Source organism: Pseudomonas guariconensis (genome assembly GCF_015680235.1).
Lineage (GTDB): Bacteria > Pseudomonadota > Gammaproteobacteria > Pseudomonadales > Pseudomonadaceae > Aquipseudomonas > Aquipseudomonas guariconensis_A.
This window is the reverse complement of sequence record NZ_JADLJL010000004.1, coordinates 171,939-229,609: the sequence shown is the minus strand read 5'-3', so window position 1 is coordinate 229,609 and position 57,671 is coordinate 171,939. Positions and strand designations below refer to the sequence as shown.

45 protein-coding genes and 1 pseudogene (2 of these 46 cut by a window edge) are annotated in these 57,671 nt (G+C 64.4%); 19 read left to right on the top strand and 27 right to left on the bottom strand.

Translation table 11 applies throughout. The annotated features are described in order from the left end of the window. Nucleotides 1-628: the 3' portion of a serine/threonine protein kinase gene (locus tag IRZ56_RS05455; RefSeq protein ID WP_196143989.1), read on the top strand. Its footprint begins 347 nt before the window's first position; the window shows 628 of its 975 coding nt (coding positions 348-975); its start codon lies beyond the left edge, outside the window; the stop codon is at nt 626-628. A 63-nt stretch (nt 629-691) separates the two neighbouring features. Next, entirely contained in the window at nt 692-1,579 is an 888-nt protein-coding gene (gene rarD, locus IRZ56_RS05450; protein WP_196143988.1) for an EamA family transporter RarD, read from the top strand. A 427-nt stretch (nt 1,580-2,006) separates the two neighbouring features. Here rarD and IRZ56_RS05445 read toward each other — a convergent pair whose 3' ends face one another. Then, the gene (locus tag IRZ56_RS05445) at nt 2,007-2,525 is read right to left on the bottom strand and encodes a glycine cleavage system protein R (RefSeq protein ID WP_196143987.1); all 519 of its coding nucleotides are present in this window, start codon (nt 2,523-2,525) and stop codon (nt 2,007-2,009) included. 463 nt (nt 2,526-2,988) lie between these two features. Here IRZ56_RS05445 and IRZ56_RS05440 point away from each other — a divergent pair, with 463 nt between their 5' ends. Then, nucleotides 2,989-5,166, top strand: coding sequence for a malate synthase G (locus IRZ56_RS05440; protein ID WP_196143986.1), 2,178 nt, complete (start codon nt 2,989-2,991; stop codon nt 5,164-5,166). 86 nt (nt 5,167-5,252) lie between these two features. On the opposite strand, the gene IRZ56_RS05435 is transcribed toward IRZ56_RS05440, so the two are convergent. Beyond that, nucleotides 5,253-5,696, bottom strand: a complete 444-nt coding sequence (locus IRZ56_RS05435; protein ID WP_196143985.1) for a response regulator — start codon at nt 5,694-5,696, stop codon at nt 5,253-5,255. A 216-nt stretch (nt 5,697-5,912) separates the two neighbouring features. Here IRZ56_RS05435 and IRZ56_RS05430 point away from each other — a divergent pair, with 216 nt between their 5' ends. The 7 genes from IRZ56_RS05430 to IRZ56_RS05400 all read left to right on the top strand — a co-directional run bounded on the left by IRZ56_RS05430 (nt 5,913) and on the right by IRZ56_RS05400 (nt 14,403). Then, nucleotides 5,913-7,850, top strand: a complete 1,938-nt coding sequence (locus tag IRZ56_RS05430; protein WP_196143984.1) for a putative nucleotidyltransferase substrate binding domain-containing protein — start codon at nt 5,913-5,915, stop codon at nt 7,848-7,850. Continuing rightward, nucleotides 7,847-8,557 carry a PolC-type DNA polymerase III gene (locus IRZ56_RS05425; protein ID WP_196143983.1) on the top strand — a complete coding sequence of 237 codons (711 nt, stop codon included), beginning with the start codon at nt 7,847-7,849 and terminating at the stop codon, nt 8,555-8,557. The genes IRZ56_RS05430 and IRZ56_RS05425 overlap by 4 nt, the downstream gene beginning before the upstream one ends. 289 nt (nt 8,558-8,846) lie before the next feature. After that, nucleotides 8,847-9,365: an RNA polymerase sigma factor gene (locus tag IRZ56_RS05420; protein WP_196143982.1), complete on the top strand. Its 519-nt coding sequence runs from the start codon at nt 8,847-8,849 to the stop codon at nt 9,363-9,365. Beyond that, on the top strand, nt 9,362-10,318 hold the full coding sequence (locus IRZ56_RS05415; RefSeq protein WP_196143981.1) for a FecR domain-containing protein: 957 nt from the start codon (nt 9,362-9,364) through the stop codon (nt 10,316-10,318). Before IRZ56_RS05420 ends, IRZ56_RS05415 begins: the two co-directional genes overlap by 4 nt. 242 nt (nt 10,319-10,560) lie before the next feature. Then, entirely contained in the window at nt 10,561-12,993 is a 2,433-nt protein-coding gene (locus IRZ56_RS05410; protein ID WP_196143980.1) for a TonB-dependent siderophore receptor, read from the top strand. Between the two features lie 124 nt (nt 12,994-13,117). After that, nucleotides 13,118-14,230, top strand: coding sequence for a PepSY-associated TM helix domain-containing protein (locus IRZ56_RS05405; protein WP_196143979.1), 1,113 nt, complete (start codon nt 13,118-13,120; stop codon nt 14,228-14,230). Beyond that, a complete protein-coding gene (locus IRZ56_RS05400) occupies nt 14,227-14,403 on the top strand; it encodes a hypothetical protein (RefSeq protein ID WP_196143978.1) in 177 nt (58 codons plus the stop codon). Before IRZ56_RS05405 ends, IRZ56_RS05400 begins: the two co-directional genes overlap by 4 nt. A gap of 107 nt (nt 14,404-14,510) precedes the next feature. On the opposite strand, the gene IRZ56_RS05395 is transcribed toward IRZ56_RS05400, so the two are convergent. From IRZ56_RS05395 to glnE, 8 genes are all read right to left on the bottom strand, one after another. Next, nucleotides 14,511-15,953 (bottom strand): lipopolysaccharide kinase InaA family protein, encoded by a 1,443-nt coding sequence (locus tag IRZ56_RS05395; protein WP_196143977.1) that lies wholly within the window; start codon nt 15,951-15,953, stop codon nt 14,511-14,513. Then, on the bottom strand, nt 15,953-16,705 hold the full coding sequence (locus IRZ56_RS05390) for a lipopolysaccharide kinase InaA family protein (protein WP_196143976.1): 753 nt from the start codon (nt 16,703-16,705) through the stop codon (nt 15,953-15,955). The genes IRZ56_RS05395 and IRZ56_RS05390 overlap by 1 nt, the downstream gene beginning before the upstream one ends. Further along, the gene (locus IRZ56_RS05385) at nt 16,702-17,445 is read right to left on the bottom strand and encodes a lipopolysaccharide kinase InaA family protein (RefSeq protein ID WP_196143975.1); all 744 of its coding nucleotides are present in this window, start codon (nt 17,443-17,445) and stop codon (nt 16,702-16,704) included. The genes IRZ56_RS05390 and IRZ56_RS05385 overlap by 4 nt, the downstream gene beginning before the upstream one ends. Next, complete coding sequence (gene rfaP, locus IRZ56_RS05380) at nt 17,445-18,251, bottom strand: lipopolysaccharide core heptose(I) kinase RfaP (protein WP_196143974.1); 807 nt, start codon at nt 18,249-18,251, stop codon at nt 17,445-17,447. The genes IRZ56_RS05385 and rfaP overlap by 1 nt, the downstream gene beginning before the upstream one ends. Continuing rightward, nucleotides 18,248-19,372, bottom strand: coding sequence for a glycosyltransferase family 4 protein (locus tag IRZ56_RS05375; RefSeq protein ID WP_196143973.1), 1,125 nt, complete (start codon nt 19,370-19,372; stop codon nt 18,248-18,250). Before IRZ56_RS05375 ends, rfaP begins: the two co-directional genes overlap by 4 nt. Beyond that, a complete protein-coding gene (gene waaC, locus IRZ56_RS05370; RefSeq protein ID WP_196143972.1) occupies nt 19,372-20,430 on the bottom strand; it encodes a lipopolysaccharide heptosyltransferase I in 1,059 nt (352 codons plus the stop codon). Before waaC ends, IRZ56_RS05375 begins: the two co-directional genes overlap by 1 nt. Further along, nucleotides 20,431-21,480, bottom strand: a complete 1,050-nt coding sequence (waaF, locus tag IRZ56_RS05365; protein ID WP_196143971.1) for a lipopolysaccharide heptosyltransferase II — start codon at nt 21,478-21,480, stop codon at nt 20,431-20,433. It abuts the gene before it with no gap. A gap of 197 nt (nt 21,481-21,677) precedes the next feature. Further along, nucleotides 21,678-24,611 carry a bifunctional [glutamate--ammonia ligase]-adenylyl-L-tyrosine phosphorylase/[glutamate--ammonia-ligase] adenylyltransferase gene (gene glnE, locus IRZ56_RS05360; protein WP_196143970.1) on the bottom strand — a complete coding sequence of 978 codons (2,934 nt, stop codon included), beginning with the start codon at nt 24,609-24,611 and terminating at the stop codon, nt 21,678-21,680. A 384-nt stretch (nt 24,612-24,995) separates the two neighbouring features. On the opposite strand from glnE, the gene aceE reads away from it, so the two are divergent. The 5 genes from aceE to IRZ56_RS05335 all read left to right on the top strand — a co-directional run bounded on the left by aceE (nt 24,996) and on the right by IRZ56_RS05335 (nt 33,721). Continuing rightward, nucleotides 24,996-27,641: a pyruvate dehydrogenase (acetyl-transferring), homodimeric type gene (gene aceE, locus IRZ56_RS05355; protein ID WP_196143969.1), complete on the top strand. Its 2,646-nt coding sequence runs from the start codon at nt 24,996-24,998 to the stop codon at nt 27,639-27,641. Between the two features lie 13 nt (nt 27,642-27,654). After that, nucleotides 27,655-29,289 carry a dihydrolipoyllysine-residue acetyltransferase gene (gene aceF / locus IRZ56_RS05350; RefSeq protein WP_196143968.1) on the top strand — a complete coding sequence of 545 codons (1,635 nt, stop codon included), beginning with the start codon at nt 27,655-27,657 and terminating at the stop codon, nt 29,287-29,289. A 286-nt stretch (nt 29,290-29,575) separates the two neighbouring features. After that, nucleotides 29,576-32,269 carry a putative bifunctional diguanylate cyclase/phosphodiesterase gene (locus IRZ56_RS05345; protein WP_196143967.1) on the top strand — a complete coding sequence of 898 codons (2,694 nt, stop codon included), beginning with the start codon at nt 29,576-29,578 and terminating at the stop codon, nt 32,267-32,269. Nucleotides 32,270-32,419: 150 nt separating this feature from the next. Further along, entirely contained in the window at nt 32,420-33,088 is a 669-nt protein-coding gene (msrA, locus tag IRZ56_RS05340) for a peptide-methionine (S)-S-oxide reductase MsrA (protein ID WP_196143966.1), read from the top strand. 9 nt (nt 33,089-33,097) lie between these two features. Then, nucleotides 33,098-33,721 carry a glutathione S-transferase gene (locus IRZ56_RS05335; RefSeq protein WP_196143965.1) on the top strand — a complete coding sequence of 208 codons (624 nt, stop codon included), beginning with the start codon at nt 33,098-33,100 and terminating at the stop codon, nt 33,719-33,721. 160 nt (nt 33,722-33,881) lie between these two features. Here the strand turns inward: IRZ56_RS05335 and creD are convergent, their stop codons facing one another. From creD to IRZ56_RS05315, 4 genes are all read right to left on the bottom strand, one after another. Further along, a complete protein-coding gene (gene creD, locus IRZ56_RS05330) occupies nt 33,882-35,210 on the bottom strand; it encodes a cell envelope integrity protein CreD (RefSeq protein WP_196143964.1) in 1,329 nt (442 codons plus the stop codon). 192 nt (nt 35,211-35,402) lie between these two features. Further along, nucleotides 35,403-36,836: a two-component system sensor histidine kinase CreC gene (creC, locus tag IRZ56_RS05325; RefSeq protein WP_196143963.1), complete on the bottom strand. Its 1,434-nt coding sequence runs from the start codon at nt 36,834-36,836 to the stop codon at nt 35,403-35,405. Continuing rightward, a complete protein-coding gene (gene creB, locus IRZ56_RS05320) occupies nt 36,836-37,510 on the bottom strand; it encodes a two-component system response regulator CreB (RefSeq protein WP_196143962.1) in 675 nt (224 codons plus the stop codon). Before creB ends, creC begins: the two co-directional genes overlap by 1 nt. A gap of 202 nt (nt 37,511-37,712) precedes the next feature. After that, nucleotides 37,713-38,213 carry an ATP-dependent zinc protease gene (locus tag IRZ56_RS05315; RefSeq protein WP_196143961.1) on the bottom strand — a complete coding sequence of 167 codons (501 nt, stop codon included), beginning with the start codon at nt 38,211-38,213 and terminating at the stop codon, nt 37,713-37,715. 182 nt (nt 38,214-38,395) lie between these two features. Between IRZ56_RS05315 and IRZ56_RS05310 the strand changes: the two genes are divergently transcribed. Further along, nucleotides 38,396-39,283: an acyltransferase gene (locus IRZ56_RS05310; protein ID WP_196143960.1), complete on the top strand. Its 888-nt coding sequence runs from the start codon at nt 38,396-38,398 to the stop codon at nt 39,281-39,283. Between the two features lie 235 nt (nt 39,284-39,518). Beyond that, nucleotides 39,519-40,877, top strand: a complete 1,359-nt coding sequence (locus IRZ56_RS05305) for an APC family permease (RefSeq protein WP_196143959.1) — start codon at nt 39,519-39,521, stop codon at nt 40,875-40,877. A 140-nt stretch (nt 40,878-41,017) separates the two neighbouring features. Here the strand turns inward: IRZ56_RS05305 and IRZ56_RS05300 are convergent, their stop codons facing one another. The 8 genes from IRZ56_RS05300 to IRZ56_RS05265 all read right to left on the bottom strand — a co-directional run bounded on the left by IRZ56_RS05300 (nt 41,018) and on the right by IRZ56_RS05265 (nt 50,786). Next, on the bottom strand, nt 41,018-41,596 hold the full coding sequence (locus IRZ56_RS05300) for a DUF2780 domain-containing protein (protein ID WP_196143958.1): 579 nt from the start codon (nt 41,594-41,596) through the stop codon (nt 41,018-41,020). A 184-nt stretch (nt 41,597-41,780) separates the two neighbouring features. After that, on the bottom strand, nt 41,781-42,980 hold the full coding sequence (gene fdhA / locus IRZ56_RS05295) for a formaldehyde dehydrogenase, glutathione-independent (protein ID WP_196143957.1): 1,200 nt from the start codon (nt 42,978-42,980) through the stop codon (nt 41,781-41,783). A 245-nt stretch (nt 42,981-43,225) separates the two neighbouring features. Next, nucleotides 43,226-44,083 carry a formyltetrahydrofolate deformylase gene (gene purU / locus IRZ56_RS05290; protein ID WP_196143956.1) on the bottom strand — a complete coding sequence of 286 codons (858 nt, stop codon included), beginning with the start codon at nt 44,081-44,083 and terminating at the stop codon, nt 43,226-43,228. 11 nt (nt 44,084-44,094) lie between these two features. Then, entirely contained in the window at nt 44,095-44,727 is a 633-nt protein-coding gene (locus IRZ56_RS05285; protein WP_196143955.1) for a sarcosine oxidase subunit gamma, read from the bottom strand. Between the two features lie 176 nt (nt 44,728-44,903). After that, complete coding sequence (locus IRZ56_RS05280; RefSeq protein ID WP_196143954.1) at nt 44,904-47,921, bottom strand: sarcosine oxidase subunit alpha; 3,018 nt, start codon at nt 47,919-47,921, stop codon at nt 44,904-44,906. Continuing rightward, complete coding sequence (locus IRZ56_RS05275) at nt 47,918-48,250, bottom strand: sarcosine oxidase subunit delta (protein ID WP_196143953.1); 333 nt, start codon at nt 48,248-48,250, stop codon at nt 47,918-47,920. The genes IRZ56_RS05280 and IRZ56_RS05275 overlap by 4 nt, the downstream gene beginning before the upstream one ends. A gap of 16 nt (nt 48,251-48,266) precedes the next feature. Further along, nucleotides 48,267-49,517, bottom strand: a complete 1,251-nt coding sequence (locus tag IRZ56_RS05270) for a sarcosine oxidase subunit beta family protein (RefSeq protein ID WP_070090735.1) — start codon at nt 49,515-49,517, stop codon at nt 48,267-48,269. A gap of 15 nt (nt 49,518-49,532) precedes the next feature. Continuing rightward, the gene (locus IRZ56_RS05265; protein WP_196143952.1) at nt 49,533-50,786 is read right to left on the bottom strand and encodes a serine hydroxymethyltransferase; all 1,254 of its coding nucleotides are present in this window, start codon (nt 50,784-50,786) and stop codon (nt 49,533-49,535) included. Nucleotides 50,787-51,098: 312 nt separating this feature from the next. Here IRZ56_RS05265 and IRZ56_RS05260 point away from each other — a divergent pair, with 312 nt between their 5' ends. Beyond that, nucleotides 51,099-52,139 (top strand): threonine aldolase family protein, encoded by a 1,041-nt coding sequence (locus tag IRZ56_RS05260; protein WP_196143951.1) that lies wholly within the window; start codon nt 51,099-51,101, stop codon nt 52,137-52,139. A gap of 112 nt (nt 52,140-52,251) precedes the next feature. Here the strand turns inward: IRZ56_RS05260 and IRZ56_RS23445 are convergent, their stop codons facing one another. The 5 genes and pseudogenes from IRZ56_RS23445 to gbcB all read right to left on the bottom strand — a co-directional run bounded on the left by IRZ56_RS23445 (nt 52,252) and on the right by gbcB (nt 56,193). After that, complete coding sequence (locus IRZ56_RS23445; protein WP_419183250.1) at nt 52,252-52,980, bottom strand: methyl-accepting chemotaxis protein; 729 nt, start codon at nt 52,978-52,980, stop codon at nt 52,252-52,254. 135 nt (nt 52,981-53,115) lie between these two features. Beyond that, nucleotides 53,116-54,144, bottom strand: a pseudogene (locus tag IRZ56_RS23440) (cache domain-containing protein); the annotation flags it as partial. A 165-nt stretch (nt 54,145-54,309) separates the two neighbouring features. Then, nucleotides 54,310-54,612, bottom strand: a complete 303-nt coding sequence (locus tag IRZ56_RS05250) for a cell division protein ZapA (RefSeq protein WP_196143949.1) — start codon at nt 54,610-54,612, stop codon at nt 54,310-54,312. Next, entirely contained in the window at nt 54,609-54,839 is a 231-nt protein-coding gene (locus tag IRZ56_RS05245; RefSeq protein ID WP_196143948.1) for a hypothetical protein, read from the bottom strand. The genes IRZ56_RS05250 and IRZ56_RS05245 overlap by 4 nt, the downstream gene beginning before the upstream one ends. A gap of 250 nt (nt 54,840-55,089) precedes the next feature. After that, nucleotides 55,090-56,193: a glycine-betaine demethylase subunit GbcB gene (gene gbcB / locus IRZ56_RS05240; protein ID WP_196144017.1), complete on the bottom strand. Its 1,104-nt coding sequence runs from the start codon at nt 56,191-56,193 to the stop codon at nt 55,090-55,092. A gap of 293 nt (nt 56,194-56,486) precedes the next feature. Here gbcB and gbcA point away from each other — a divergent pair, with 293 nt between their 5' ends. Continuing rightward, nucleotides 56,487-57,671, top strand: the 5' portion of a protein-coding gene (gene gbcA, locus IRZ56_RS05235; protein WP_196143947.1) for a glycine-betaine demethylase subunit GbcA. It continues 108 nt past the right edge of the window; the window shows 1,185 of its 1,293 coding nt (coding positions 1-1,185); its start codon is at nt 56,487-56,489; its stop codon lies beyond the right edge, outside the window.

Sequence of the window (57,671 nt, the reverse complement as noted above, 5' to 3'; positions counted from 1 at the left end):
CGACCAACTCTACCGCCTCGGCCAACTGCTCGGCCGCCTGCATGCGGTAGGCGCGGCACGGCCATTCGAACACCGCGAGGCACTGGCGGTGGATAACTTCGGCCACGCCTCGCTGGAAACCCTGCTTAGCGGCAATTTCGTCCCCCGCGAGTTGCTGCCGGCCTTCGAATCCGTCGCCCGCGACATGCTCCAGCGGGTCGAAGCCCTCTATGCACGCACCCCGCACCAGGTGATCCGCCTACACGGCGATTGTCACCCCGGCAACCTGATGTACCGCGACGAGACGTTCCATGTCGTCGACCTGGACGACTGCCGCATGGGCCCGGCGGTGCAGGACCTATGGATGATGCTTGCCGGCAGCCGCGAAGAACGCATGGGCCAGTTGGCCGAGCTGATCGACGGCTACAACGAATTCCATGACTTCGACCCACGCGAGCTGGCACTGATCGAGCCCCTGCGCGCGCTGCGCCAGCTGCATTACAGCGCGTGGCTGGCCCGGCGCTGGGACGACCCGGCCTTCCCGCCGAGCTTCCCGTGGTTCGGCCAGCCACGTTATTGGGGCGACCAGATCCTCGCATTGCGCGAGCAGATCGCTGCATTGGATGAAGAGCCGCTGAAATTGTTTTAGATGAGCCTGGCGCTCTGTCTACAATAGACGTGCTGTATTTAGTTACCTAAGCAAGGAATTTGCATGCACGCCGCAAACCCGCGTCGCGGGTACATCCTGGGCCTGAGCGCCTACGTCATCTGGGGTTTGTTCCCCTTATACTTCAAGGCCATCCAGAGCGTTCCGGCGGTGGAGATCATTGTCCACCGCGTGCTCTGGTCGGCGCTGTTCGGCTCACTCCTGCTGCTGGTCTGGAAGCACCCGGGCTGGTGGCGCGAACTGCGCGACAACCCGCGCCGCCTGGCTATCCTGGCCCTGAGCGGCGCGTTGATCGCCGGCAACTGGCTGACCTACGTGTGGTCGGTGAACAACGGACGCATGCTCGAGGCGAGCCTGGGCTACTACATCAACCCACTGGTCAACGTACTGCTGGGCATGCTGCTGCTCGGCGAGCGCCTGCGCCGCCTGCAGTGGCTGGCAGTGGGGCTGGCGACCGTGGGCGTGGCCCAGCAGGTATGGCAGGTCGGCAGCCTGCCGTGGGTCTCGCTGGTACTGGCGCTGTCGTTCGGCTTCTATGGCCTGATTCGCAAGCAGGCGCCGGTGGCTGCGCTGCCAGGGCTGGTGGTGGAAACCTGGATGCTGGTGCCCCTGGCCCTCGGTTGGCTGTTGCTGAACCCTATGGCGACCAGCGCCCAGGCCGACTTCTACACCACCAGCGAAGCACTCTGGCTGATGGCCGCAGGGCCGGTCACCCTGGTGCCGTTGGTGTGCTTCAACGCTGCCGCCCGCCATCTGCCCTACACCACACTGGGCTTCCTGCAATACCTGGCGCCCACCCTGGTGTTGCTGCAGGCGGTGTTGCTGTTCGGTGAGCAGCTGTCGTCCAGCACCTTGCTGGCGTTCATGTTCATCTGGGCGGGGCTGGCCATCTACAGCGTCGATGCCTGGTTGAGCTTGCGCAAGCGAAGCTGATCAAAAAACGATCAAATCTCTGCAGGCTTTGTATCACGCGGCCTGCAGAGACATCTCCAAAGGTTATCCACACCCTCGTCCCCGTGCTTTGTGCACAAGCCCCTGATATCTGGACATTTTTTGCTCAAAGCTTCGGAGCCTGCGAACTGCCTGGGCTGGAGAGGAGCGCCCCCAGGTTATCCACAGCGCCGTCCCCGAGAATTCGGGATAACCGGAAAGCCTTGGGGCGCCTTGTCTAATGCCGGTCAGTCAAGCCTTATCGGCTGCACTTGGGGCTGCTACACAGCCCATCGCCGGCAAGCCGGCTCCCACTGGGACAATGCCCTCAAGGCTGACGCGTTACTTGTGGGAGCCGGCTTGCCGGCGATGGGCGTGCAGCGCCCCGCTTTCGCGGCACAAGGCCGCTCCTACAGGTACCGTGCAGGCTTCAATCCTCCGGGCGCAGCTTGAGCTCTACCATCAGGTCATCGGCCAGGCTCTCCAACCGCTGCTGCAGGTCATCCAGCGACAAGGTCAGGGGCAGCGCCAGCAACGCATCGGCGTGGAACAGCGGCTCACTGCTCATGGGCGCCGGCCTTACCTCGGTGGTGAAGCGCTCGAGGTTCACGCCTTGCTCGGCCAGCAAGCGGGTGATGTCCCGCACGATACCCGGTCGGTCATTGCCCACCAGCTCCATGGCAATCGGCTTCCAGGTGCAGGACGGCTCGATGCCGCTCTCGGCGATCAGTACGCGAATGTCGTGGCTGGACAGCTTGTGCAGGGCCTCGACCAGGTCATCGTAGGATTCCGCCGGCACCGCGACCCGCAGGATACCGGCGAATTGCCCGGCCATCCGCGACATGCGACTCTCCAGCCAGTTACCGTTATGCTCGGCAATGCATTGGGCGATGCGTTCAACCTGCCCGGCCTTGTCGGGGGCGATCACTGTCAGTACGAGATGGTCCACGGGCCGCTCCTCAGCTCTGCTAGTCAAGTGGCCGGCGCCGCTGCGCACGGCGAAATACGGGGGCATCGCAACAGTATAGGCAAGGCGCGGCAACCTGCCGCAGGGCGGTCCGCACAACGAATCGTGTACTGTTTCAAGATTTATCTGGAACAATCCACCTGTTTTTTGCGAACATAACGTCTCCCAGCGTGACCCTATGCGATCTGTTGGTCGCACAACGACGCTTTTAGTCTGATTTCACCCCGCCTACTGCTTCATGTAGTATGCCGCGGCGCGGACTACAAAAACGTCGTTTGGATGTCTGCCAAGGCGCCTGTGAAAATACGCAACCCGCCCGCCGGCCCGTCTGGCGAGCCGCACCCAGCCGCGCTCGTACACGAGGGCAAGTACTGGTGCCGTGTTTAGAGAAGCGCTACAGGCTTAATACAGAAGAGCGAAATAGCTGAGCAGAGTGAGGCAAGCAATGACTGGATACGTTCAAGTCGGTGGCCTTCAGGTCGCCAAGGTCCTGTACGACTTCGTCAACGACGAAGCCATTCCAGGGACCGGCATCGTCGCCGAGCAGTTCTGGGCGGGTGCGGAAAAGATCATCAACGACCTCGCTCCAAAGAACAAAGCCCTGCTCGCCAAGCGCGACGAACTGCAAGCCAAGATCGACGCCTGGCACCAGGCGCGCAAAGGCCAGGCCCATGACGCCGTAGCCTACAAGAGCTTCCTCCAGGAAATCGGCTACCTGCTGCCACAAGCCGACGATTTCCAGGCCACCACCCAGAACGTGGACGAAGAGATCGCCCACATGGCCGGCCCGCAGCTGGTGGTGCCGGTGATGAACGCCCGCTTCGCCCTGAACGCCGCCAACGCCCGCTGGGGCTCGCTGTATGACGCGCTGTACGGCACCGATGCCATCAGCGACGAAGGCGGCGCCGAGAAAGGCCAGGGCTTCAACAAGGTCCGTGGCGACAAAGTCATCGCCTTCGGCCGCGCCTTCCTCGACGAAGCCGCGCCGCTGGCGGCCGGCTCCCATGTCGACTCCACCGGCTACCGCATCGAAGGCGGCAAGCTGGTCGTCGCCCTCAAGGGTGGCAGCAACAGCGGCCTGCGCGACGATGCCCAGCTGATCGGCTACCGTGGTGACGCCGCCGCGCCAACTTCGGTCCTGCTCAAGCACAACGGCCTGCACTTCGAGATCCAGGTCGATGCCAGCACTCCGGTCGGTAGCACCGACGCCGCCGGCGTGAAGGACATCCTGATGGAATCGGCGCTGACCACCATCATGGACTGCGAAGATTCCGTCGCCGCCGTCGATGCCGACGACAAGGTCGTGGTCTACCGCAACTGGCTGGGCCTGATGAAAGGCGACCTGTCCGAGAGCGTGACCAAGGGCGGCAAGACCTTCACCCGCACCATGAACCCTGACCGCGAGTACACCGCGGCCGCTGGCGGCACCGTCACCCTGCACGGTCGTTCGCTGCTGTTCGTGCGCAACGTTGGTCACCTGATGACCAACCCGGCGATCCTCGATGCCCAAGGCAATGAAATCCCCGAAGGTATCCAGGACGGCCTGTTCACCAACCTGATCGCCCTGCACAACCTCAAGGGCAACACCACCCGCAAGAACACCCGCACCGGCAGCGTCTACATCGTCAAGCCGAAGATGCATGGCCCTGAGGAAGTGGCGTTCGCCGCCGAGATCTTCAGCCGCGTCGAAGACCTGCTGGGCATGGCACGCAACACCGTGAAGGTCGGCATCATGGACGAGGAGCGCCGCACCACGGTCAACCTCAAGTCCTGCATCAAGGCAGCCGCCGAGCGCGTGGTGTTCATCAACACCGGCTTCCTCGACCGTACCGGTGACGAAATCCACACCTCCATGGAAGCCGGCGCCGTGGTGCGCAAGGGCGCCATGAAGAACGAGAAGTGGATCGGCGCCTACGAGAACAACAACGTCGATATCGGCCTGGCCACCGGCCTGCAAGGCCGCGCCCAGATCGGCAAGGGCATGTGGGCCATGCCTGACCTGATGGCCGCGATGCTCGAGCAGAAGATCGCCCACCCGCTGGCCGGCGCCAACACCGCCTGGGTGCCGTCGCCGACCGCCGCCACCCTGCACGCCCTGCACTACCACAAGGTCGACGTGCAGGCGCGCCAGCGCGAGCTGGCCAAGCGCGCACCGGCCTCGGTGGACGACATCCTGACCATCCCGCTGGCGACCGACACCAACTGGTCGGCCGAAGAGATTCGCAACGAGCTGGACAACAACGCCCAGGGCATCCTCGGCTACGTGGTCCGCTGGATCGACCAGGGCGTAGGTTGCTCCAAAGTGCCGGACATCAATGACGTCGGCCTGATGGAAGACCGTGCCACCCTGCGCATCTCCGCCCAGTTGCTGGCCAACTGGCTGCGCCATGGCATCGTCACCCAGGAGCAGGTGCTCGAAAGCCTCAAGCGCATGGCCGCAGTGGTGGACAAGCAGAACGCCGGCGACGCCCAGTACCGCCCGATGGCCCCGAACTTCGATGACAACATCGCGTTCCAGGCCGCCATCGAGCTGGTGATCGAAGGCGCCAAGCAGCCCAACGGCTACACCGAGCCAGTGCTGCACCGCCGTCGTCGCGAGTTCAAGGCGCGTAACGGGCTGTAATCGGCAACGGGCCGCTCCCACAGGGGTCACTCAACCTCTGTAGGAGCGGCCTCGTGCCGCGAAAGGGCTGCACAGCAGCCCCATTCTCACTGGCCTCCCAACTCCTTCCTCACCAGCGCCACCAGCTTCCCCAGGTCCACCGGCTTGAGCAGGAAGTCCACCACGCCCAGGTGCATCACATCCACGGCCTCCTTCACATCCGTGTCGCCCGACACCACGATGATCGACAGAGCCGCCCGCTCCGACTCACGCACCTGCCGAATCAGCTCAAGGCCATCCTCCGGCCCCATGCGTAAATCGGTGATCATCACACCGATACCCGGATTACGCCCGAGCTGCTCCAACGCCGCCTGCGCGCCATCGGCAGTCAGGCACGCGAAACCCTTGGCCTTCAGATAGAGGCACAGGGCCTCACGGGTCGCGGCATCGTCATCCACCACTAACACCACCTGCGCCGGAGCAGGGGGCGCGTTCACCCTGGCCAAGGCCTCGCGCTCGGCGTCACTGAGAATCTCGTCATGCTCGGCCATGGTCTTCTCGTCAAAAAAATCCCGTTACTAAAGTTGAGACCGCAAAACAGCGCTATGCAAACTGCCTTTCGTCGTCTATTTGACACCCAAGCGCCTCCGGGCAGCGCGCAGCGTAGCTTATAGACTTACGTCCAATGGGCACCGCAAGGCCGCCAGCCGACCATGGAGCCTTAGAACAACAGGGTCTGCAACGGCCCCCCCCAAGCGGTCAGTTCCATGAGCAAGAAGGACGCCTACAGCCAGGCCGGCAGAACGGCGGTTCTGCAGAACATCCAAGGCACCCTGCAGTTCCTGCAGCGCTTTCCGCCGTTCAACCAGATGGAGCACAGCCACCTGGCCTACCTGGTGGAGCAGTGCCAGCTGCGGTTCTTTGCCAGCGGCGAAAGCATCATCAAACCGGCCGACGGCCCGGTGGAGCATTTCTACATCGTCAAGCAGGGCCGGGTGGTCGGCGAGCGCCAGCACGTGACCAAGCCGGGCGTGGAGACCACGTTCGAGATCGCCAGCGGCGAATGCTTCCCGCTCGCCGCACTGCTCGGAGAACGGGCCACCCGCACCGAGCACCTGGCAGGCGAAGACACGTTCTGCCTGCAACTGAACAAGGGCGCGTTCATCCGCGTGTTCTCCCTCTCGGAGCCCTTCCGCGACTTCGCTCTGCGTGGCGTCAGCAGCCTGCTCGACCAGGTCAACCAACAGGTGCGCCAGCGTGCGGTGGAAACCCTTGGCACGCAGTATTCGCTAAACACCCCGCTGGGCGAACTGGCCATGCGCCACCCGGTGGTCTGCACGCCGCAAACGCCTTTGCGTGAAGCCGTGGGGCTGATGCATGAACAACAGGTCGGCAGCATCGTGGTCGTCGACCCGCAGCGCTTCCCCATCGGTATCTTCACCCTGCGCGACCTACGCCAGGTGGTAGCCGATGCCAGCGCCGAGCTGACCGCGCCGATCGAGCGCTACATGACGGCGCAGCCGTTCTACCTCAGCCCTCAGGCCAGCGCCTTCGACGCGGCCATGGCCATGACCGAGCGACATATCGCCCATGTCTGCCTGGTGGACAATCAACGCCTGTGCGGCGTGGTCTCTGAACGTGACCTGTTCTCCCTGCAGCGGGTCGACCTGGTGCACCTGGCCCGCACCATCCGCCACGCCCCGCGCCTGGAGAACCTGGTGTCGCTGCGCGGCGAGATCGGCCAGTTGGTCGAGCGCATGCTCGCCCATGGCGCCTCGTCCACCCAGATCACGCAGATCATCACCCTGCTCAACGACCACACCGTGTGCCGGGTGATCGAGCTGGTCCTGGCCGAACGGGGCGACCCAGGCGTGCCGTTCAGCTGGTTGTGCTTCGGCAGCGAAGGCCGGCGCGAGCAGACCCTGCACACCGACCAGGACAACGGAATTCTCTTCGAGGCCGCCGATGGCGCCGAGGCCGAGGCGATTCGCGCCCGCCTGTTGCCACTGGCGCAGTACATCAACCAGTGCCTGGCCCAGTGCGGCTTCACCCTCTGCAAGGGTAACGTGATGGCCGGCAACCCAGAGTTGTGCCTGTCTCGCAGCGAATGGGCGCGACGCTTCAGCGGCTTCATTCGCGAAGCAAGCCCAGAGAACCTGCTCGGCTCGAGCATCTACTTCGACCTGCGCGTGGTCTGGGGCGATGAAAGCGGGTGCGAACAGGTGCGCCGTACCCTGCTCGAACAAGTGGCCGACAACCGCATCTTCCAACGCATGATGGCTGACAACGCCTTGCGCCAGCGCCCGCCGGTAGGCCGCCTGCGCGAGTTCGTGCTGACCCGCCAGGGCAATGACAAGGCCGCCACCCTGGACCTCAAGGTCCAAGGCCTGACACCCTTCGTCGATGGCGCCCGGCTGTTGGCCCTGGCCCATGGCATCAAGGCCTGCAATACCCTCGAGCGCCTGCGCCACCTGGTGGCCCGCGGCATCATCGACCCGCTGGACGGCGCAGCGTACGAAGAGGCCTATCACTTCATCCAGCAGACCCGCATGCAGCAACACCAGCGCCAGAGCCGCGACAACCTGCCCTACTCCAACCGGCTCGACCCGGACAGCCTCAACCATCTGGACCGACGCATCCTGCGCGAGTCCCTGCGCCAGGCCCAGCGCCTGCAAAGCAGCCTGGCCCTGCGGTACCAGCTATGAACCTGCTCGCCTGGCTGCGCCCGGCCCTGCCGGAACTGGACAACCCCCTGCGCCAGCGCCTCGCGCGCCTGCCCAAGGCGCCGACCTTGGGCGTATCGTCTTTGCGCGAGCAACGCTGGGTGGTGCTGGATCTGGAGACCAGCGGCCTGAACGTCAACCGCGACCAGGTATTGTCGATCGGTGCCGTGGCCATCGAGGACGGCGCCATCGACCTGGGCCAGCAATTCGAACGCACCTTGCACCGGCCGGCCCAGAAGACCAACGCCAGCGTACTGATCCACGGCCTGGGCCCGAGCGCCCTGGCCGCCGGCTGCGACCCGGCCCACGCCCTGGTCGATCTGTTGGAGTTCATCGGGGACAGCCCGGTGCTGGCCTTCCACGCGCCTTTCGACCAACGCATGCTGGCCCGGGCGCTCAAGGACAGCCTCGGCTACCGCCTGCAACACCCGTTCTTCGACATGGCCGAGCTGGCCCCCATGCTCAACCCCGACACCGTGCTGCGCGAGGCCAGCCTGGACGACTGGATCGCGCGCTTCGGCCTGCAGGTGGAAGAGCGTCACCATGCCAGTGCCGATGCCCAGGTCACCGCCGAACTGGCCCTGATCCTGTTCAGCCAAGCCCGGCGCCAGCAGCTGGACAGCCCCCTGCAATTGAACCTACGCCTGCAACAATGGCGTCGGCGCAAGGCGCACCAATACGGCCTGTAGAGCCTACGCCTCCCCTGTAGGAGCGGGCTTGTCCCGCGATTGGGCCGGGCCGGATATCACTGTCGCCTGGCAAGGGCTTCGCCCTTAATCGCGGGACAAGCCCGCTCCCACAGGGGGCTGCGCTAGCTGCTGGTTCTCTGCGCGACAGCGCAGCCCGAAGGGCTGGGTAATCTCCTACAGGGAGAGCCGCCAAGCTATCCGATAAGCGTCAATTGCACCCCGCGCCCCGGCTCTGTCACAATCGCGAATAATTATCGTTAGTTAACGCATTCATTCCGGGGGACGCTCCTTGTCGTCTGCGCAGAGCCCACATGCCGAGCTGGTCGGTACCCTGTACCGTGACCACCGCGCCTGGCTGCTGGCCTGGCTGCAACGCAGCACGGCCTGCCGCCAACGCGCCGAAGACCTGAGCCAGGACACCTTCGTGCGCCTGCTCGGCCGCGAACAGCTGGTCACCCCCCGCGAACCCCGCGCGTTTCTCGTCGCCGTGGCCAAGGGTCTGCTGTTCGACCACTTCCGCCGCGCCGCCCTGGAGCAGGCCTACCTGGCAGAGTTGGCACGCCTGCCGGAGGCAGAACACCCCTCCCCTGAGCTGCAGCACCTGGTCCTCGAGGACCTCAAGGCCATCGACCGCCTGCTCGGCAAGCTGTCGAGCAAGGCCCGCGCGGCCTTCCTGCATAACCGCCTGGACGGCATGGGCCATGGCGAGATCGCCGAACGCCTGGGGGTGTCGGTGTCACGCGTGCGCCAGTACATCGCCCAGGGCATGCGCCAGTGCTACGTGGCCCTCTATGGAGCGCCGCTGTGAACAACGCGTCGGTTTCGGCCAAGGTCCTGGATGCGGCCATCGCCTGGAAGTTGAGCCAGGACGAAGGCAGCGCTACGCCGGACGAGCGCAACGAATTCCTGCGCTGGCTTACCGCCAGCGAGGAACACGCCCGTGCCTGGCGTCAGCTGGGCATGCTCGACCAGCGTGTGAGCGCTGCCGCCGGCCCCGCCCGCCAAGCACTGCTGCAATCGCGGGCAGGCCTGCGCAGGCGCCTGGGCGGGCTCGGCGGCGGCCTGGCCGGGACGCTGCTGGTGGGTGCGCTGCTGCTCGGCATCGGCGCGCCATCACTGTCGCCGGGGTACTGGCTGGCCGACCAGCGCACCGGCACCGGCGAACTGCGAACGCTGCGCCTGGAAGACGGCACTCTGCTGAGCCTGAACACCAATACGGCCGTGGACATCGACTATGCAGGCGGGCAACGCCTGATCGTCCTGCACCAGGGCGAAATTTCCGTGCAAACCGGCCATGAAGACACCCGGCCGTTGCTGGTGCGCACCGACGACGGACGCCTACGCCCCTTGGGTACGCGCTTCCTGGTCAAGCGCGAGAGCCAGGGTACGCGCCTTGAAGTGCTGCAGTCGGCGGTGGCCGCCAAGCCGTCCAACAGCGGTGACGAGCAGGTCCTGCGCGAAGGCCAACAAGTGCTGATGACCGCCGACGGCCTCGGCCGGGTCGACCCGGTGGCCATGGGCGCCGATGCCTGGACCCGCGGCATGCTGGTGGTGGACAACGTGCGCCTGGCCGATCTGGTCGCAGCGCTGGGCCGTTACCGCAACGGCCACCTGGGCGTTGCCGACGAAGTGGCCGACCTGCGTGTGACCGGCAGCTTCCCGCTGACCGATACCGATCTGGCCCTGGCATCGCTGATGCCGGTGCTGCCGGTGAAGATCGAGCGGCATACGCCGTGGTGGGTGAGTATCAGCCCCAAGTAACCCGCTCTGCCCATCGCCGGCAAGCCGGCTCCCACAAGTAACGCGTCAGCCTTGAGGGCAGCACTGTCACCGTGGGAGCCGGCTTGCCGGCGATGGGCTGCCTAGCAGCCCCAAGAGCAACCGATAAGGCTTAACTGACTGGCATTACCCCAACCTTCCACATTTTTCGACAGCCCCCTGTCACTTTTCCAGTTTCGCTCGGCAAGGAAGCAACTAGCACTTATCCGTCGAGGAGCCGCTGCATGCCCCGTGCCGTTGATTGTTTCCTGCGCCCCAGCCTGATGGCCCTGGCCATCGCCCTGGCTACCCCGCTTGCAAGCCCTGCCCTGCAGGCCGCCGAGCAGTCGGCCCTGCGTGCCTATGACCTGCCCAGCGCCCCGTTGGCCAGTACCTTGAACCAGATCGCCAGCCAAGCCGGCATCGCTCTGGCCCTGGACCCGGCCTTGGTGGGCGGGCGCAGCTCGGCCCCGGTCAGCGGCCAGTACGATGCCCTCGGCGCCTTGCAGGCCGCCCTGCGCGGTACCGGGTTGCAGTTGCAGCAGAGCAGCGTCGGGAGCTACAGCCTGGTGGCCGCACCCGACGGTACCCTGGCGCTGCCGGAGACGGCGATCAATGCCAGCAGCCACTACGAAACGGCGTGGGGCCCGGTGGATGGCTACGTCGCGACGCGCACCGCCTCAGGTACCAAGACCGATACCGCGCTGGTCGAAGTGCCCCGCTCGATTTCCGTCGCCACCCGCCAGCAAATGGACGACCGCGGCGTGAACAGCCTCGATGACGCCGTGCGCTACATGCCCGGGATCGTCTCTGCCAGTTTCGGCAGCGACAAGCGCTATGACTGGATGCGTGTGCGCGGCTTCGAGCCGACCCAGTTCCTTGATGGCCTGCCGCTGCCCCGCGGTGTGTATGCCAACCCCAAGGCCGAAACCTGGAACCTTGACCGCCTCGCCCTGCTGCGCGGCCCGGCATCATCGATCTATGGCCAGACACCCCCGGGTGGCTTGCTGGATATGGTCAGCCGCCGGCCACAGGCCGAAAGCCGCCAGGAAATCCAGCTCCAATACGGCAGCGACAACCACCGCCAGATCAACTTCGCCAGCACCGGCAAGCTCGACGACCAAGGCCAGTTCCTCTATAGCCTCAGTGGCGTGCTTCGCGACGGTGGCACGCAGATCGACCACGTCGACGACAAGCGCTACAACCTCGCGCCCAGCCTGACCTGGAACATCGACGAAGACACCTCCCTGACCTTCCTGACCCAGTTCACCCGCGACGATACCGGGGTCACCAGCCAGTTCCGCCCGATCCAGGGCACCAAGATCGACATGCCGTTCGGCAAGGTCTCCCACCATAAGAACCTGGGCGACCCGAACTACGAGTTCTACGACCGCACCTATTACGCGCTGGGCTACGCTTTCGAACACCGCATCAATGACGTCTGGCAGTTCCGCCAGAACCTGCGCTACACCAAGTCGGACCTGGCGTTCCAGACGATCACGGTCAACGCCTACAACACATCCAACCCGCCGGTAGACGACCTGGGCAATGTCAAACGCATGTCGACCAATGTCGACGAAGACATCAGCCAGTTCGCCGTGGACAACAACTTCCAGGGCGACTTCACCACCGGCGACATCAGCCACACCCTGCTGATCGGCCTGGACCACCAGCGCACCAATACCAACTACTTGGCGATCTACGACTTCAACGTCCCGGACAGCAACGTCAACGACCCAGTGTACGGCGCGCCGATCACTCGCCCGCCACGCTCCTCGGCCTTTTACGACTACAACCAGAAGACCCGCCAGACCGGCGTCTACATTCAGGACCAGATGGCCCTCGGCAACTGGCGCCTGACCTTGGGCGGGCGTGAGGACTGGGTGCATACCGGCACCACGTTCTTCAACAAGGGCGATGCCACCAATACCGAGCGCGACAGCAACTTCAGTGGCAACGCGGCTATCAGCTACGTGTTCGATTCGGGCTTCGTGCCCTATTTGTCCTATGCCGAGTCGTTCCAGCCGACCAGCAATGCCTCGGCCGACCCGGTGAAGTCGTTCAAGCCGACCGAAGGCAAGCAATGGGAGCTGGGCATCAAATACCAGCCCCCAGGCTCCAACACCTTGCTGTCTGCAGCTGTCTACGACCTGACACAGAAAAACGTCTCGGTCACCAATAACGTGGGCAGCGTGACCGTTACCAGCCAGACCGGCGAAGTAAAGGTGCGAGGTCTCGAACTCGAAGCCGTCTCCGATGTGACCGAGAACCTGAAGGTGGTCGCCGCCTACACCTTGGCCAAGTCCGAAGTGCAGGATGGCCTGTACAAAGGCAACCGCCTGCAGTTGATGCCCAACCAACAAGCCTCGCTGTGGGCCGACTACACCTGGCACACCGGCGTGCTGGACGGCTTCGGGATCGGTCTCGGCGCGCGCTACACCGGCAATACCTATGGCGATCAAGGCAATACCTGGCTGGGCAAGGCCAATGCGTACACGGTGTTCGATGCGGCCGTGCACTACGACCTCGGGCGCCTGGACAACAGCCTCAAGGGGGCCTCGGTAGCGCTCAATGCCACCAACCTGCTGGACAAGGACTACATCTCCACCTGTGACGCGTATTACTGCTATTACGGGGATCAGCGCAGCGTCGTGGCCAGCGCTACCTACAAGTTCTGAGTAACGGGGGCCGCTGCGCGGCCCTTTCGCGGCGCAAGGCCGCTCCTACAGAAGTGGGGTGTATGCCGTCTGTGGGAGCGGGCTTGTCCCGCGATTGCGTCGCTAGCACCTTTCGGAAACCACGATGAAAAGCCAAACCATCCGCCGCTGGTCGGTGATCCACACCTGGAGCAGCCTGGTCTGCACCTTGTTCCTGCTGTTGCTGGCCCTGACCGGCCTGCCGCTGATCTTCCACCACGAGCTGGAGCACCTGCTGGGCGACGCCCCCGTGCTGCGTGGAATGCCTGCCGATACCCCGCACCTGGACCTGCAGCAGCTGGTGCTCAAGGCCCAGGCGCATCGCCCCGGTGAAGTGGTGCAGTATTTCGGCTACGACGAGGACGATCGCAACGGCGTAATCGCCATCACTGCTGCCACGGCCGGCACCGAGCCGAATTCGTCGCATACCTTCATGCTCGATGCCCGCACCGGCGAGGCCGTTGCCATGCCTGCAGCCAACGGCGGCTTCATGATGACCATGCTGCGCCTGCACGTGGACATGTTCGCTGGCCTGCCGGGCAAGCTGGTGCTGGCGTTCATGGGGGTATTGTTCGTACTGGCGATCATCTCCGGCACCATCCTCTACGCCCCCTTCATGCGCCGCCTGAAGTTCGCGACGGTGCGCAACGATCGCTCGCGCCGGTTGCGCTGGCTCGACCTGCACAACCTGATCGGCGTCGTCACCCTCACCTGGGCATTGGTGGTTGGGGTCACTGGTGTGATCAATGCCCTCTCCGACCTGGTCATCGCCGCCTGGCGCAACGACAGCTTGGCCGCGATGGTCGCTCCCTATCACGATGCCCCGCCGCTCACCGAACGCGCGTCGGCCAGCCGTCTGCTGGACATCGCCACCCAGGCCGCGCCTGGCATGCAGCCGGACTTCATCGCCTTCCCAGGCACACGGTTTTCCAGCGAGCACCACTATGCGGTGTTTATGAAAGGCGCCACGCACCTGACGTCGCACTTGCTGACCCCGGTGTTGATCGACGCCCGCACGCTGGCAGTCACGGCCGTCGGTGAAAGGCCCTGGTACATGGACACCATGCTCCTGTCACAACCGTTGCACTTTGGCGACTATGGCGGACGGCCGATGCAGATTCTCTGGGCGGTGCTCGACGTGCTGACCATCATCGTGCTCGGCAGCGGGGTGTACCTGTGGTGGGGCAAGCAGCGCAAGGCTCGGGAGGTGACGGCATGAGCCACAGGTCGCAACCGACGCGGCGGATCTTTGCCTGGCCTGTAGTGATTGCCGTGCTTGGTGCTGGCGGGCTGTTCGCCGCCTTGCTGGGGGACGGCGGGTGGGATGTGCTGGCGTGGGTAGGGCTGGGGGTACCGGCGGTGCTGGGGCTTCGGGGGCTGTGGTCGAAGTGAGGGGCTAGGGGGCCGCCTTGCGGCCCTTTCGCGGCACAAGGCCGCTCCTACACGAACCAGGCGCACCCGGCCTTGTGCCGCGAAAGGGCTGCCGGGCCGCCCCTTGTTTATTCGCCCAACCGCGGCAACAGCTCATCCAGCCGCCGATGCAGCGCACTGCCACTGGGCCAGTTACGCAGCATCCGTGCCCGGTCCCGGGCGTAGGCCGGGGCGAAGCTCAGCTGGGTGGCGTGCTGGCACATGGCATCCAGGTCGATCAGCGACCATTGGCCATCCTTCCAGAACAGGTTGTGGCCCTTGAAGTCGCCATGACTGATACGTTCGCGAATCAGCTGCTGCATCAGGTGCACCAAGGCCTGCACCTGCTCCTGCGGCGCATCGCCGCTTTCCACGTAGGGCCCGAAGCACTCGATCAGGTCCGGCCCGTCGACATACTCGGTCACCAGGTAGGCGCGGCTGCGCAGGCCCATCACCCGCTGTTCCAGCACTGCCAGCGGCCGTGGCGTGGGAATGTCGAGGAACTCCAGGCGGTGGCCTTCGATCCATGAATGCCAGGCGCGGCTCGGGCGCCAGAAGCGCTTGAACCAGTGGGCGGTGTTCTTGATGTTGTAGCGCTTGAGCACCAGGGTGCGGCTACCCAACTCGATACGCGCCACGCTGGCCGCGCCACCGGTCTTGTACAGGTGGCCTTCGTCGATCAGCGCATCGGCCTGCTCCAGTACCGGCAACAGGGCCTCGCGCTCAGGCCGGCGAACCGCCCGCAACCCGGACAGGCTGCGCTCGACGCTGAACAGTGTGCACTCGCGCCCGGCCTTTTCCAGGTAGTCCTTCAGGCGCCAGTTGCGCACCTTGTCGATCTGCTTCTGCAATGCCTCCAGCGGCAAGGCATGTTCGGCGTTGGCCAGCAGGTAATGCACCAGCAGCTCTTCGATGAACGGCTCCAGGCGCTTGGGCAATTGGGCGAACAGTACGCCCAGGTTCTCCAGCACTTTCTGGCGCGACAGCTGCTGCCCCGGGGCTTCGGCCTTGATACCCGCGCCATCGATCAGGTACAGCTGGCCGCCATGGCGCAGCAGGTTGTCCAGGTGCAGGTCTTCCTGCCACAGGCCCTTGGCGTGCATCTGCGCCACAGCCGCCAGCGCTTCGCCCAATACCAGTTGCTGCTCGTCGGCCAGCACCGGCAGGTTTTCGACATCGGCCCAGGCGTCGGCAAGGCTCTGCGCGCCATCGAGGAATTCGAACAGCAGCCAGCCGCCCTCGCCTTCCTTGAGGCCGTCGGCCAGCAGTTGCGGGGTCGTGAGACCCTGGCCGGCCAGCAGCTTCACGCCCTCCAGCTCACGCTGGAAGTGGCGGGCGGCATTGCTGCCCACCAGCAACTTGGCCAGTACGGGTGTGCCGCGCCAGATGCCAGCGCCGACATAGCGCTGGCCCGGCAGCACACGCAGCAGGCTAAGCAGCTGCAGGTCGGCACTGCCGGCAGCGTCGGCCAACGTCACGGTCAGGGGTAGCGATGGGTTGCGCCCAGCGTTCTTCAGTTCGGACAGTTGCATCAGCGCGCCTCCTTTTCACGGCGGCGGCGCACCAGGCGCTGCAGCCAGCTATCGACCAGCGTACTGTCTACCGGCTGTTCAAGGTAGGCCGCCAACAGGTTGCGCACATCCACCTCGCTCCAGGCGCCCGCTCGGCGCAGCAAAGGCTCGAGGTCCTTGAGCCGGTCACGCATGCCGAACAGCAGCGGACGGGTCTTTTCCAGGTCGATCAGTTGAGCCTGCCAGCCTTCGCGACGTTCGCGCAGGAAGATGTGCTTGGGATAGAAACAGCCATGCACCTGGCCTGCCGCGTGCAGAGTACGGGCCAGCTGGCCACAGGCCTGGAGGATACCCAGGCGGCTGGCGGCTTCAAGCTGGGGCCACTGGGCCAGCAGGCTGTCCAGGTCACGCCAGTCGTCCAGTGCTCGGGTCATGAGGATGGCCCGGTGCTGGCCGTTACCCTTGCGTTCACCATAGAACACCGCCTGCAAGGCGGGGATCTTCAGCTTCTGGTAACGGCTGATGTTACGAAATTCTCGCGCGAAGGTCGGCTCACCGAAGGGGCGGTGCAGGGTGCGGGTGAGGTAGTCGCTCTGGCGCTTGAGGTAGAAACCCTTGCCCTCGAGCTCCAGGCGGAAGACGCTGCTCCAGCCGCCACGGCCGGTGTTGGGCTCATCCACGGCATCCAGTTGCAGCGCCCACAGCGCCTCGAAGTCGTTCAAGCCATGACGTTGCAGCAGCGCCTGGTCGGCGCTGGCCAGGTAGTCGGTCATTCCCTTCCCTCGAAAAAGCTCACCACCTGGCGGATGCACTGCTTGTCCTTGGCCGTGAGCCGTTTCTGTTCACGGTATTGCAGGTAGAAACGCAGGCGTTGGGTCGATGACAGGTGGTATTTGGCAACCTTGTCCAGGCACGCCAGGTCCTTGATCAGGCGGTGGCGCAGCATGCACGCGCGACAGCCGCGCCAGAAATCGCCAGTGGGGCAGTCGATGAAGAACACCGTGGCGTTATCGTCCACCAGCAAATTGCGCCACTTCAGGTCGTTGTGGGCGAAACGATGTGCGTGCATCACCCGGGTGTGGCGCGCCAACTGGCGGCTGACATGGTCGACCCAGGCGCGGTCGGCCAGGCGTGGGTCCTTGCGCTCGGCCAAGGCCGAGAGGTCCTCGGTGCGCGGCAGTTCGCGGGTGATCATGGCCCCGCGGCCGAAGGCCAAGCCGTTGCGCTCAAGGCCATAGGCCACCACTTCGGCGGTGGGGATATCCCATTTGGCGAACTGCTTGAGGTTCTGCCACTCGGCCTTGATCCGTGGGCGGCCCACATAGCGGCGCAAGGCCTTGCCGGCACCGGTGTAGCGCTTTACGTAGTAGTTGACCCCGTCGCGCTCGATGCGCACCACTTCGCTGAGCGGGTCGCGGGTCAGGCGTTCGCCCTGAAGGGCGAACACCGCATCCAGACTGCCGAAATCCGCCGCCAGGCCTTCGTAGCCTGGAGCCAGTGTCCAACCCGCCATCAGAGCGCATCCCCATAGCGTTGCTTGCGATCGTAGAGTTTCTGCGCCTTGCGTTCGAGCCAGGCGAGCAGCGCAGCCTCGTCGGCCAGCACCTGGCGCAACGGGCGCTGGAAGTAGCCGCGCAAAAAACGCAGCTTGTCGCGGCGGGTCAGGCCGATGTCCAGGGCCGAGAAATACAGGGCAGCCAGGTCCTTGTCACGCCAGCGGCGGGTGATGCTGCCACGGGTCTGGGCGCGGTGCAGGTCGATCACCGACAGCTTCAAGTCCTCGGGCGTCACCGGCCGGTCGGTGTGCAACAGGAAGTGGCAGATATAGCAGTCGCGGTGGTTGACCCCGGCACGGTGCATACCGCCGGTCATCTTCGCCACCTCGGCGATCAGCGCCCACTTCAGGCGTGGTGGCGGCGGCTGCCTGACCCAGTCGAGGCTGAAGTCTTCCAGGCTGATGGTCGGCGCCAGCTCTTCGGTGACGATGAACGAATGCTGGGTGGCCGGGTTGCTGCCGCGCTCGCCATAGGCCACGGCGGTCATGGTCGGCACGCCGACTTCATGCAGGCGCTGGATCGCCCGCCACTCCTGGCCGGCACCGAGCACCGGCAATTTGGCGCTGAACAGGTTCTTGAAGATCTCGCCCCAACCGATGCCACGGTGGATCTTGACGAAATAGCCCTCGCCGTCCACCTCGGTGCGCAAGGTGCGCCGGCCTTCGAGCTCACGGAACACTTCGCCTTGCAAGGCTTCCACGGCCTCGAAGGGGTCGCGCCCGGCCCATAGGCGTTTGAAGGGTTCGGCCAGTATCAACTTCATGCGGCCTCCTGCCCGAGGATCACGTCGGCAGCATGCTGCGGCATGCTGTACAGGTCAGCGGTGTCAGCGAAGGCCAAGCCGTTGCGCGACCAGTTGGCACGGGCCTGGTCGTCTTCGAGCATGCGCTGCAGATAGCGATTGAGCTGCTCCTGCTCGAACGGCTCGTCCAGCACCAGGCCGCTGTCGGCCTCGGCGATGTAGTGGGCATAGCCGCACACCTGGGACACCAATACCGGCAGGCCGGCCACCAGGGCCTCGAGCAGCACGGTGCCGGTGTTCTCGTTGTACGCCGGGTGGATCAGCAGGTCGGCCCCGAGCAGGAAGCGCGGAATGTCGCTGCGCCCCTTGAGGAACTGCACCTGCTCGCCCAGGCCGAGCGTGGCGCTCTGCAACTGGAACACCTTGGGGTCGTCCTGGCCGATCACCATCAGCCGGGTACGCTTGCGCAGGGCCGAGGGCAGCGCGGCCAGGGCCTTGAGGCTGCGGTCGACGCCCTTGGTCTTGAAGCCGGAGCCGATCTGTACCAGCAACAGGTCATCATCGCCCAGGCCGAACTCCTTGCGAAACGCGGCGCGGATCGCATCGGCGTCGGCCGGGCGCCGGCGGTCCTGGGAAATACCCGGTGGCAGCAGGTGGAAACGCTCCACCGGCGTGCCGTAGTGCTTGATGAACAGCGGCTGCTGCACTTCGGAGATCATCAGCACCTCGGTGCGGGCGTCCTTGGCGAACACCGCGCGCTCGTATTCGGCGAAGTGCCGGTAGCGGCCCCAGCGACGGTACAGGCCGCCGCGCAGTGTCTGGGCCTTGTCTTCGAAGCAGCCGTCGGCGGCGTAGTACACGTCCAGGCCGGGCATCTTGTTGAAGCCGATCAGGCGGTCGACCGGGCGCTTGGCAAGGTCGGCGGCCATCCAGGCGCTGAGCTTCTCGTTGCGCCGATGGTTGAACAGCGCCTTGACCGGCGCCACCAGCACCTCGAAGCCCGGTGGAATGTCACCCTCCCAGATCAACGTGTAGACCCGGATCTGGTGGCCCCGCTTCTGGCACTCCAGGGCGATGCGCATGAAGTCGCGCTGCAGCCCGCCGAAGGGGAAATATTTGTAGAGCACGAAAGCCAGTTGCATCAACGAACATCCTCAGCCAGCAGCAACGCGCTCAAGCGGCTCGCCACATGCTCGGGATTCAGGCGAGTGAAGCACAGCGGCCACTCGCGTTTGAGATCGAACCGGCGCAAGTCTTCGGCGCTCGGTTTGTAGGTGCACTTCTTCTGCAGGCAAGGCGCGCATGGCCAATCGCTGGCCTGGTGGACCTGGCTGCGCCCGTAGGCGCCGGTCAGGCCCGGGTTGGTCGGGCCGAACAGCGAGATGGTCGGCACGTCCAGCGCCGCCGCCAGATGGCCAAGGCCGGTATCCACCGCCACACAGGCCTTGGCTGCCGCCAGCACGCGCGCAACCCCCGCCAGGTTCAACTTGGGCAGTACCTCGCAGTTCTTCAAGCCCTGGGCGATGCGCTCGGCGCGGGCCTTCTCCGCCGGGTTGCCCCAAGGCAGGCGCACCTGCAGGTTGCGCCGGCCCAGCCGCTCGGCCAGCTCGCGCCAGTAGGCCTCGGGCCAGTGCTTGGTGGCCCAGGTGGTGCCATGCAGGAACACCACATAGGGCGCAGCGGGCGGCAGTTGCAGACGATCGAGCTCCAGGCCATAGCGGCCAAGGCCTTCGGGTAGATCGTAGGCCAGGGCCAGGGCGAACAGCTGGCGCACCCGTTCCACCGCGTGCTGGCCGACCGCGACCGACAGACGCCGGTCATAGAAACGGCTGGCCCAGCCTTCACGCGCCGAATAACGGTCCAGCCCGGCCACCGGCGCCTTGACGTAACGGGTCAGCCAGGCCGACTTGACCAAGCCCTGGGCGTCGATCACTAGGTCGTACTTGCGCTCGCGCAGGCGCTGCTTGAACGCCTTCCACTCGCCGCTCTTGAGCGTCTGCCAGAGGTTCTTGCGCCAACGACGTATGGCCACCGGGATGACCTGGTCGACCGCCGGATGCCAGCTGGGGATCTCGGCGAAGCCTTCTTCCACCACCCAGTCGAAGCGGATACCAGGGATGGCATGGGCGGCGTCGGTGATAGCCGGCAAGGTGTGGATCACGTCCCCCAGGGAGGACGTCTTGATGATCAGGACCCGCACTTAGTCGACCTCGGCCATGACATCGATCAGGTTAGGCCCGCCCAGGCGCGTGAGCGCAGCGATCACCTGCGCAGGCTCGAGCAGGCGTAGGCAGTTGTAGTGGCCGAAGCGGCAGGTGCGGTCGAAGCAGGGGCTGCACTCGATGCCCAGGCGCACGATTTCCACGTGCTCGGCCAGCGGCGGGGTGAAGCCCGGCGATGTGGAGCCGTAGACCGCCACCAGCGGGCGGTTCAGGGCGGCAGCCACGTGCATCAGGCCGGAGTCGTTGGACACCACCGCATCGGCGCACGACAGCAGGTCGATGGCCTCGGCCAGGGAGGTTTCCCCGGCAAGGTTATAGGATTCTTCCCGGAAACCCGGGATCAGCCGGTCGCGGATCGACTCACCCACCGGATGGTCGTTCTTCGAACCGAACAGCCAGACTTGCCAGCCCTGGCGGATCATTGCGTCGGCCACTTCGGCGTAGTGCTCGCCCGGCCAGCGCTTGGCCTCGCCGAATTCGGCCCCCGGGCACAGCGCCAGCACCGGGCGGTCCAGTGCCAGGCCGAACTTGGCCAAAGCAGCGTCACGGCTCTGCGCCTCGATCTGCAGGCTCGGCCGCGGGTAGGGCTGTGGCAGCTCGGCGCCCGGCGCGTAGGCCAGGGCCATGAAGCGTTCGATCATCAGCGGGTAGCGGGCCTTGTCCAGCTTGCGCACATCGTTGAGCAAGCCGAAGCGCATCTCGCCACGCCAACCGGTGCGTTTGGGAATGCCAGCGAAGAACGGCACCAACGCCGACTTCAACGAGTTGGGCAAAAGGATCGCCTGGTCATACTGGCCCGCCAGCGATTTGCCGATGCGCCGGCGCGTGGCCAGCTCCAGCGCGCCGTGGCCGAGCGGGAAGCTCAGGGCTTGGCGCACCTCGGGCATGCGCTCGAGGATCGGTCGGCTCCACTCGGGGGCCAACACATCGATCACGCATTCGGGATGCTGCTGCTTCAGGCACTGGAACAAGGTCTGCGCCATCACCATGTCGCCGACCCAGCTGGGGCCAATGATCAGTATTCTCATGCTTGGTCCAGAAACGCTCGGGGAGGCCCGGCTTCGGCCTGGCCTCCCCTCTTTATATTCAGGCTATGTGGCGGACAGTGTACCACCGGTGGTGAGGCATGGATTTTTGGGGCTGCCTTGCAGCCCTTTCGCGGCACAAGGCCGCTCCTACAGGAACCGCACAGCCGCGAAAGGGCCGCAAGGCGGCCCCGGCAATCTCAGGTCAACCCCAGCGCTCCCCAGATCCGCCGCACTTCACGGCGCTCATCGGCAAACTGCGCCGCATCGATCACCCCCGCCTGCTTCTGCAGCGCCTGGCGATGGGAGGCCGAGCGGAACGCCTTGTACACCTCACGCAGCAGCACCGCGTCACTGGCAGGCATCAAACCCGCCTGTTCCAGCTCTTCCAGGATGCGGATGTTGTCGGTCCAGCGCAGCAGGGCCGGGTGGTCGTGGGACCAGGCCAAAGCGGCGTATTGCACCATAAATTCGATATCCACGATACCGCCGGCATCCTGCTTGATATCGAAGGGCACGCCGGCCTCGAAGGCATTGGCGGCCGTGCCTGCGGCGGTGCTCTTGGTGCCGAGGTTGCCGCGCATCTTGGCGCGCATCTCGCTCACGTCCTCGCGCAGTTTGTCCAGATCGTGGGGGCGGCCCAACACCCGCGCGCGCACGCTTTCGAAGGCCGCCGCCACCTGCTTGCAGCCCACCAGCACCCGTGCCCGCACCAGGGCCTGGTGCTCCCAGGTCCAGGCTTCGTTCTGCTGGTAGCGCTCGAACGCGCCCAGCGAACTCACCAGCAAGCCTGCTGCCCCCGAGGGGCGCAAGCGCATGTCGACGTCGTAGAGCTGGCCGGAGTTGGTCTGGGTGGTCAGCATGTGGATGATGCGCTGGCCCAGGCGGGTGAAGAACTGCGCGCCATCGATGGGCTTGGCGCCATCGGTCTCGGCCTGGGGGTCGCCATCGTGGATGAACACCAGGTCCAGGTCCGAGCCATGGCCCAGCTCGATGCCACCGACCTTGCCATAGCCGACGATGATGAAGCCCGGATCACACAGGCTGCCGTCGCTGCGCCTGGGCTGACCGTGGCGCGCCACGGTCTGGCGCCAGGCCAGGGCCAGCACTTGGTCGAGGATCGCCTCGGCCAGCCAGGTCAGATAGTCGCTGACCTTCATCAGCGGCAGGTTGCCGGTGATCTCCGAGGCGGCCACCCGCAGGCTGTGGGCCAGCTTGAAGTGGCGCAGCGCCTCCATCTGCTGCTCCAGGTCATCTTCGGGGATGCGCGTAAGGCGCTCGCGCAGCTCGGATGCCAGTTCCGGCGCCAACGGCGGGCTGAACAGGCGGCCTTCGTTGAGCAGTTCGTCAAGCAGCAGCGGGAAGCGGGCGATCTGCTCGGCAATCCATGGGCTGGCCGCACACAGGGTAAGCAGGCGGCGCAAGGCGCCCGGGTTCTCGGTGAGCAGCACCAGGTAGGCCGAACGCCGCGCCACGGCCTCGACCAACGGCAGCACCCGCTCCAGCACCAAGTCCGGGTCCTCGTGCTCCACAGCCTGGGCCAGCAGGCGCGGAATGAAGGCATCCAGGCGCTCGCGGCCGATGCGCTGCATCGAGCGCAACTGCGGGCTCGCACGCAGAGCAGCCAGCCGACGCAAGGCCTCGGCGCTCTGGCGGAACCCGGCTTCTTCCAGCTGGCGGCAAGCCGCCTCCTCATCCTGGGCCTGCTCCCACAACGGCGACCACTCGCCACCGACCACCAGCTCGCCTTCGCCTTCTTCCTCATCCGGGTCGGCGATCACCTGGCGGAAATGCCAGTCGATGCGTTCACGCCAGCGCATCAACTGCGCGTGGAAGCCCTGCCAGTCGGCAAAACCAAGGATATAGGCGACCCGCGCGCGGTCCTTGTCGTCTTCGGGCAGCATCTGCGTCTGGCGGTCGGCAATGGCCTGGATGGCATGTTCGGTGTAGCGCAGGAACTCATACCCTTCGCGCAGCTCGGCGACCACCGCCGGCGGCAGGTAACCCTGGCCTTCCAGGGTGGCCAACACCTTGAGCAGCGGCCGTTGCTGCAAGCTCAGGTCGCGCCCGCCGTGGATCAGCTGAAACGCCTGTGCGATGAACTCCACCTCACGAATGCCACCGGCGCCAAGCTTGATGTTTTCGGCCATGCCCTTGCGTCGCACTTCCTGCTGGATCAGCTGCTTCATGGTGCGCAGCGCCTCGATCGCCGAGAAGTCCAGGTAACGGCGGTAGACGAACGGGCGCAGCATGTCCTGCAACTGGGCGCCGGCCACCTGGTCGCCGGCCACGACGCGGGCCTTGATCATGGCGTAGCGTTCCCAGTCGCGGCCCTGGTCCTGGTAATACTGCTCCAGCGCATTGAACGACAGCACCAAGGCACCGGCCGAGCCGTAGGGGCGCAGGCGCATGTCGACGCGGAACACGAAGCCGTCGACGGTCACCGGGTCCAGTGCCTTGATCAGGCGCTGGCCCAGGCGGGTGAAGAACTCCTGATTGTCCAGCGAGCGCTTCACGCCTTCGGTCTCGCCGCCCTCAGGGAAGGCGAAGATCAGGTCGATGTCCGAGGACAGGTTCAGCTCCACCGCCCCCAGCTTGCCCATGCCCAGCACCACCATATGTTGCGGCTGGCCGCTGCGGTTGCCGATGGGCGTGCCGAACTGCTGGCAATGGCGCGGGTACAACCATTGATAGGCTTGGTCGATGGACGCGTCGGCCAGGTCGGAAAGGTCGCGGCAGGTCTCGCCCAGCAATGCCTGGCGGGTGATGTCGCGCCAGATGATGCGCACCTGCTGGCGGTTGCGCTCACGGCGCAGGTTGCGCGCCAGCTCGTCCTCGCTCTGCGCGGCCTGGGCGGCGGCAGCGACGCGGGCGCACAGCTCGCCGGGGGCGAAAGGCCGCTCCAGCTCACCGCTGGCTTGCAGGTCGAACAGCATGGCCGGCTCGCGCAAGGCCACTTCCAGGACGAAATCGCTGGCGGCGGCAACCTGATCGAACGCTTTCAGCTGTGCCGGGCTCCAATGGTCCAAGTCCAGCCCGTCGAGACCGGCGATCGCCTCGCGCAGGGACTGTTGGTTACGTGCGACCAGCGGTTGCAGGGCAGCGGGCAGATCGAGCGGCAAAGGCAGGCGCATGGTCTATCCTTGATCGGCGTGAAAGAGAGGGGTAGGTGCGGCCAAGGGGGCGCCGGACCACGGTTGGACTGTCATACAAAAGTTGGAAATAGCTGAAATAAACGAATCATTGGTAAAAAACATCAAGATTCACCCGATCAAAGCCCAGTCCCAACCTACGGGAACGATTTTCCCCACAAGCCAGAGTGCGACAAAATGCCGCTTTTCTGTAGTTTTACTACTACCCCTGCGCTTCAAAAGCATGAAATGCCGAATCATTTGTAGTAAAACTACACGGCGCCGGATGACTGTCCGGCTAATCCAAGAATTCACGACGTCTGCCCAAAAGGCCAGTCGCAAACTCAGGCCCCCGATTCTGGTGGCCTTTCCGCCCTGGAGCAAGCCATGCAAGACCTCGATCCCGTCGAAACCCAGGAATGGCTGGATGCCTTGGAGTCGGTCCTCGACAAAGAAGGCGAAGACCGCGCTCACTACCTGATGACCCGTATGGGCGAGCTGGCCACCCGTAGTGGCTCCCAGCTGCCGTACGCAATCACCACGCCATACCGCAACACCATCCCCGTTACCCACGAAGCACGCATGCCTGGCGACCTGTTCATGGAACGTCGCATCCGCTCGATGGTACGTTGGAACGCCCTGGCCATGGTCATGCGTACCAACCTGCGGGACTCGGACCTGGGTGGCCACATTTCGAGCTTCGCCTCCAGCGCCACCTTGTACGACATCGGCTTCAACTACTTCTTCCAGGCTCCGACCGAAGAGCATGGCGGCGACCTGATCTTCTTCCAGGGCCACGCCTCCCCAGGCATCTACGCCCGCGCCTTCCTCGAAGGCCGCATCAGCGAAGACCAGATGAACAACTTCCGTCAGGAAGTGGACGGCAAGGGCCTGTCTTCGTACCCGCACCCATGGCTGATGCCTGACTTCTGGCAGTTCCCGACCGTTTCCATGGGTCTGGGCCCGATCCAGGCAATCTACCAGGCACGCTTCATGAAGTACCTGGAAGCCCGTGGCTTCATCCCGGCCGGCAAGCAGAAGGTCTGGTGCTTCATGGGCGACGGCGAGTGCGACGAGCCGGAATCCCTGGGCGCCATCGCCCTGGCCGGCCGCGAGAAGCTGGACAACCTGATCTTCGTCATCAACTGCAACCTGCAGCGCCTCGACGGCCCGGTTCGCGGCAACGGCAAGATCATCCAGGAACTCGAAGGCGTGTTCCGTGGCGGCGGCTGGAACGTCAACAAAGTCGTCTGGGGCCGCTTCTGGGACCCACTGTTCGCCAAGGACACCAACGGCGCCCTGCAGCGTCGCATGGACGAAGTCATCGACGGCGAATACCAGAACTACAAGGCCAAGGACGGTGCGTACGTCCGTGAGCACTTCTTCAACACCCCTGAGCTCAAGGCCATGGTCGAAGACCTGTCCGACGACGAGATCTGGAAGCTCAACCGTGGCGGCCACGACCCGTACAAGGTCTATGCGGCCTACCACCAGGCGGTCAACCACAAGGGCCAACCGACCGTCGTCCTGGCCAAGACCATCAAGGGTTATGGTACCGGTGCCGGCGAAGCCAAGAACACCGCGCACAACACCAAGAAGGTCGACGTCGACAGCCTGCGTCACTTCCGTGACCGCTTCGACATCCCGGTCAAGGATGCCGACCTGGAAAACCTGCCGTTCTTCCGTCCCGAAGAAGGCAGCGCCGAAGCCAAGTACCTGGCCGAGCGCCGCGCAGCCCTGGGTGGCTTCGTACCGCAGCGCCGTGCGAAGAGCTTCAGCATCCCGACTCCGCCGCTGGAAACCCTGAAGGCGATCCTGGACGGCTCGGGCGACCGTGAAATCTCCACCACCATGGCTTTCGTGCGCATCCTGGCGCAACTGGTCAAGGACAAGGAAATCGGTCAGCGCATCGTCCCGATCATCCCGGACGAAGCCCGTACCTTCGGTATGGAAGGCATGTTCCGCCAGCTGGGCATCTACTCGTCCGTGGGCCAGCTCTACGAGCCGGTCGACAAGGACCAGGTGATGTTCTACCGCGAGGACAAGAAGGGCCAGATCCTCGAGGAAGGCATCAACGAAGCCGGCGCCATGTCGTCGTTCATCGCTGCCGGTACCTCGTACAGCAACCACAACCAGCCGATGCTGCCGTTCTACATCTTCTACTCGATGTTCGGCTTCCAGCGTATCGGTGACCTGGCATGGGCCGCTGGCGACAGCCGCACCCGTGGCTTCCTGATCGGCGGTACCGCCGGCCGTACCACCCTCAACGGTGAAGGCCTGCAGCACGAAGACGGTCACAGCCACCTGATGGCTGCCACCATCCCGAACTGCCGCACCTATGATCCGACCTACGGCTACGAGCTGGCGGTGATCATCCAGGACGGCATGAAGAAGATGACCGAAGAGCAACAGGACGTCTTCTACTACATCACCGTGATGAACGAAGCCTACACCCAGCCAGCCATCCCGGCCGGCGCCGAGGAAGGCATCATCAAGGGCATGTACCTGCTGGAAGAAGACACCCGCGAAGCCGCGCACCATGTGCAGCTGTTGGGTTCGGGCACCATCCTGCGCGAAGTCCGCGAAGCGGCGAAGATCCTGCGCGAGGAATACAACGTCGGCGCCGACGTGTGGAGCGTCACCAGCTTCAACGAACTGCGTCGCGACGGCCTGGCCGTGGAACGCGCCAACCGCCTCAAGCCTGGTCAGAAGCCACAGCAGACCTACGTCGAGCAGTGCCTGGCCGGTCGCAAGGGCCCGGTTGTAGCGTCCACCGACTACATGAAGCTCTTCGCCGAACAGATCCGCCAGTGGGTCCCGAGCAAGGAGTACAAGGTCCTGGGTACCGATGGCTTCGGTCGCAGCGACAGCCGCAAGAAGCTGCGTCACTTCTTCGAAGTCGACCGTCACTTCGTCGTGCTGGCTGCCCTGGAAGCCTTGGCTGACCGTGGCGAGATCGAACCGAAGGTGGTGGCAGACGCCATCGTCAAGTTCGGCATCGATCCGGACAAGCGCAACCCACTGGACTGCTGAGGAGTATTTTTAAGTGAGCGAACTCATTCGCGTACCTGACATCGGCAGCGGTGAAGGTGAAATCATCGAGCTGTTCGTCAAGGTCGGTGATCGTATCGAGGCCGACCAGAGCCTGCTGACCCTGGAGTCCGACAAGGCCTCCATGGAGATCCCGGCCCCGAAGGCCGGCGTGATCAAGGAGCTGAAGGTCAAGCTGGGTGATCGCCTGAAAGAAGGCGACGAGCTGATGGTCCTGGAAGTCGAGGGCGCCGCTGCGGCGCCCGAGGCTCCGGCCGCTGCTGCCCCGGCAGCGGCACCTGCCGCCGAAGAAAAACCGGCAGCCGCTGCAGCCCCTGCCCCGGCCGCCGCTCCGGCAGCCGCCAGCGTGCAGGACATCCACGTGCCGGACATCGGCTCGTCGGGCAAGGCCAAGATCATCGAAGTCCTGGTCAAGGCCGGCGACACCGTCGAAGCCGATCAATCGCTGATCACCCTGGAGTCCGACAAGGCCTCCATGGAGATCCCGTCGCCCGCCGCTGGCGTGGTGAAGGAAGTGATCGCCAAGCTGGACGACGAAGTTGGCACCGGTGACCTGATCCTCAAGCTGGAAGTCGCGGGCGCCGCCCCGGCTGCCGCACCCGCCGCTGCTGCCCCGGCGCCGGCCAAGGCCGAGGCTGCTTCAGCCGCCGCGCCTGCCGCAGCTCCGGCTGCCGCCCCGGCTCCGGTCGCCACCGCACCGGCTGCCGGCAGCAACGCCAAGGTTCACGCAGGCCCCGCCGTGCGTCTGCTGGCCCGTGAATTCGGTGTCGACCTGGGCGCGGTCGCCGCGACCGGCCCGCACGGCCGCATCCTGAAGGAAGACGTGCAGGTCTACGTCAAGGCCATGATGCAGAAGGCCAAGGAGGCTCCTGCCGCCGGTGCGACCGGTGGTGCCGGCATCCCGCCGATCCCGGCCGTGGACTTCAGCAAGTTCGGTGAAGTGGAAGAAGTCGCCCTGACCCGCCTGATGCAGGTCGGTGCCACCAACCTGCACCGCAGCTGGCTGAACGTGCCGCATGTCACCCAGTTCGACTCCGCCGACATCACCGAGCTGGAAGCCTTCCGCGTCGCGCAGAAGGCCGTGGCCGAGAAGGCTGGCGTCAAACTGACCGTGCTGCCACTGCTGCTCAAGGCCTGCGCCTTCCTGCTCAAGGAACTGCCGGACTTCAACAGCTCGCTGGCGCCAAGCGGCAAGGCGATCATCCGCAAGAAGTACGTGCACATCGGCTTCGCCGTGGACACGCCGGACGGCCTGCTGGTCCCTGTGATCAAGAACGTCGACCAGAAGAGCCTGCTGCAATTGGCTGCCGAAGCTGCTGCGCTGGCCGAAAAGGCCCGCACCAAGAAGCTCGCCGCCGACGACATGCAGGGCGCCTGCTTCACCATCTCCAGCCTCGGCCACATTGGCGGCACCGGCTTCACGCCGATCGTCAACGCGCCTGAAGTGGCGATCCTCGGTGTATCCAAGGCGACCATGCAGCCGGTCTGGGATGGCAAGGCCTTCCAGCCCAAGCTGATGCTGCCGCTGTCGCTGTCCTACGATCACCGCGTGATCAACGGCGCTGCCGCCGCGCGCTTCACCAAGCGCCTGGGCGACGTGCTGGCGGATATCCGCACCATGCTGCTGTAAGGCAGCCTCCCTGCCTCACCTCGCAAGGGGTGGGGCAGGCCTGTTTCGAGCTGCCACGCTCGTACCTCAACCCCGTCGTTTGGCGGGGCTTTTTTTTGCCTGGAGAATGCCGTGAGGGCTATGCCCGCCTGTGCCACAAAGCGCCCCCATCTACAGATTCCCCCAAGCCCGCCGACAACCTCTCATAGAGTGCATCCCCCGGGCCGCTTGCCAGCCCTCGGGACATCATGCAACCTTGCCCGATACGCCGCGCCCGAGCCGCGCCTCCAGTTCAAGCGAGTCTTCGATGAAAAGCCAACCCGATGCCGCCAGCCGTTCGGCGGCCGAGGTCGTCACGCAGCTTCCCGTGCCTTCGCGGCTCGGCATGCTGCGTTTCGAAAGGCTCAACGAAGCCAGCTGGGCCATGCTGTACCTGGACCCCGCCTGCGAACGCCAGTTCGGCCTGCCCGCCGCCGAGCTCTGCGCCCTGATCGGCGCGCCCTACGCCAGCCTCATGGAACCGGAAGCGCGCTACACGCTGCATGACGAGATCCAACTGCAACTGGCCCGACGCAACCATTACCGGGTCCGCTACACCCTGCATACCAACGGGGTGGCCCTGCGCATGCTGGAGGTCGGTGAAGGCTACCGCCAGCACAATCGCCAGTTGCTGCGCGGCTACCTCACGGTGCTGGACGATCAGCAGGACGACAGCCCTACCCCAGTCGCCGACGACCTCGAATCACGCAACAGCCGCCTGCAGCTGGCCCTGCAATTGAACCAGCGTGCCCAGCAGGAGCAGCTCGAGCACCTGGAGCGCGTGCGCGCCCAGCAGGACCTGATCCTGCGCCTGGCCCGGCAGCGCTATAGCGCCGACAATTCGCTGCAGGAGGCCGCGGAGCTGATTACCCGCAGCGCCTGCGAGATCTACAAGGTCGACTGCGCTAGCCTCTGGTACCTCGACGAACAGCGGCTGGAGCCGATCAGTGCCTGGCGCAGCCAAGACCAACGCCACCACCTGCCGGACGCCATTGACGCCAGCCGCTTCCCCGATTACCTCGACGCCCTGCACGCCAGCCGCGCCATCGACGCCCATAACGCCAGCCAAGACCCGCGCACCCGGGAAATGGCCGAAAGCCTGTACCCCTCCGCCAACAATGCCATGCTCGATGCCAGCATCCGTGTCGACGGGCAGGTGGTCGGCGTGCTCTGCCTGGAGCAGACAGGCACGGCCCGCGTCTGGCAGTCCGATGAGATCGCCTTTGCCGGCGAGCTGGCCGACCAGGTGGCCCAGGTCATCACCAACCACAACCGACGCACCGCCACCAGCGCCCTGCACCTGTTCCAGCGGGCCGTGGAACAAAGTGCCAGCGCCTTCCTGCTGGTCAACCGCGACGGCGTGGTGGAATACGTCAACCCAAGCTTCACCGCCATCACCCAATACAGCACCGATGAAGTGCAAGGCCGTCACCTGGGCGAGCTGCCAGCGCTGGAAAACCTCAGCGAGCTGCTGTTCGACTCCTCTTCCAGCCTGGCCATGGGCAACAGCTGGCAGGGTGAATTCAGAAGCCGGCGCAAGAGCCTGGAGCCCTACTGGGGGCAACTGTCGATCTCCAAGGTGTTCGGCGACAACCGCGAGCTGACCCACTACATCGGCATCTACGAAGACATCACCCAGACCAAGCTGGCGCAGCAGCGTATCGAGCGCCTGGCCTATACCGACAACCTGACCAACCTGGGCAATCGCCCGTCGTTCATCCGCAGCCTCGACGAGCGTTTCGCCCGCGAAGGGGCGATTCCCATCTGCCTGCTGCTGGTGGACATCGACAATTTCAAGCGGATCAATGACAGCCTGGGCCACCAGACCGGCGACAAGCTGCTGGTCAGCCTGGCCCGGCGCCTGCGCAACAGCCTGGGCGGCGGTGACGTGCTGGCGCGCTTTGCCAGCAACGAGTTCGCCGTGCTGCTCGACGACACCACCCTGGAAGCCGGCCAGCAGGTCGCACTGCAATTGCTGCGCACCCTCGACAAGCCCATGTTCGTCGACAACCAGCTGATCAACGTCACCGCCTCTGTCGGCCTGGCCTGCGCGCCGCTGCACGGCAGCGACCCGCAGAGCCTGATGAAGAACGCAGGCCTTGCCCTGCACAAGGCCAAGGCCAACGGCAAGCACCAGGTGCAGGTGTTCACCGAAGTGCTCAACGCCGAGGCCAGCTACAAGCTGTTCGTCGAGAACAACCTGCGCCGGGCGCTGGCCCAGAACGAGCTGGAGGTCTTCTACCAGCCCAAGCTGTGTCTGCGCAGTGGGCGCCTGCTAGGCCTGGAGGCGCTGCTGCGCTGGAATCACCCCGAGCGCGGCATGATCCGCCCGGACCAGTTCATCAGCGTGGCCGAGGAAACCGGCCTGATCATCCCCATCGGCAAATGGGTGGTACGCCAGGCCTGCCGCATGAGCCAGCAGCTGCGCAGCGCTGGCGTGGGCAACCTGCACGTGGCGATCAACCTCTCGCCCAAACAGTTCTCTGACCCCGATCTGGTGAGCTCGATCGGCACCATCCTGCGCGAAGAAGCGCTGCCGCCGCATTTGCTGGAGCTGGAACTGACCGAGGGCCTGCTGCTGGAGGCCACCGAGGACACCCACCGCCAGCTCGACGAACTCAAGGCCCTGGGCCTGATGCTGGCGATGGACGATTTCGGCACCGGCTATTCGTCGCTGAGCTACCTGAAGAAGTTTCCGATCGACATCATCAAGATCGACCGCAGCTTCATCAACGAGATCCCCGACAACCAGGACGACATGGAGATCACGTCGGCGGTGGTGGCCATGGCCCACAACCTCAAGCTCAAGGTGGTCGCCGAGGGCATCGAAACCGCCGAACAGCTGGCCTTCCTGCGTCGGCACCGCTGCGATGTCGGCCAGGGCTACCTGTTCGACCGGCCAATCCCGGGGCGCGAGCTGGTCGCCAGGCTGCGGCGCTATCCGCGTGGCCCGGTGGCCTGACAGACGCGCAAGTCTCGGGCACTATAGAACTCATTCGGGCCCTATCGCGGGACAAGCCCGCTCCCACAGGGTCATGCACAATTCCTGTGGGAGCGGGCTTGTCCCGCGATAGGGCCATCACTCTCTCTCCAAATCCACAGAGGAACGGCCATGGTCCTGCGTTCGGAAATCCTGGTGAACAAAAACGTCATGCCCACTGCGGAACAGGCCTTGCCTGGCCGCGAAACGCCAATGGCCTTGCCCGAGTTCCACTACGTCTTCAAGGAGACCCCGCTGCTGGGCCCCTTCTTCGAAGGCGACATCGATTTCGCCATCTTCGGCCTGGGCTGCTTCTGGGGTGCCGAGCGCCGCTTCTGGCAGCGCGAAGGGGTGGTCAGCACCGTGGTCGGCTACGCGGGCGGTTTCACCCCCAACCCCACCTATGAAGAAGTCTGCTCGGGCCTGACCGGCCACACCGAAGTGGTGCTGGTGGTGTTCGACAAGAACAAAGTGAGTTACCGCGAGCTGCTGGCGATGTTCTGGGAACTGCACAACCCGACCCAGGGCATGCGCCAGGGCAACGACATCGGCACCCAGTACCGCTCGGCGATCTACTGCACCAGCCCCGAGCAACTGGAGCAGGCCAAGGCCAGCCGTGACGCCTTCCAACAAGAGCTGAGCAAGGCCGGCTTCGGTGAGATCACCACTGAGATCGACCAAGCCCCAACCGTGTATTTCGCCGAGGCCTACCACCAGCAGTACCTGGCCAAGAACCCCGACGGCTACTGCGGCATCGCCGGTACCGGCGTATGCCTGCCACCCAGCCTGCAAGGCAACTGAGGACCAGCCATGGCGACAATGACCCTGTTCCACTCGCCCCTCTCGCCGTTCGTGCGCAAGGTGATGGTCGTGCTGCACGAGACCGGGCAGCTCGAGCGCGTTGCTCTGCAGGCGGTCAATGTGAGCCCGGTGAGCGGCGACGAGCAGCTCAACCAAGGCAACCCGATCGGCAAGATCCCGGCCTTGCGCCTGGAAGACGGCACCGTGCTGCACGATAGCCGGGTGATCTGCGAGTACCTCGACCTGCAGCACGTCGGCAACCCCATGATCCCTCGCGAGGGCTCGGCGCGCTGGCGTCGCCTGACCCTGGCCTCCCAGGCCGATGCGATCATGGATGCGGCGGTCTCGACCCGCTACGAGACCTTCCTGCGCCCCGAAGACAAGCGCTGGGAAGGCTGGGTGCAGGCCCAGAGCGAGAAGATCCGTCGTAGCCTGGCCAACCTGGAGCAGGAGCATCTGGCCGAACTCGCCTCCACCTTCGACATCGCGGCCATCGGCGTGGCCTGCGCGCTGGGCTACCTGGACTTGCGCCAACCGCAGTTCGGCTGGCGCGAGCAACAGCCTGGCCTGGCGGCCTGGTATGCCGAGGTGGCCAAGCGGCCGTCGATGGCCGCTACGCAACCGGTGGCTTGACCCATCCTGATCGCCGGCAAGCCGGCTCCCACAGGAGCTCGGCCTGCACCCTCCCAGTGGGAGCCGGCTTGCCGGCGATCGAGATCACACATTCGTCTGCAGCGAACAAACAGCGAGGCGATCATGGACGCCAGCCATCGTCCCTTTTCCCGATCCTCCCTCATGCCTCCCTCCCCACCCGCGCCCAATCCAGCCGGCGGGTCAGCACCATGAACAGCCCAAGCAGGCCAAAGCACAGCAGCGAGCCCATCAGCAGCGCATAGTCTTCGGCGCCGAGCAGGCCATAGAGCAATGCGTACAGCACCGCCAACCCCGCCGCGAACCCGACGCCCCGCCATAGGCTGCCCAGCACATGGCTCAGGTAGAAGCCGATCAGCAGCACACAGGCCGAGGCCGATACCCCATAGGCCAGGTCAAAGCCCAGGTGCTCGGACAACGACAGCAGCAACAGATAGAAGAACGCCAACGCCACGCCCACCAAGGCGTACTGCACAGGATGGACGCTAAAGCCCTTGAGTACTTCGAAGAGGAAGAACCCGGCAAAAGTCAGGGCGATGAACAGCAGAGCGTACTTGATCGCCCGCTCGCTCTTGAGGTACTGGTCCACCGGGTCGACGAAGCTCACACCAAAGGCACGCTCGTCGAAGCCTGCGCATTGCACTTGGCTAACGCATTGGCGCACGGCGTCTTCGAGGTTGGTGGCGAAAAAGCTGGTCTGCCAATGGGCCTTGAAACCTTGCCCATCGATCTCCCGGCGGCTGGGCAGGTAATTGCCGATGAAGCTTGGGTGTGGCCAGTTGGCGCGGATGTCCACGCTGCTGCTGCGGCCCACCGGCACCACATGCAGCTGGCCGGTGCCCTGCAAGGCGAGGTCGAAGCCATAACTGAATTCACCCGCCTTGCCTGCAGCGAGCATCGGCAACCGCGCGTGTACCCCGCCGCCCAGCCAGTCCAGGCCAGTACCCGGCTCGAACGGCAAATGCCGGTCGCCCAGGTTCAGCTGCGGGGCATTTTCGATGCCGCGGATATCGCTGATGCCCACCACCAGGTAAGGCGTGTCGAAACGGTAGTCGTCGAAGTCTTTCTCGATGCCCCAGCGCTCGGGGAGCTTGAAGCGGCCAGCGACCCGGCTGCGGGCGTGGAACAGACGGGCCTGGTAGATGCTTCGGGCACGCAGCTCGGTGTCGGCCTCTATAGCGGCGTCGAAGGTGTCCGGCAGGAAATACAGCTGGCCGGTGACCGTGCTGGTTTCCTGAAGGCGTTGGCCGTCCTTTTCGATCCAACGACGCTCGTACTTGCGGTACGGCACCACCAGCAGGGGGCCACTGAGCCGTTGGGCGAAGCTCGAGCTTGCGGCAATGTCCTGGATCACGCTGTCGCGCAGGGCCTGACGCTCGGCAATCAGGCCACTGATCATCAGCAGGGGGATCAACAGCAGCACGGTCAGCAAGGTGATCGTGGCGAGCTTGAAACTCAGGGTTTTGGTCATGGGTGGGCGCTCCGTTTGCGGTGGGCGCAGTGTGGAGCGGGGGTGTGGAGGGCTTGTGGAGACAAGATGGAGATTGGGTGTAGTTGGGGCTGCTAGGCAACCCTTTCGCGGCACAAGGCCGCTCCTACAGGTACAGGCAGGTTGTGGGTGTTGGTGTGGGAGTGGGCTTGTCCCGCGATTGGGCCCTCGAAGTCAGTCGATTCTGCGTGCCGGCAACCACAATCGCACGCGCACGCCACCCTCGACGTTGTCCACCTCCAACGCGCCGCCATGCAGCTGCATCACCTCGGCGACGAAGTTCAGCCCCAACCCCGTGCTCTTGCGCCCGCTGCCCGGTCTTGGCAACGAGTAGAACCGTTCGCTGACGCGCCCGATGGCGTAATCGGGAATCGCCTCCCCCTGGTTGAACACGCTCAAGGCCACCCGTTCCCCCTCGTGCGCCAGCTCGAACAACAACGCCCCGCCTTGCGGGGTGAAGTCCAGCGCGTTGTCCAGCAGGTTGGCCAGGGCCTGGCGCATCAAGAACGGATCGCACAACAAGCGTAGGCCCGCCGGCACCCGCTGGCGCACTTGCAGGCCAGCAGCTTCGATACGTGCGGTGTGGGCCAGCAGCAGTTCATCGACCAACGCAGCCAAGGCCACCTGTTGCTCATCCTCCAGCGCCTGCATCTGCTCGACGCGGGCCAGGTTAAGCAGGCGCTCGATCATCTGCTGCAAGCGCCCGCTCTCACGCTCGATATTGCCGGCGAATCGCGCTCTTTGTTCAGCCGGCATGTCGCCCTGCAGCAGCTCGGATGCGCCGCGGATCGCCGCCAAGGGGCTCTTGAGTTCATGGGTCAGGGTATGCACATAGCGCTCGACATAGGCCTTGCCTTCGAGCTGGGTGCGCATGCGTTCCACCGCCGTAGCCAACTGCCCGAGCTCGCCGCCCTTGTAATGCGGCAACGCGGCGCGCTGGCCCTCGCTGACCGCCTGGGCGTAGCGGGTCAGGCGACGTAGCGAGCGGGCCAGCCACCAGGACAGCGCAGCGCCTACCAGCAAGCCCAGGCCTATCAGCCCCAGGCCGAGGTTCAGCAGGCGCCGCTCGGCACGGTCGATGTAGGGTTGCAACGAGCTGTTGGGCTTGGCCACCGTCACCACGCCGATGATCCTGCCCTCATCGAGGATCGGCGCGGCGACGTGCATCACCGAGGTGCTTTCGTCATCCGGGTCGCTGCGGGTGGAGCGGGCGCCATATTGGCCGCGCAGGGTCAGGTAGACGTCGTTCCAGCGCGAATAGTCCTTGCCCAGGCCCTGGCCGCTCGAATCGAGCAGCACGGTACCCTTGGCATCGGTAACGTAGATGCGGTGGCTGACCTGGTTCTTCGCCAGCCCCCAAATCTGGGCCCCCGGCCTGCGCTCGCCATAGGACGCCAATACCTGGGGCAGGCGCCCCTGGTTCAAGGTACCGGCCTTCACATCGTCGCGCAGGATCTCCGCCAGCAGGTTGGCGGTGTCCACCAGGGTTTCTTCGGAAGACTGGCGCACCACCGGACGGATCTGTTCGCGTACGGTGTTGAGCAGGAAATAGCCAGACAACCCGACGAACAGGAAATACACCAGGAAGATGCGGATGCCCAGGCGCATCAGGCGTGGTCCGGGCTGTAGCTGTAGCCAAGCCCTCGGTGGGTCTGGATCGGCTCGGCGTCGGCGGCGACCTGACGCAGCTTGGCACGCAGGCTCTTGATGTGGCTGTCGATGGTGCGCTCGTAACCCGCGTCGGAGGGCACGCCCACGGCATCGAGCAATTGCTCGCGGCTGAACACCCGTCGAGGCTGTTCCAGCAGGCACTGCAGCAGGCGAAACTCGTGTCGGGTCAGGGCCAGCGGCTGCGCACGATAGCTGATTTGCATGCTCAGGGTGTCGACCTGGAATGGCGCCGCCAGGGACTCCACACGCGGGGCCATGCGCTTGAGGATCGCCCGCACCCGCGCCGCCACTTCACGGGGGCTGAACGGTTTGACCACATAATCGTCCGCGCCGATCTCCAGGCCCACCACCCGGTCGATCTCGGCGTCACGGGCGCTGAGGAACATCACCGGAACCTCGGTGAAACGGCGCAGTTGGCGGCACGTCTCGAAGCCACTGATGTCCGGCAAGCCGATATCGAGGATCACCAGGTCCGCCGGGCGCGCGCGCTGCTGCTCGATAGCCGCGCTGCCGAGGGTCACCCATTCGGTGCTATGGCCGTCGGCCTGCAGGGCGTAGACCAGCGTGTCGGCGATGGCGGATTCGTCTTCGACGATGAGGATGTGCGGCATGGCGTCCGGCCTTGCAGATAGCGAAGCTGGACATATAGGCAACTTTCAAACAGGGCGCAATCCCTGTAGGAGCGGCCTTGTGCCGCGAAAGGGCTGCAAGGCAGCCCCAGCGATATCGACGCGACGCCGAAATTTTGGGGCTGCTATGCAGCCCTTTCGCGGCACAAGGCCGCTCCTACAGGGGGGCTGCGTCGCGTTCGGATCAGCAGTCTGGCTTGCCCGCGGTGAACTTGCGCGCCGGGTTCACGGCGGCCTTGAATTCACGCAGGGCCTTGGAGCCGATCAGCAACGGGTAGTTGAAGCTGCTGCGGTCGGTCAGGTTGACCTCCACGGTGCGCTTCACATCGCCCAGGCACAGTTCCAGGTCGACCACCGGGCGCTTGGTGATTTCCGGTTCCTCACCCTCGTCTTCTTCGTCGGCGCGGTTCTTGATCTTGCTGATGCGCGCCACCTTGTGTTCATAGACCTTGTCACCGGCATCCTTGGTGGCCAGGCGGAAACGCACCCAGTCCTCACCGTCGCGGGTGAAGCGTTCGATGTCCTTGGCCGACAGCGACGCGGTCAGGGCGCCGGTGTCCATCTTGGCCTTGAAGGTTTCGCCGATTTCCGGCACGCCAATGTATTCGTAGCGGCCATAGAGAATCGGTTCGGCAGCCATCACGGGAAGGCTGAGCAGTGACAACAGGGCAAGCATCGATTTCACAGGTTACGCTTCCTTGAGGTGGGGCAGTACTTAGACCGCGCGAGCACGATAGGTTCGTTGTCACAGCTTATCCAACATAATGTGAAACATTTGTCCCCAGGATCGGACATTGGACATTTGGCGTAGGGCCATGCCCCACTTATCATTGCCAACCGCTTTTATCTGACAACAAGAGTCCTTTTATGCGTCGCCTGCTGACCGGCATTCTCACCACCGTCCTGCTGCTGCTCAACACCCTCGTGCTGATCGGCCCGCTGATGGTGTTCGCCCTGCTCAAACTGGTTCTGCCGGGCCGTGGCCGCGACTACGCTTCCTGGGCGGTGATGTGGATCGCCGAGACCTGGTCTGAAATCGACAAGGCGATCTTCGCCTTGTGCATCCCGACCCAATGGGACATTCGCGGTATCGAGAAGCTGCGCCAGGACACCTCCTACCTGTGCGTGAGCAACCACCAGAGCTGGGTCGACATTCCAGCGCTGATCGAAAGCCTCAACCGCCGGGTGCCGTTCTTCAAATTCTTCCTGAAGAAAGAGCTGATCTGGGTGCCCCTGCTGGGCCTGGCCTGGTGGGCCTTGGATTACCCCTTCATGAAGCGCTACAGCAAGGCGTTCCTGGACAAGCACCCTGAGCTCAAGGGCAAAGACCTGGAAATCACCAAGGCGGCCTGCGAACTGTTCAAACGCCAGCCGGTCACCGTGGTCAACTACCTCGAAGGCACGCGCTTCAGCGAAGCCAAGCGCCAGGCCCAACAATCGCCCTACCAGCACCTGCTCAAGCCCAAGGCCGGCGGTGTCGCCTTCGTGCTTGCAGCGCTCGGCGAGCAACTCGATGCCTTGCTGGACGTCACCATCGTCTACCCGGGCGACAAGGCGCCGGGGTTCTGGGACCTGCTCAATGGCAGCATCAGCCGGGTGATCATCGACATCCGTGTGCGTGAGCTCGACCCGGCGCTGTGTGCGGGCGACTACGAGAATGATCCTGAGTTTCGCCAGAGGGTACAGACCTGGGTGAACCAGCTATGGTTGGATAAAGACCAGCGGATTGCGCAACTGCGCACAGAGCTGCGCTGAGTTCATCCGTTTACATCGCCTGAGCGGCCCAATCGCGGGACAAGCCCGCTCCCACAGGCTCGGCGGAGCATCTGTGGGAGCGGGTTTGTCCCGCGATTGAGCCCTTAAAAGCCCCGCCAATTGCCGATTAAAATCCAGATTTATAATCGACATTAGCAACTCTTTGTTTGTCATCACCCACCCTGGCGGATAAAAATCGATCAACGCACAACTACAAAAATGCCTGGATCGATCGATGGCCAAACAACCTTGCAACGCTGCCGAGGCAGCTCCCCAACTTCGCCGCGTCCTGGGGCTTCCCGCCCTGGTGTTCTTCGGCCTGGTGTACATGGTCCCGCTGACCATCTTCACCACCTACGGCATCGTCACCGAGATCACCGGTGGCCGTACCGCCGGCGCCTATCTCGTGACCCTGCTGGCGATGCTGTTCACCGCCACGTCCTATAGCTTCATGGTCAAGCGCTTCCCGGTCGCAGGCTCGGCATACTCCTACACCAACATGGCCTTCGGGCCGAATGTCGGCTTCCTCGCCGGCTGGTCGCTGCTGCTCGACTACCTGTTCATCCCGATGATCAACTACCTGCTCATCGGCCTGTTCCTGAACATCGCCTTCCCTGCCATACCGGCCTGGGTCATCATCCTGGCTTCGATCGCCCTGGTGACCGTGCTCAACGTGGTCGGCATCCATTCGGTGGCCAAGGCCAGCAACCTGATCGTCGGCGCGCAGATCGTCTTCATCGGCGTGTTCGTGGCGCTGTCCTGCCAATCCCTGGCCGGCCAGCCGGTGGACCTGCTCTCGCCGCTGTTGGGCGATGGCAGCCAGCCGGGCTTCGGCCACCTGATGGCCGGTGCGGCGGTACTGTGCCTGTCGTTCCTGGGCTTCGACGCGGTGTCCACCCTGGCGGAAGAAACCCGGGATGCGCGCCGCGACGTGCCGCGGGCGATCATCCTCACCACACTGGGCGCAGGCCTGCTGTTCACCCTGTTGGCCTACATCAGCCAACTGGTGCTGCCGGGCAGCACGTTCGCCAACGCCGATGCCGCGGCGAACGAAGTGATGTTCAAGGCCGGCGGCCAGTTCCTGGCCAATTTCTTCACCGCCGCCTTCGTCGCCGGCAGCCTGGGCTCGGCCCTGGCTTCCCAGGCCGCCGTGTCGCGCATCCTCTACACCATGGGCCGCGACAAGGTGCTGCCGCAGCGTACCTTCGGCAAGCTGTCGCCACGCTTCGGAACCCCGGTGTTCGCCATTGTGCTGGTGTCGGCCTTCTCGTTGCTGGCCTTGGTCATCGACCTCGCCACCCTCGCCTCGCTGATCAGCTTCGGCGCGCTGGTGGCCTTCTCTGCGGTGAACCTGGCGGTGGTGCGCACGCACCTGGTCGATGAACGCACCCATCGCAACCTCAAGGGCCTGTTGTGCTATGGGGCGGTGCCGCTGGTGGGCCTGGGCCTGACCCTGTGGCTGTGGACCAGCCTCTCGGCGCTCACCCTGGTGATCGGCCTGTGCTGGTTCGCCGTGGGCCTGGCCTACCTGGCGGTGCTCACCGCCGGCTTCCGCCGGCCCGTGCGCCTGGTGGACTTCTCCGAAACCGCCTGACGCCGGACACCCTCCTGTAGGAGCGGCCTTGCGCCGCGAAGGGGTCGCGTAGCGGCCCCAGGGTTTCAACGTGGGAAATACCGTTTGGGGCCGCTTAGCGGCCCTTTCGCGGCGCAAGGCCGCTCCTACAGGTAATCGTGTCAGACCGAAGGCACGGCCGCCGGTGCCGGGGTCGCCCACAGGCTGCCCAGGTTCTGCAACAGCGAGCCGGCGATGCCTTGCTGGCCCAGGTACTGGAGGATCAGCGGGGCGAACTGACCGATCATGCCGGTGTCCATCCCCAGCAGCTTGAAGGCGTTGTCCAGGTCGCTGCGGTTCTCGACGTTGCCCAGGGCGTTCCCCAGGGGCGAGGCGTTCTGGCTGTTCTGGCCGAGCAGCGCGCCCAGGCCACTCAAACCGCCCAGAGCGTTGGCGCCGGAGAGCAGGTCCAGGCCGGGCACCGCCTGGGTCAGCTGGCCGTAGTCGGTCTCACTCAGGTTGTTGCGCGCCAGCCCCAGCATCGCACCTGCGCCACCAATGGCCTGTTCAGGGGTGATGTTCAGCTCGCTGCCCAAGGTATTGAGCAGGTTGGCCTGGGCGGCCGGGGCCTGCACTTGCCCCTGCTGGTTGGAATTCTGGTTCTGCATCGCCGACACAGCATTGGCCGCATCGCTCAGGTTGTAGGCGAACACCGGGCTTGCAGCCAGGGTCATCAGGGTTGCCAGGGTAAGCGCTTTCATCGGGGGAGGACCTCGTCGGCCGGGATGGCCTGGGAAACGAGGCATTTGACTGGACAAACGGGGGAATGTTCCGGCCAGCCATCGGGGCCAATCGCTGGACGAGCCTGCTCCCACAGGGGGCGCGCACTCATGGCGCCTGGGAAGAAAAAAGCCCCTCGATTCGAGGGGCCCTTTCAGTCGCGGGTTACGCCGCACCCCACATCTTGTGCGGGTCGATCACGAACTTCTTCGGCACACCTGCATCGAACTCGCCGTAGCCTTGCGGCGCCTGGTCCAGGTTGATCACCTGCACGCCAACCACCTCGGCGATGTTGATACGGTCCCACATGATCGCCTGCATCAGCTGGCGGTTGTACTTCATGGTCGGGGTCTGGCCGGTATGGAAGCTGTGCGATTTCGCCCAGCCCAGGCCGAAGCGGATGCTCAGCGCGCCGATCTTGGCTGCGGCATCCACCGCGCCTGGGTCTTCGGTCACGTACAGGCCCGGGATACCGATGTTGCCGGCAACGCGGGTGACTTGCATCAGCGAGTTCAGCACGGTGGCCGGCGCTTCATGCTTGGCACCTTCATGGCCGTGGCCACGGGCTTCGAAGCCGACGGCGTCGATGGCGCAGTCCACTTCCGGCTCGCCGAGGATGTCGACGATCTGCTCGTGCAGCGGGGTGTCCTTGGACAGATCGACCACTTCGAAGCCCTGGGCCTTGGCATGGGCCAGGCGGGCCGGGTTGAGGTCGCCAACGATGACGCAGGCTGCACCCAGCAGGCGAGCCGAGGCAGCGGCTGCCAGGCCGACCGGGCCGGCACCGGCCACGTAGACGGTGCTGCCTGGGCCTACACCGGCAGTCACGGCACCGTGGTAGCCGGTCGGCAGGATGTCGGACAGGCAGGTCAGGTCACGGATTTTCTCCATGGCCTTGTCGCGCTCTGGCAGTTTCAGCAGGTTGAAGTCAGCGTATGGCACCAGCACGTATTCGGCCTGGCCGCCGGTCCAGTCGCCCATATCGACGTAGCCGTAGGCACCGCCGGCGCGAGCCGGGTTGACGGTGAGGCAGACACCGGTGTGCATTTCTTTACAGGAGCGGCAGCGACCGCAGGCGACGTTGAACGGTACCGACACCAGATCGCCGATCTGCATGCGCTCGACGTCGCGGCCCTTCTCGACGATTTCACCGGTGATTTCGTGGCCAAGAACCAGGCCAACCTGGGCAGTAGTACGGCCGCGGACCATGTGCTGGTCGGAGCCGCAGATGTTGGTGGAGACCACCTTGAGGATCACGCCGTGCTCGATCTTCTTGCCGCGTGGGTCCTGCATTTTGGGGTAGTCGATCTTCTGGACCTCGACCTTGCCAGCGCCGAGATACACCACTCCACGATTACCAGACATGCTCTTACCTCGCTCGTTTTCTACTTATTGCAGCGGTGGTGGAAGCGCCACCCCTCATGGGTGGCATGTGTTACTGGAATGGCGGGAATTGTGGGCCTGTCTGGTGATATCGCGGTGACTGGAAACGACAGGGGGTTGCCTGTTAACGGCAGGATAAAAGTGATGGGCCCACTCGCGGGACAAGCCCGCTCCCACAGGGTGGCGGTGAACCCTGTGGAAGCGGGCTTGTCCCACGATTGCGTCAGTCAGAGCACGACCGTGCGATTGGCGTTGAGGAACACCCGCCGCTCGATGTGGTACCCCACCGCACGCGCCAGGGTCAGGCACTCGATGTCACGGCCCTTGGCGATCAGGTCTTCGGGGTAGTGGCTGTGGTCCACCACCTCGACGCCCTGGGCGATGATCGGCCCTTCATCGAGGTCATTGTTGATGTAGTGCGCCGTGGCGCCGACCATTTTCACGCCCTTGTTGTAGGCCTGGTGGTAGGGCTTGGCGCCCTTGAAGCCCGGCAGCAGGGAGTGGTGGATGTTGATCGCCCAGCCATCCAGGCGACGGCACAGCTCGGGCGACAGCACCTGCATGTAGCGGGCGAGGATCACCAGCTCGGCGCCGGTCTCCTCGATCACCTGCAGCACTTTGCGCTCCTGGGCTGGCTTGTCTTTCGGATCCAGGGGGAAGTGGTAGTACGGAATCTTGTGCCACTGGGCCAGGGGTTCGAGGTCCGGGTGGTTGGACACCACCGCCACCACGTCCATGCCCAGCTGGCCGATGCGCTGGCGATACAGCAGGTCGTTCAGGCAATGGTCGGCCTTGGACACCATGATCACCACCTTGGGGCGGTGATTCGGCGCGGTCAGCTCGAAGGCCATGCCGAACGCATCGCTGCGCTCGGCGAGGCCGGCGCGGAAGCCGGCTTCGTCGAAATCGTCCGGCTGGCGGAACTCGACGCGGATGAAGAACCGCCCCGACAGCCGGTCATCGAAGGAGTGATGCTCCGTCACGTAGCAGCGCTGCTCGTAGAGGTAACGCGTGACCACATCGACGGTGCCGAGCATGCTCGGGCAGTCGGCGGTGAGAATCCAAGTGTCCGGTGCCCGACTCATGCGTGTTCTCCTTATGCTTCGATGGACAGACCGTATTCAGCCGACGCGTCCTGCAGCCACAGCCACCAGTAGTCAGCGAAGCTGCGGCGAATCACCAGCTCCCAGGTGTCCTCGGCGGTGCGGCGAATTACCAGTTGCGACTTGGCGAACACGGTGCCGACGGCCTTGCCGACCGGGAAGTTGTTCGGGTGTACATCATAGCTGGTGGATTTCATCAGCACGTCGCGCACGTTCGGGCCGCGCAGTTCGAGCAGGGTCTGCCCGCCGCTGATGTTGACCACCTGGATGTGCTGGCCTTCGAGGGCTGCACGCAGCTTCTGCTCGACAGCCAGCTCCTGGCCGCCAGGAACGATCAGCAGCCACTCGTCGGGGCCGACCCATTGCAGCGACATCTCGGCGTTGGCGACGACGGTCAGGGCGACCGGCAGCTCCAGGCCCAGCGCCTTTTTCACGCCAGCGGCGAATGCCGCATCGTGGCCATCGCCACGGAGGGTCAGGTGACCCAGGAACTTGTGCTCACGCAGGGTGACGCCTGCGTTCTTGCGGCCCTTGCCGACCAGGCTGGCCAGGTCGGCATGGTGCAGCGGCGACTCGGCCCGGGCGTTGGAGCCGGGGTTTTGCTGGAAGACGTTGATTACGCTCATTTCTTACCTGCCTTGAATTCTGTTGGTCAGAGCGACACAGCCTCTGGGGAACCTACTGCCTGTGGTGGCCTTGCCGGCCTCATCGCTGGCAATCCAGCTCCCACAGGGACAGCGTCAGCCTTTAGACCTGCATCGTTCCTGTGGGAGCCGGCTTGCCGGCTCGCCACAGGACGGAGTCAGACGTTCTGCCGCTCACCCTTCGGATCGAAGAACACCGAAGACACGATTTCGGCCTCGATCACGCTGCCGTCAGCCTGCGGCGAGTAGACACGCTCGCCCATGCGCTTGAGGCCGCCCTTGACCACACCCATGGCGAACGAATAGCCCAGGGAGTTGGAGGCATAGCTCGAGGTCACGTGACCGACCATGTCCATCGGGATCGGCTGGTTCGGGTCGAACACCAGCTGGGCGCCCTCGGGCAGCCACTTGGTCGGGTCGACAGGCTTGAGGCCGACCAGTTGCTTGCGATCTTCACGCAGGCAGTCCGAACGGGTCATGCCGCGTGCGCCGATCCAGGAGAACGGCTTGTTGCGACCGACACACCAGCCCATGTTGAGGTCGTCCGGGTTCATCGAGCCGTCGGTGTCCTGACCGACGATGATGAAGCCCTTCTCGGCGCGCAGCACGTGCATGGTCTCGGTGCCGTACGGGGTCAGGTTGTACTTCTTGCCCGCCTCGACGATCTGCTCCAGCACGCCCATGGCGTAGTTGGCCTGGACGTTGATCTCGTACGACAGCTCACCGGTGAACGAGATACGGAACACCCGCGCCGGCACGCCGCCGACCAGGCCTTCCTTCCAGCTCATGAACGGGAAGGCTTCCTTGTCCAGGTCGATGTCGGTCAGCTCGGCCAGCAGCTTGCGGCTGTTGGGGCCCGACAGGGTCATGGTGGCCCAGTGGTCGGTCACGGAGGTGAAGTACACCTTCAGGTCCGGCCATTCGGTCTGGTGGTACAGCTCCAGCCACTGCAATACGCGGGCAGCGCCGCCGGTGGTGGTGGTCATGATGAAGTGGTTGTCGCCGACGCAGGCGGTCACGCCGTCGTCGAAGACCATGCCGTCTTCCTTGCACATCAGGCCGTAGCGGGCCTTGCCCACATCGAGCTTGGTCCAGGCGTTGGTGTACACGCGGTTGAGGAACTCGCGGGCATCCGGCCCCTGGATGTCGATCTTGCCCAGGGTCGAGGCGTCGAGCAGACCAACGCTGTCGCGCACTGCCTTGCACTCACGCTCTACCGCGGCATGGATATCTTCGCCGGCTTTCGGGAAGTACCAAGGACGCTTCCATTGGCCGACGTCTTCGAACTCGGCGCCGTTCTTCAGGTGCCAGGCGTGCAGCGCGGTGAAGCGCACGGGCTCGAACAGGTGGCCACAGTGACGACCTGCTACGGCACCGAAGGTGACCGGCGTGTAGTTGGGGCGGAACATGGTGGTACCCATCTGCGGGATGGTGATACCCATCGAACGGGCGGCGATGGCCAGGCCGTTGATGTTGCCCAGTTTGCCCTGGTCGGTACCGAAGCCCAGCGCGGTGTAGCGCTTGACGTGCTCGACCGACTCGAAGCCTTCGCGAGTAGCCAGCTCGATGGCCGCTGCGGTGACGTCGTTCTGCTGGTCGACGAACTGCTTCGGCGCACGGGCGGTGCCCTTGTCGTGCGGCACCTGGAACAGGGCCAGGGTCGCTTCTTCCTTGCGTGCAACGACCTTCGGCAGAGTGCCGGTGGTGGCCTTGAAGCCCGCTTCGGTCGCGGCCTGGACGCCGCCTTCGAAACCGTCGGCAATCGCGTCACCCAGTGGGTACACGCCATTCACGCCGCCGACGCAGACGCGTTTTTGCGGAGCATCGCCCGGCACGAAGCCGAGGATGTCGTCACGCCAGATCGGACGGCCGCCCAGGTGGGACGCCAGGTGAACCACCGGGCTGTAGCCGCCGGAGGAGCCGATCAGGTCGCACTCGAGCCATTCGCCCGGGCTGGTGACCTTGTGGGCAACGGCGTCGATCGCAGCGACGCGGGCGCCGGTCACGTGCTTGGTGCCCTTGGCCTCGATCACGGCGCTGGAGGTCAGGATGCGGATGCCCTTGGCACGCGCTTCCTCGACCAGCGAGCCGCGTGGGTTGTGGCGCGCATCGGCGATGGCGACCACTTGCAGGCCAGCGTCGTGCCAGTCCAGCGCGGTGCGGTAGGCGTGGTCGTTGTTGGTGGACAGCACCAGCTTGCGGCCCGGGGCCACGCCATAACGGCGCACGTACACCGAGATGGCGCCGGCGAGCATGTTGCCCGGCACGTCGTTGTTGCCGTACACCAGCGGACGCTCGTGGGTACCGGTAGCCAGTACCACACGCTTGGCACGCACACGGTGAACGCGGTGACGAACCTGGCCGATCGGGGCGCGGTCGCCGAGGTGGTCGGTCAGGCGCTCGTGGATGGTCAGGAAGTTGTGGTCGTGGTAGCCGTTGACCGTGGCGCGTGGCAGCAGGGTCACTTCCGGCAGCGACTGCAGCTCGGCGACGACTGCGGCGACCCAGTCGGCGGCGGGTTTGCCGTCGAGGGTTTCGCGGGTGTCGAGCAGGCTGCCACCGAACTCTTCCTGTTCGTCGGCAACGATCACGCGGGCACCGCTACGGCCGGCAGCCAGGGCGGCGGCCAGGCCGGCAGGGCCTGCACCGACGATCAGCACGTCGCAGTGCTGGTTCATGTAGTCGTAGCTGTCCGGGTCGTTCTGCAGCGGTGCACGGCCAAGGCCTGCCGCCTTACGGATGTACTTCTCGTAGGTCATCCAGAACGACTTGGGATACATGAAGGTCTTGTAGTAGAACCCGGGCGGCATCATGCTGCCGCCGACCTTGCCGAGGATGCCCATGACGTCGTTGTTGACGTTCGGCCAGCCGTTGGTGCTGGTGGCTACCAGGCCGGAGTACAGGGCCTGTTGAGTGGCGCGCACGTTCGGCACCTGGGTGGCTTCGCTCGAACCCAGCTGCAGGATGGCGTTCGGCTCTTCCGGGCCGGCCGCGATGATGCCGCGTGGACGCGAGTACTTGAAGCTGCGGCCGACGATATCGACGCCGTTGGCCAGCAGGGCAGCGGCCAGGCTGTCACCGGCATAACCCTGGTAGGTCTTGCCGTTGAAAGTGAAGTTCAGGACCTTGCTGCGGTCGATGCGACCACCGCTGGCGAGGCGATAGACCTGGCTCATACTTTTTCTCCCTGGCCTTTGACGGCCGACTGCGCGGGGTTCAGCTTGCTGGCGGTGACCTGCGGCTTCTCGCCGATCTTGTAGGTTTCCAGAATTTCGTAGGTCTCGGTGTTACGCGTGACGTTGAAGTACTGGCGGCAGCCGGCGACGTGGTCCCACAGTTCGTGATGGATACCGCGCAGGTTGTCGCGGAAGAACATGTAGGTACCCCATTCCTCGTCGGTGCAGGCGCTAGGGTCCAGCGGGCGGGCGATGTGAGCCTGGCCGGAGGAGTGGAACTCTTCTTCGGAGCGCAGCTCGCCGCAGTGGGGACAGAAAATATGCAACATGACGAATTGTCTCCGATTAGTGGGCGACGGCCGCAGCGCCGTGTTCGTCGATCAGCGCGCCGCTGTAGAAGCGGTCGATCGAGAACGGCTTGGCCAATGGGTGCATCTCGCCTTTGGCAAGGCTCGCGGCGAAGACGTTGCCCGAACCCGGGGTCGCCTTGAAGCCGCCGGTACCCCAGCCGCAGTTGAAGAACAGGTTTTTCACAGGGGTCTTGGAGATGATCGGGCACGCGTCCGGGCAGGTGTCGACGATGCCGCCCCACTGACGGTTCATGCGCACGCGCGAGAGGATCGGGAACATCTCGACGATCGCCTGCATGGTGTGCTCGATGATCGGGTACGAGCCGCGCTGGCCGTAACCGACCCAACCGTCGATACCGGCACCGATGACCAGGTCGCCTTTGTCGGACTGGCTGATGTAGCCGTGCACGGCGTTGGACATGATCACGCTGTCGATGATCGGCTTGATCGGCTCCGATACCAGGGCCTGCAGCGGGTGCGATTCTAGCGGCAGGCGGAAGCCGGCCAGCTTGGCCATGTGGCCGGAGTTACCGGCGGTGACCACGCCGACGCGCTTGGCGCCGATGAAGCCCTTGTTGGTTTCCACGCCGATGACCGCGCCGTTTTCCTTGCGGAAGCCGATCACTTCGGTCTGCTGGATCAGGTCCACGCCCAGGGCGTCGGCAGCACGGGCATAGCCCCAGGCCACGGCATCGTGGCGGGCCACGCCGCCACGGCGCTGGACGGTCGCGCCGAGGATCGGGTAGCGGGTGTTCTTCGAGCAGTCCAGGTATGGGATCTCGGCAGCCACCTGCTCGGTGTTCAGCAGTTCGCCGTCCACGCCGTTGAGGCGGTTGGCGTTGACGCGGCGCTCGGAGTCACGGATGTCCTGCAGGGTGTGGCACAGGTTGTAGACACCACGCTGGGAGAACATCACGTTGTAGTTGATGTCCTGGGACAGGCCTTCCCACAGCTTCATGGCGTGTTCGTACAGCTTGGCCGACTCGTCCCACAGGTAGTTGGAACGCACGATGGTGGTGTTACGGGCGGTGTTGCCGCCGCCCAGGTAACCCTTCTCGATCACCGCGACGTTGGTGATGCCGTGCTCCTTGGCCAGGTAGTAGGCCGTGGCCAGGCCGTGGCCGCCACCGCCGACGATGACCACGTCGTACACCTTCTTCGGCGTCGGCGTGCGCCACATGCGCTGCCAGTTCTCGTGGTGGCTGAGGGAGTGTTTGAAAAGGCCGAAGCCTGAATAGCGTTGCATGGTTGGTTACTCCACTCAGCGGTAGACCGGGAAATCGGCGCACAGGGCGGCGACATTCTTGGCAACGTCGGCTTCAACGTCAGCGTCACCCAGGTTGTCCAGCACATCGCAGATCCAGCCGGCCAGGGCCACGCACTGGGCTTCCTTGAAGCCACGGGTGGTGACGGCCGGGGTGCCGATGCGCAGGCCGGAAGTGACGAACGGCGACTGCGGGTCGTTGGGCACGGCGTTCTTGTTGACGGTGATATGAGCGCGGCCCAGGGCAGCGTCGGCGTCCTTGCCGGTCAGGCCCTGACGAATCAGGCTGACCAGGAACAGGTGGTTGTCGGTACCGCCCGACACTACATCGTAGCCGCGATCGATGAACACCTTGGCCATGGCCTGGGCGTTGTCGATGACCTGCTTCTGGTAGGCCTTGAATTCAGGCTCCAGCGCTTCCTTGAAGCACACGGCCTTGGCGGCGATGACGTGCATCAGCGGGCCGCCCTGGGCACCCGGGAACACGGCAGCGTTGAGCTTCTTCTCGATCTCTTCGTTGGACTTGGCCAGGATCAGGCCACCACGCGGACCGCGCAGGGTCTTGTGGGTGGTGGTGGTGACCACGTCGGCGAACGGGATCGGGTTCGGGTACAGACCAGCGGCGACCAGGCCAGCGACGTGGGCCATGTCGACGAACAGCAGTGCGCCCACTTTATCGGCGATGGCGCGGAAGCGTGGGAAGTCCAGGGTCTTGGAGTAGGCCGAGAAGCCGGCGACGATCATCTTCGGCTTGTGCTCGACGGCCAGGCGCTCAACTTCGTCGTAGTCGATCAGGCCGGTATTGGTGTCGATACCGTATTGAACGGCGTTGTACAGCTTACCCGAGGACGACACCTTGGCGCCGTGGGTCAGGTGGCCGCCGTGGGCCAGGCTCATGCCCAGGATGGTGTCGCCTGCCTGCAGCAGAGCCAGGTAGACGGCGCTGTTGGCCGAGGAACCGGAGTGCGGCTGGACGTTGGCATAGTCGGCGCCGAACAGCTGCTTGGCGCGCTCGATGGCCAGGGCCTCGACTTTGTCGACGTGCTCGCAGCCACCGTAGTAGCGCTTGCCCGGGTAGCCTTCGGCGTACTTGTTGGTCAGGCCGCTGCCCTGGGCCTGCATGACGCGCTTGCTGGTGTAGTTCTCCGAGGCGATCAGCTCGATGTGATCTTCCTGGCGCTGTTCTTCGGCATTCATCGCCGCCAGCAGTGCGTCGTCGTAACCCTGGATCTGGTCTTGCTTGCTGAACATCGTTTGTCTCCTGGCAGCGGCCATTTCTTGTCTTCAGGCACGGTGGCCCTTTGTGGCGATGGTATGACCGGCACGGCCGACCCAGATGCCTGCGCACGCCTTGCAATGGCGCGTTTACGACATTCATTCGAAGTTGCGCCCACCCCTGTGGGAGCGGGCTTGCCCCGCGATTGCGCCCGACCGGTCAGCGACGGCGCTCCTATTGGCGCATCGCGGGACAAGCCCGCTCCCACAGGGGGTGTGTAGCTGTATAGGCAACCGCTGAATCGATGGTTTAGAGTGCGCTTCCATGTCGTATAAAGGACAGCTGTCATGACCGATAACAGCCAACAATTCGCCAGCGACAACTATTCCGGCATTTGCCCCGAAGCCTGGGCTGCGATGGAAAAGGCCAACCAGGGCCATGAACGTGCCTACGGCGACGACCAATGGACCGAGCGCGCCGCCGAGTACTTCCGCGAGCTGTTCGAGACCGATTGCGAGGTGTTTTTCGCCTTCAACGGCACCGCCGCCAACTCCCTGGCCCTGGCCTCCCTGTGCCAGAGCTACCACAGCGTCATCTGTTCCGAGACCGCCCACGTCGAGACCGACGAATGTGGCGCGCCGGAGTTCTTCTCCAACGGCTCCAAATTGCTCACTGCACGAAGCGTGGACGGCAAGCTGACGCCCGAATCGATCCGCGAAGTGGCCCTCAAGCGCCAGGACATCCACTACCCCAAGCCACGTGTGGTGACCATCACCCAGGCCACGGAAGTGGGCACGGTGTACAACCCCGACGAACTCAAGGCGATCAGCGCCACCTGCAAGGAACTGGGCCTGAACCTGCATATGGACGGTGCGCGTTTCTCCAATGCCTGCGCCTCCCTGGGCTGCACGCCGGCGGAACTGACCTGGAAGGCGGGTGTGGATGTATTGTGCTTCGGCGGGACCAAGAACGGCATGGCGGTGGGTGAGGCGATCCTGTTCTTCAACCGCGCCCTGGCCGATGACTTCGACTACCGCTGCAAGCAGGCGGGCCAGCTGGCGTCGAAGATGCGTTTTCTTTCCGCACCCTGGGTCGGGCTGCTCGAAGACGGCGCCTGGCTGCGCTACGGCCGCCACGCCAACCACTGCGCACAGCTGCTGGCCTCGTTGGTTGGTGATCTGCCGGGGGTGGAGTTGATGTTCCCGGTGCAGGCCAACGGGGTGTTCCTGCAGATGCCGGAAGCCGTGCTGGAAGCACTGCGGGCCAAGGGCTGGCGTTTCTATACCTTCATCGGTAGCGGCGGCGCACGGTTCATGTGCTCGTGGGATACCGAAGAAACCCGGGTGCATGAGCTGGCGGCGGACATACGCGCCATCGTCGGCGCCTGACCGACCGCATCGCGGGGCAAGCCCGCTCCCACAGGCTCCGGGCAGGCTCGAGATCAAGGTTTGCTCGGAGCCTGTGGGAGCGGGCTTGCCCCGCGATGAAGCCAGCGCCAATCTAAAGTTTGAACCCGCCCATCTGCCGCGCCAGGTCATCGGCCAACCCCCGCAAGGCCTGGCACTGTTCACGACAGGCCTGCACCTCGGCCGCCGTCTCCCTCGCCAGGTCGGAAATCCCCTGTACCGTCCGGTTGATCTCCTCGGTCACCGCCGACTGCTCCTCGGTCGCCGTCGCCACCTGGCTGTTCATGTCACTGATATGTTCCACCTGGTCGGTGATCGCCCCCAACGACGCGCCAGTGCGCTGGCTGGACTCCACACCACTGCCCGTCGCCTGCTGCCCTGCCTGCATCGACGCCACAGCACTGCCGGCTCCTTGCTTGAGGCGCTGGATCATCTGCTGCACCTCGTCGGTGGAGACCTGGGTACGCCGCGCCAGGGTACGCACCTCATCGGCGACCACGGCAAAACCACGCCCCATTTCACCGGCCCGGGCCGCCTCGATGGCCGCATTGAGCGCCAGCAGGTTGGTCTGTTCGGAGATACTGCGGATCACCGCCAATACCTCATCGATCGAGGCGACTTCCTCGGCCAGCTGACCCACCGCCTGGGCCGCTCGTCCGATCTCATCGGACATGCCCTCGATATTGTGGATGGAGCCTCGCACCACCTCGCGCGCCTGCAGCGCCTCGTCGCGGGCCGACTGCGATGCATGGGCGGCATTGCCAGCGTTGTGGGCGATATCCTGCACCGTCAGCCCCATTTCATGCACGGCGGTAGCGACCATCTCGGTCATCTCCTGCTGCCGGCCGGAGCGGTCGGCGGTGTTGTCCACCACCTGCGTCACCTGCTCCACCGAGCGATGCAGGCGTTCGGTGGTGCGCAGCACCTCGCCGATCAACGCACGCTGGCTGTCGAGGAACCGGTTGAAACCACGGGCCAGATCACCGAGCTCGTCTTCGCGCGTGTCGTCGAGGCGGTGGCTCAGGTCGCCCGCCCCGCTTCCGATCTGCACCAATGCCGAAGTCACCTGACGGATCGGTCGCACCAGCCCCCGCGCCAGCAGCACCACCAGCAACAGTGAAACCAACGCCACCGCACCACCGATCAGGCTGGTCAGCCATACGGCCTCGTGCATCTGCGCGTAGATTTCTTCCTCCGGCACCTCGGCCACCAACGTCCAGTTCAGGTCGCGCAAGGGCAGGCCCAGGGCCAGGTAATTCTCGCCGTCGCGGTTGAAGCGCACGCTGCGCAGCCCTTCTCCGCCGCCCAGCACAGCCTGGCTCGCCGCATCGCCGAACTGCTCGGCCAGTTGTCGCTTGCCGCTGAATTCATGCTGCGGATGAACCTGGATCAAGCCGTCGTTGCGCACCAGCAATACCCGACCATGTTCGCCGAAACTGAAGTTCTGAATACGCTCGGAGAGTTCGGTCATGCGCAGGCCCATGCCGGCGATGCCGACCAATTGGCCGTCCTTTTCCACGCGATAGTCGATGAACAATGCAAGCTCGCCGGTGGAGCCGTCGATGTCGATGTTGATCAGCCGTTCGGCGCCGCTGTCGATATAGCGGTAGAACCACTGGTCCTTGGGGTTATCGCGGCTGAGGGTCCGGTCCAGGCCTTTTTCGTTGTAGTAGTGGTTGGTCGCGGTGGCCGCGAACAATGCAGTGAACGCCTGATTGCGCTGCCGGGCGGCTTCGAGGTACTCGAGGAAACGCGGCGCCTGGGCAGGGTCTTCGCCGGCTGCCAACCAGTCCCGCAGGAGCGTATTGCCGGCGATATCCGCCGCCGCCACCAGCGGTTGGCCGAGCATACGCTCGATGTCATTGCGGATGGCCTCGATACTGGCCGGCAACGCAGTGTCGACCAGGTAGCGTTCGGTCAGGCGGTTGACCGCCGCGGTATAGACCGCGACCACCACGAGGATACTCGCCAGCAAGGCTGCCCCCATGCTCGCGATCAATTGCCATTGGATACTTCGCCGCCAGATACGCATGCCCTGCTCCCGGTTAATTATTGTTTTAGGGAGAGTGTATACACTTACGTATCCAGTTATTCCAGTGATCCAGGACAATGCTCCGCCCCTCTATGGGGGCGGGGCAGCGGCGACCGGGTTTTATTGTTCGGCGATGGTCCGCACGATGGCATCGACCGTAGCGTCGATTTGCGCCTGGGTGCGCTCGAGGGTCTGCTGGTGTTCGCGTTGCAGTTCGATCTGCTTGGAACACAGGTTCAGGGCTGCCAGCACCAGCAGCTTGTCACCGATCAGGGTCGGGTATTGACGCTTGGTTTCAGCCAGGGATGCATTGAGCATCCGTACGGCCTGCGCCAGGGTCTCTTCCTGGCCTTGGGGCGCCTTGATCGAATAGTCGTTGCCGAGGATCGACACGACATTGATCGGCTGCGCTTGCAGTCTCATGCGTTGACGACACCGGCGCTCGCACGCTCTACCAGGGCCTGGATACGCGCGGCGGTGGCGCCGTGCTTCTCTTCCTGCTCCATCAGCGACAGCTGCAGGGTCTCGTTCTCTTCCTTGGCCTGAGCCAGTTCCTGGCCGAGGGCGGCATTCTGCTCGGTGAGTTGAGCGTTCTTTTGCATCAGGTCGTTGACCAGTTGCTCGAGTTGATTCAGGGAAGCTTCCAACATGCGTCTATCTCGGGGTTGTTGCAAAGGGCGCACACGATAAAGAAAAGCGCGCGGCCTCGCCATTAAATATGGGAAAACAATGACTTGGCCTAGATTGACAGGGTTACCCGAGGGTTGTTCCGACCTGGGTCAACCGCTGGTCAGAAAGCGCCACCCCAAAAAGCGAAGGGGCAAACCTGCTCCCACACCGGCTGTGGAAGCGGGCTTGCCCCGCGATTGGGCTGCACAGCAGCCCCTGGAAATGCCCGAATCAGTAATCGATCCGCACATCCCCTTTCGGCACACTGCAGCACGACAGGATGTAGCCTTCGGCCTCGTCGTCCTCGGTGATGCCACCGTTATGGTCCATTTCCACTTCGCCACCGAGCTTGAGCACCTTGCAGGTACCGCAGATGCCCATACCGCACGCTTTCGGAATCATCAGGCCGACCTTGGCAGCAGCGGCGTGCACGGTCTCGCCCGGGGCGATGCGGATGCTCTTCTCGCTGCCGACGAACTCCACCAGGTTGAGGTCGGCGGCGTCCATTTCCTCGGCGGCCTCGGCAGCCTGCTCGGCATGCTCCACGGCATCGGCCTTGGCTTCCGGCGGGGTCGCGCCGAACGACTCCTCGTGGTAGTTGCGCATATCGAAGCCGACTGCCTCGAGCATGCGCTTGACTGCATTCATGTAAGGCGTAGGGCCGCAGCAGAAGACCACCCGCTCCATATAGTCAGGCGCGATCAGCTCCATCAGACGCTGGTTTAGATAACCGCGGTAGCCTGCCCAGGGCTCGCCCAGGCCATGCTTCTCGCAAATGATATGCAGGCTGAAATTGGGGATCCGCGAGGCCATCTGGTCCAGCTCGCGGTGGTAGATGATGTCCTTCGGCGAACGGGCGCTGTGCACGAAGACCATGTCGACGTTGCCGTTGGTGTCGTAGAACCAGCGGGCCATGGACATCACAGGGGTGATACCGACACCACCGGAGAGGTACAGCACTTTCGGCGCCGGGAAATCGATGGCGTTGAACAGGCCCACCGGACCATGTACGGCCAGCTCGAAGCCTTCGTGCATGTTGTCGTGCAGCCAGTTGGAGACCTGCCCGCCTGGCACGCGCTTGACGGTGATGGAGAAGCTGTAGGGCACCGATGGCGAGCTGGAGATGGTGTAGGAACGCATCACCTGCTTGCCGTCGATCTCGAGCTCCAGGGTGACGAACTGCCCAGGCTTGAAGAAGAACATGATCGGCTGGTCGGCCATGAAGCAGAAGGTGCGCACGTCCCAGGTCTCCTGGATGACCTTGACGCAGCGCACGATGTGGCGGCCATTGGCCCAGGTCTGGGTAGTGACCGGATTGAGGAAGGTATCGGACATGTTCATCTCCAGCGGCCGACTACCGGCCTTGATGGCTCCGATAATGCGCAAGCCGGCGACGAAGTACATTCCCATCAGCGACATCGGCGTGCTTATCGCGACCAGCCCCGCATTACAAGGGCTGGCGCGTCGGAATTCGAATCGGCCATGTCGCCCATGGATATGGTTCGTGACGCCTTCGAACGCACACTCCACCGCAAATAAACCCGCTGTTTTTTGTAAGCAGCCTTGCGGCAAACCACAACAACGATTAGCCACTTTCGCCGGCCGCATTCGGCCTTGAGGACCAAACGATGGACGTCACCGCAACCCTGAGCCTGGGCGATCCACTGGAAGCAGCACGCAAGGCAACCGCCGAAATGCTGCAGACCCGCGAGCGCACCTTCTCGCTGCCCCAGCCTTTCTACACCGACGAGCGTCTGTTCCAGATCGATATGCAGGAGATCTTCCAGAAGGAATGGTTGATCGCCGGCATGACCTGCGAGATCCCGACCAAGGGCAACTTCCTGACCCTGCAGATCGGCAAGAACCCGATCATCGTGATCCGCGGCGCCGAAGGCCAGGTTCATGCCTTCCACAACGTCTGCCGTCACCGCGGCTCGCGTCTGTGCACCAGCGAGAAGGGCAAGGTCGCCAAGCTGGTTTGCCCATACCACCAATGGACCTACGAGATCGACGGCCGCCTGCTGTTCGCCGGCACCGAGATGGGCGACGACTTCGACATGAAGAAGTACGGCCTCAAGCCGGTCAACGTGAAGACCGCAGGCGGCTACATCTTCATCAGCCTGGCGGAGAACCCGCCTGCCATCGACGAGTTCCTGGCCACCCTGGACCACTACATGGAACCGTACGACATGGAAAACACCAAGGTGGCGGTGCAAACCACCTTGATGGAAAAGGCCAACTGGAAGCTGGTGCTGGAAAACAACCGTGAGTGTTACCACTGCAACGGTTCGCACCCTGAGCTGCTCAAGACCCTGCTGGAGTGGGACGACACCAACGACCCACGTGCCGACCAGGCGTTCAAGGACCATGTAGCCGCTTCCGCTGCTGCCTGGGAAGCAGAAGGTATTCCTTACCTGCACAAGAGCCACGGCCTGCGTAACCGTATCGTGCGTATGCCACTGCTCAAGGGCACCGTGTCCATGACCATGGACGGCAAGCAGGCGTGCAAGAAGCTGATGGGCCGCATCAAGAACCCTGACCTGGGCTCGATGCGCATCCTGCACCTGCCGCACGCCTGGAACCACTGCATGGGCGACCACATGATCGTCTTCACCGTATGGCCGATCAGCGCCCAGGAGTCGATGGTCACCACCAAGTGGCTGGTGCACAAGGATGCGGTCGAAGGCGTCGACTACGACCCTGAGAACATGCGCAAGGTCTGGGATGCCACCAACGACCAGGACCGTCGCCTGGCCGAAGAGAACCAGCGCGGCATCAACTCCACTGCCTACCAGCCTGGCCCGTACTCCAAG

What these genes read in the sequence shown, in the direction of transcription:
- rarD (WP_196143988.1), top strand. Translation starts at nt 692, where the DNA reads ATGCACGCCGCAAACCCGCGTCGCGGGTACATCCTGGGCCTGAGCGCC.
- IRZ56_RS05440 (WP_196143986.1), top strand. Translation starts at nt 2,989, where the DNA reads ATGACTGGATACGTTCAAGTCGGTGGCCTTCAGGTCGCCAAGGTCCTG.
- IRZ56_RS05435 (WP_196143985.1), bottom strand. Translation starts at nt 5,696, where the DNA reads ATGGCCGAGCATGACGAGATTCTCAGTGACGCCGAGCGCGAGGCCTTG.
- IRZ56_RS05430 (WP_196143984.1), top strand. Translation starts at nt 5,913, where the DNA reads ATGAGCAAGAAGGACGCCTACAGCCAGGCCGGCAGAACGGCGGTTCTG.
- IRZ56_RS05425 (WP_196143983.1), top strand. Translation starts at nt 7,847, where the DNA reads ATGAACCTGCTCGCCTGGCTGCGCCCGGCCCTGCCGGAACTGGACAAC.
- IRZ56_RS05410 (WP_196143980.1), top strand. Translation starts at nt 10,561, where the DNA reads ATGCCCCGTGCCGTTGATTGTTTCCTGCGCCCCAGCCTGATGGCCCTG.
- IRZ56_RS05405 (WP_196143979.1), top strand. Translation starts at nt 13,118, where the DNA reads ATGAAAAGCCAAACCATCCGCCGCTGGTCGGTGATCCACACCTGGAGC.
- IRZ56_RS05400 (WP_196143978.1), top strand. Translation starts at nt 14,227, where the DNA reads ATGAGCCACAGGTCGCAACCGACGCGGCGGATCTTTGCCTGGCCTGTA.
- IRZ56_RS05395 (WP_196143977.1), bottom strand. Translation starts at nt 15,953, where the DNA reads ATGCAACTGTCCGAACTGAAGAACGCTGGGCGCAACCCATCGCTACCC.
- IRZ56_RS05390 (WP_196143976.1), bottom strand. Translation starts at nt 16,705, where the DNA reads ATGACCGACTACCTGGCCAGCGCCGACCAGGCGCTGCTGCAACGTCAT.
- IRZ56_RS05385 (WP_196143975.1), bottom strand. Translation starts at nt 17,445, where the DNA reads ATGGCGGGTTGGACACTGGCTCCAGGCTACGAAGGCCTGGCGGCGGAT.
- rfaP (WP_196143974.1), bottom strand. Translation starts at nt 18,251, where the DNA reads ATGAAGTTGATACTGGCCGAACCCTTCAAACGCCTATGGGCCGGGCGC.
- IRZ56_RS05375 (WP_196143973.1), bottom strand. Translation starts at nt 19,372, where the DNA reads ATGCAACTGGCTTTCGTGCTCTACAAATATTTCCCCTTCGGCGGGCTG.
- waaF (WP_196143971.1), bottom strand. Translation starts at nt 21,480, where the DNA reads ATGAGAATACTGATCATTGGCCCCAGCTGGGTCGGCGACATGGTGATG.
- glnE (WP_196143970.1), bottom strand. Translation starts at nt 24,611, where the DNA reads ATGCGCCTGCCTTTGCCGCTCGATCTGCCCGCTGCCCTGCAACCGCTG.
- aceE (WP_196143969.1), top strand. Translation starts at nt 24,996, where the DNA reads ATGCAAGACCTCGATCCCGTCGAAACCCAGGAATGGCTGGATGCCTTG.
- IRZ56_RS05345 (WP_196143967.1), top strand. Translation starts at nt 29,576, where the DNA reads ATGAAAAGCCAACCCGATGCCGCCAGCCGTTCGGCGGCCGAGGTCGTC.
- msrA (WP_196143966.1), top strand. Translation starts at nt 32,420, where the DNA reads ATGGTCCTGCGTTCGGAAATCCTGGTGAACAAAAACGTCATGCCCACT.
- IRZ56_RS05335 (WP_196143965.1), top strand. Translation starts at nt 33,098, where the DNA reads ATGGCGACAATGACCCTGTTCCACTCGCCCCTCTCGCCGTTCGTGCGC.
- creD (WP_196143964.1), bottom strand. Translation starts at nt 35,210, where the DNA reads ATGACCAAAACCCTGAGTTTCAAGCTCGCCACGATCACCTTGCTGACC.
- creC (WP_196143963.1), bottom strand. Translation starts at nt 36,836, where the DNA reads ATGCGCCTGGGCATCCGCATCTTCCTGGTGTATTTCCTGTTCGTCGGG.
- creB (WP_196143962.1), bottom strand. Translation starts at nt 37,510, where the DNA reads ATGCCGCACATCCTCATCGTCGAAGACGAATCCGCCATCGCCGACACG.
- IRZ56_RS05310 (WP_196143960.1), top strand. Translation starts at nt 38,396, where the DNA reads ATGCGTCGCCTGCTGACCGGCATTCTCACCACCGTCCTGCTGCTGCTC.
- IRZ56_RS05305 (WP_196143959.1), top strand. Translation starts at nt 39,519, where the DNA reads ATGGCCAAACAACCTTGCAACGCTGCCGAGGCAGCTCCCCAACTTCGC.
- IRZ56_RS05300 (WP_196143958.1), bottom strand. Translation starts at nt 41,596, where the DNA reads ATGAAAGCGCTTACCCTGGCAACCCTGATGACCCTGGCTGCAAGCCCG.
- fdhA (WP_196143957.1), bottom strand. Translation starts at nt 42,980, where the DNA reads ATGTCTGGTAATCGTGGAGTGGTGTATCTCGGCGCTGGCAAGGTCGAG.
- purU (WP_196143956.1), bottom strand. Translation starts at nt 44,083, where the DNA reads ATGAGTCGGGCACCGGACACTTGGATTCTCACCGCCGACTGCCCGAGC.
- IRZ56_RS05285 (WP_196143955.1), bottom strand. Translation starts at nt 44,727, where the DNA reads ATGAGCGTAATCAACGTCTTCCAGCAAAACCCCGGCTCCAACGCCCGG.
- IRZ56_RS05280 (WP_196143954.1), bottom strand. Translation starts at nt 47,921, where the DNA reads ATGAGCCAGGTCTATCGCCTCGCCAGCGGTGGTCGCATCGACCGCAGC.
- IRZ56_RS05275 (WP_196143953.1), bottom strand. Translation starts at nt 48,250, where the DNA reads ATGTTGCATATTTTCTGTCCCCACTGCGGCGAGCTGCGCTCCGAAGAA.
- IRZ56_RS05270 (WP_070090735.1), bottom strand. Translation starts at nt 49,517, where the DNA reads ATGCAACGCTATTCAGGCTTCGGCCTTTTCAAACACTCCCTCAGCCAC.
- IRZ56_RS05265 (WP_196143952.1), bottom strand. Translation starts at nt 50,786, where the DNA reads ATGTTCAGCAAGCAAGACCAGATCCAGGGTTACGACGACGCACTGCTG.
- IRZ56_RS05260 (WP_196143951.1), top strand. Translation starts at nt 51,099, where the DNA reads ATGACCGATAACAGCCAACAATTCGCCAGCGACAACTATTCCGGCATT.
- IRZ56_RS23445 (WP_419183250.1), bottom strand. Translation starts at nt 52,980, where the DNA reads ATGGTCGCTACCGCCGTGCATGAAATGGGGCTGACGGTGCAGGATATC.
- IRZ56_RS05250 (WP_196143949.1), bottom strand. Translation starts at nt 54,612, where the DNA reads ATGAGACTGCAAGCGCAGCCGATCAATGTCGTGTCGATCCTCGGCAAC.
- IRZ56_RS05245 (WP_196143948.1), bottom strand. Translation starts at nt 54,839, where the DNA reads ATGTTGGAAGCTTCCCTGAATCAACTCGAGCAACTGGTCAACGACCTG.
- gbcB (WP_196144017.1), bottom strand. Translation starts at nt 56,193, where the DNA reads ATGTCCGATACCTTCCTCAATCCGGTCACTACCCAGACCTGGGCCAAT.